The following is a 55021-nucleotide window of genomic DNA, read 5'->3' as shown; positions in this document are numbered from 1 at the left end:
TCGGACGCCGGCATCTATGTCGGTCAGTCGAAGAACATCGTCGTCAAGAACTCGCTGGCCGAGTTCAATGTCGCCGGCATCGAGATCGAGAATTCGATGAACGCCGACGTCCACGACAATGTCACCACCCGCAACACCGGCGCGATCCTGGTGTTCGACCTGCCAAACCTGCCGCAGATGGGCGGTCATTCGACGCGCATCTTCCGCAACAAGGTGGTGGCCAACGACACGCCCAATTTCGCGCCGAAGGGCAACATCGTCGCCTCGGTGCCGATGGGCACCGGCGTGATGGTGATGGCCAACCGCAACGTCCATGTCTTCGACAATGAATTCGACGGCAACGCGACGGCGCACGTGATGGTCATCGCTTATTCGCAGGAGATCAAGGACAAGACCTACAATCCGCTGCCGCGCGAGGTGTTCATCGGCGCCAACCAGTTCGGCAAGGGCGGCTGGGACCCCGGCTTCCCCGGCGGCAAGCAGCTCGCCGCCGCCGCGGGCGGCGCGCTGCCGCCGGTGGTGTGGGACGGCGCCGAAGGCTGGACGATCGACGGCCAGGCGAAGGGCGAGAAGGTCAGGCTGGCGTTTGCCGGCGGCAAGGTGATGAGCTTCGGCATGCCGACCGCGCCGGGCGACCCGTCCAAGGCCAAGCCGGCGGTGATCGACGTGCCGACCACGGCGGCCAGCCCGATCGTGGCGGTGACCTTGCCGGCGGATCAGCCGGGGGTGAAGTAAGCTATTCTGTCATCCCCGCGCAGGCGGGGACCCAGCCCAAGGCAAATTGCGCCAGCAACGCTGGCAAGTTTTTCGTGGTGGACTGGGTCCCCGCCTTCGCGGGGATGACAAAGAAAGTTGTATGTCGATCGTGAAGCGTCCGTTCCTCGCCCTCGCCAGCGTCACCCTCGTTGCCGCGCAGCCCGCGCCGGTGGCGGTCGATGCGCTGCTGGCGGCGGACCCGGCGCCGACGCTCGCCGCCTACCGGCTGTTCACCGACGCGAAGGCGACGCAGCCGAACGGGCGGGTCACGCCCTACACGCTCAATACCCCGCTGTTCTCCGACTATGCGCTGAAGCACCGCTACGTCTTCGTGCCGCCGGGCAAGACCATCGGCTACCGCGGCACCGGCGTGCTCGACTTCCCGGTCGGCACCACGCTGGTGAAGACCTTCGCCTACCCCGCCGACATGCGTGTGAAGGGCTCGCCCGAGCGCTTCCTCGAAACGCGGCTGCTGGTGCGGCAGGCGGCGCGGTGGGTGGCGTGGCCCTATGTGTGGAACGCCGACGGGACCGAGGCGGTGCTGAAGAAGGCCGGGACCAAGGTCGATGCCGCCTGGACGCATAGCGACGGCAGCCGGAAGCAGGTCCGCTGGAGCGTGCCCAACGTCAACCAGTGCAAGGGCTGCCATGCCTCGTCGGGCGAGATCATCCCGATCGGTCCCAAGGCGTGGAATCTCGGCGAGGCGCAACTGGCAAGCTGGACCCGCCTCGGCCTGATGGGAAAGGCAACCGCGGTGCCGAAGGTGCCCGCATGGGACGACGTGAAAGCCCCCGCCGCGATCCGCGCGCAGGCGTACATCGACGTGAACTGCGCCCATTGCCACAACGCCAAGGGGCCCGCGTCCAACTCCGGACTGTTTCTGGAATGGGACCAGCCCGACCGCGTCGCGCACGGCATCGGCAAGCGCCCGGTCGCCGCCGGCCGCGCCAGCGCCGACCTCGACTATGCCATCGCCCCCGGCCAGCCCGAGCGCTCGATCCTCGTCCACCGCATGGAATCGGAGGAGCCCGGTGTGATGATGCCCGAACTCGGGCGGACGCTCTCCCACGAAGAGGGGATTGCGCTGGTGAAACAATATGTCACCGGACTGAAGAACTGATCGCGCTATTCTGGCGTTCAACCCCTGACCCCCAGCATCCGGAGAGACAGATATGCGCCCCGTCCTGATCGGCCTTCTCGCGCTCGGCCTTGCCGCCCCCGCCATCGCGCAGGCGCCCAGTGTGCCGGGCTCGCGCACCGTCGCCGGCATCACCGGCGGCACCTACACGGCGGACGCGGGGCATACACTGGTGAAGTGGGAGGTCGATCACCTCGGCTTCTCGCCCTATTTCGGCATCTTCGGCGACGTGACCGGCACCTTGACGCTCGACCCGAAGAAGCTCGGCGACGCCAAGGTGTCGGTAAAGATCCCGGTGTCGAAGGTGACCACGGCCAGCGCCGGCCTGACCCAGCATCTGCTGAAGCCCGCCGCCCAGGGCGCCAAGGCCGACTTCTTCGGCGCCTCGCCCGCCGACGCGACCTTCGTCTCGACCAAGGTGACGCCGAAGGGGCAGGGCGCGACGATCGCTGGCAACCTGACGCTTAACGGCGTGACCAAGCCGGTGACGCTCAACGCCACCTTCTACGGCGCCGGCAAGGCCCCGCCGCAGATGGGCAACAAGGAAACGGTGGGCTTCCGCGCCAATGGCGTCATCAAGCGCAGCGAGTTCGGTATCGGCTTCGGCGTGCCGATGGTGTCCGACGAAGTGAAGCTCGAGATCGCCGCCGCGTTCGAAAAGTAGCGGGGTCGCATCGGCTGCGGCTAGAAGGCGGCGATGTTCAACGCCATCGCCTCCTTCCTCCGCGGCCAGTCGGGCGGCTTCACGCCCTATGAACAGGCCATCCTCGACGCCGTCGCGCAGGCGCTCGACGAACCCTTGCGCGCCAAGTTCGAGGCGCGGGTCGCGGCGATCACCGACGTGCGCCGCCGCGACAGCGGAAAGGCGATCGCCACCGAGCAGCGGGCGGGCGGCAAGCTGTTGTTTCCGGAGGAGACGCGGCTGACTGCCGCCGACGGCGACGTCATGCTGGCGCGGTTCAACGTCAACTCGCGCGCGACCTTGTCGTCACTGCAGGGGCAGGTGTGGCTGTTGCGCGGGAATCTGAGCAGTTTGACCTTCACCCAGCCGACGGAACATGCCGAGGTCGACGACATTCACCGCATCAGCGTGAAGATCGACGACGGCATCGCCGCTGAGGGCTAGGCGGGCTCCAGCATCACGCGGACGGCTTCGAGGCCGTCCTCGCTGGCAGTGGCGATATCAATGGGGCGGCCGCCGAGGCCGTCATGCGCTTCGTTGAGGAAGGCGAGCGCGGCGGCGGTGTCGCCGAGCGAAACGCTGGCATAGCGGACGGCGAGGCCGCGGCGGCGCACCTGCTCGCGGTCGAGCGGCTCGGCGCCGGCATAGCGCTTGGGCGCGCGTTGCATTTTCACAGGCTCTCCTCTCGGGTGGATTGCGCGGTCAGCACGAAGCTGCAGCGCCATGAGCGATAGCCGGCGCCGATGGTCGCCTCGCCGGTCGCCGCGTCGAACATCACGAAGGCGTCGGGGTGGCCGACATTGGCGGCGATCAGCGCGCCGGCCTTCTCGTAGGCGGCCTCGATATCCGGCGCGTCGAACTGGCTGTCGAAGCGCGCCTCGCTGCCATGCGGTTGATATGTCAGGCGATAGGCGATCAGCGGCCGCTTTTCGCGCGCCCGACTCGATTCAACGCTGAGCATGGAAGCCGCCTGTCGTTGCAGGCGGGGGCAGCGAGCCCTCAGTCACCGGCGCCTGGGTTCCCCTTGCCGATGATGCCTTTCATATCGGCCCTGGGGCCGCCGATTACAAGCGCGGCGCCCGACTTTCGGCGATCGTTGGCCGCGTATTTGAGACCCCCACGAAAGTCCCCCCGGAACTTTGCGATGGGGGCGGAACCGCTTGTCCCGACCCCCGCGATACAACCTGACCGGTGGCGCGAGCCGGCAACCGGCCGCCCGTTGCGTTAAGAGGGTTCGGATGAAAAATCATACCCACGGCAAGACCGTCTCGATCGGCTGGAACTGGGGTTCGCAAGCGCAGATCGCCTTCGATCCGATGCACGACAAGCTCGATTTCGGCTGGATGGGCGGCAGCAATTTCACTGTCGATGAAGAGGGCGGCCAGGTCGTCATCCGCATCAAGGGCAACAACCAGAGCTACACGCTGAGCGGTGTGCAGATGAGCGAACTGTCGCTCGACAACATCGTCGCGCGCGACAGTTCGGCGGTCGATCTGTGGGAGGTGAAGCTCATCGCGCCGCCGCCCCCGCCGCCGCCGCCTCCGCCGCCCCCTCCGCCGGAGGGCGATACGGTCACGATCGACTGGTCGTGGGGTCAGAACAAGATGGTCCACTTCGATGTCGAGACCGACAAGATCGACTTCGGCTGGTTCCAGCAAAGCCAGTTCACCATCGCCGAGATGGACCATGGCGTGGTGATCAGCATCCCGACCAACAACCAGAGCTACATGCTGCACGGCGTCACCATCGAGGCGCTCGATATTGACAATTTCCTGATCAAGGACGCGGGCACCCAGGACTTCATCGAGCGGCTGCTCGACGGCGACGTTCCGCCGCCGCCCCCTCCGCCCCCTCCGCCCCCTCCGCCGCCGCCACCCCCGCCGCCGGAGAATGTCTATCAGATCTTCCCGGCCGGCCCGGACATCACCGATTTCGACGTCACCACCGACTACCTCGATTTCGGCATCCATTCGGTGCACGCGTTCATCATCATCGACACGCCGCAGGGCGTCGGCTTCCGCGACCCGTGGAACAGCAACGTGCTGATTGTGCAGGGCGTGCGGCTGGCCGATCTGGACGTCGACAATTTCACGCCGATCGGCAACCAGCACCTCCGCGAGGACGTGTCGGGCGCGCTGGCGTGGGAGCGCGGCATCCATGAGGAGCCGAACACTGTCTATGCCCGCTCGCACGAAGTGGGGCAGGTCGACCGGATGGAGTTCGATCCGGAAACCGACAAGGTCGACTTCCGCTACTTCGCCACCCGCGAGCTGATCCGCATGTACGACAGCCCCGAAGGCGTGGTGATCACCAACGCCACCACCAACCAGCAGCTCATCCTGCTCGGCGTGGAAAAGGCGGAGCTGAGCGGCAGCCACTTCATCTTCCACGCCTCGCAGGTGCTGGAGGACCATCTCGACGGGCAGCTCGGCGTGACGTTCGTCTTTGCGAACATTCACGACCGCGACGACATCCCGACCGCGGGCAACTCCACCAACAACGTGCCCCACGAGCATCACGACCATGATGACGGCGACGGCGATGACGACGGGGGTCATGACGATCACGACGATGGCGACGACCATGATCATGGCGAGCACGGCCATGAGGATGTGCCCGACGACATGGCGTGCTGCTTCGAGGCCGACTGTGCCGATCATGACGAGATGCACGGCATGACCATGCCCGACGCGACGGTCATGGCCGAGGCGCCGATGATCTAGGCGTCGGACGCTGACCGAGCGTTCCGCCCTAGACCCTAGGGGCGGGGGGCAGGGCGGCGCGCCCAGCAACCCCAAATTGCGAGCGCCGCCCCGACGGGGCCCGGGCACGACCCTGCCCGGGTCCCGTTCGACCGAAAGGTCCGTAGCGGAAGGGAAAGTTCATCCGCGCCGCCTGGGGAGCGGCTAAAAAGCAGGCAGGAGTGGGGAGTGGCGATGCTTGATCTGAACCGGCTGACCGGCACGCACCGGCTGCAGCCCGACCGCAGTGCCGCGGCGCTGCTCGATGCGCTCGAAGATGTGCTGGCGGCGGACCCCGCGGTGTCGGGCACCTTCCGCGACGGCGACCGCATCGAATTCGCGATGGACCCGCGCCGCTGGGACCGCTTCTGGACGTTGATGGGCATTCGCCCGCGCGGCGGTCGCATCGCCGGCGGCGCCATCACCGCGTTCACCGACCAGCCGCGCGACCTCGCCGCCTATGAACTGAACCTCGACGCCGGGCGGCCGCTGATCATCGACTATGCCTGGGTGATGCTGGCCCTCGCGCTGGCCGCCACCGACATGCTGCGGCCGGCGTTCCCGGTGGTGCTCGCCGCGATGGCCGCGCTGCGCTTCCTGCTGAGGCAGGGGGAGACCGAGTGGATGCACGGGGTCATTCGGAAGGCGGCGGGTGAGGCCGCGCCGGCTACGATCCTGGCTACACCCGTCGTCCCGGCGAAAGCCGGGACCCAGCTTTCTTCTTCGTAAGAACGGCCACCCCGACCCGCTCAGCCTGAGCGCGGAGGGGGCGGTGGCAGCAACTGGACCCCGGCTTTCGCCGGGGTGACGGTTTGGGAGTGGGACTAACGCCCCGCCTTGAACCCGCCCTTGTGGCGCTGCATCGGCGGGCCGCCCGCGTTGGGGCCCCCGCTATTCGGCCCCCGCTTGCGGTTGTCGCGGGCTTCCTCGCGCGGGCTGCCCTGGATCGCCTCGATGCGCACGCCCTGCTCGCCGTCGCTCTCCGGGTCGGCGGTGCGGCGGACGGCGGCGACGAAGCGGCCGGCGACGGCGCGCGGAATCTCGAACACCGTCTCGTTCGCCGCGATGCGGATCGCGCCGATCTCCTGCCGGGTGATGTGGCCGCGGCGGCAGAGCAGGGGCAGCAGCCAGCGCGGGTCGGCGTTGTGGCGGCGGCCGATGTCCATGCGGAACCAGGCGGTATCGTCGAAGCCTTCGCGCGGCGTCCGCGTCCGGTCGGTGCCCGGCGCGTCGTCGAGCATCCCTTCCGCAACCGGCAACCGGGCGCGATGCACGCGCACCAGCGCCGCGGCGATCTCCTCGGGGGTGCGCTCGGCGAGCAGCAGCGCCGCCAGCTCGCGGTCCTGATCGTCGATCTCGGCGGGTTCGAGCAGCGCCTTCAGCAGCCGGTCATGGTCGGCCTTGGCGATATCCTCGGGCGTCGGCGGCTTGATCCACTGCGCCTGCACCTTCGCGTCGCGCAGCATACCCTCGACGCGCCGGCGGCGCGGGTAGGGGACGAGCAGCACGGCGGTGCCCTTCTTGCCGGCGCGACCGGTGCGGCCCGAGCGGTGCTGCAAGGTCTCGGCATCGCGCGGCAGCTCGACATGGATGACGAGCGTCAGGGTCGGCAGATCGATGCCGCGCGCCGCGACGTCGGTCGCCACGCAGACGCGGGCGCGCCGGTCACGCAGCGCCTGCAAGGCGTGGTTACGCTCCGACTGCGAATGCTCGCCCGACAGTGCCACCGCATCGAACCCGCGCTCGACGAGGCTGGCGTGGAGGCGCCGCACCGCGTCGCGGGTGGCGCAGAACAGGATGGCGGTTTCCGCCTCGTGCAGGCGGAGCAGGTTGACCACCGCATGCTCGATGTCGTGCGGCGCCAGCGTGACGGCCTGATAGGCGATGTCGCCATGGCCGCGCTCGGCGCTGACCGTCGAGATGCGCAACGCGTCGCGCTGATAGCGGCGGGCGAGCGCGACGATCGGCTTCGGCATCGTTGCCGAGAACAGGAGGGTGCGACGCTCCTGCGGGGTGGAGTCGAGGATTTCCTCGAGGTCCTCGCGGAAGCCCATGTCGAGCATCTCGTCGGCCTCGTCGAGCACCGCGACCTTCAGCGACGACAGCATTAGCGCCCCGCGCTCGAGGTGATCGCGCAGGCGGCCCGGCGTGCCGACGACGATATGCGTGCCCTCGCCGAGCGCGCGCCGTTCCCGCGAGGCATCCATGCCGCCGACGCAGGTGGCGATGCGCGCGCCGGCCTTGGCGTAGAGCCACTGCAGCTCGCGGCTGACCTGCAGCGCCAGTTCGCGCGTCGGCGCGATGATCAGCGCCAGCGGCGCGCCGGGACGGGGCAGGCGCCCCTCGTTGTCGGCCTCGAAAAGCTGCGGCGCCATGGCGAGCCCGAAGGCCACCGTCTTGCCGGAACCGGTCTGCGCGGAGACGACGAGATCGCGGCCTTCGGCCTCGGTTTCGAGCACCGCGGCCTGCACGGGCGTCAGTTCGGTATAGCCGCGCGCGGCCACCGCCTCGCCGAGGACGGTCGGAAGTTCGTTGATTTGCATCTGCGCCACTTAGGCCTGCGCGGCGAGAGTGCAAGGATTGTTTGGTCGGCGGCGGGGCGGCGCCTCAGCCGGAAGGGGTCGCCGGCAGCGCGAAATGACGATCCAGCGCGGCCGCACCGACGGGGGTGACGGCCACCGCCCGGCCGCTGTTGGCGCGCCGCACCCAGCCCTTCTGCTCGAACGCGCGGTAGAGCAGCCGGCCGACGGTGCCGCCGATGTGCGGCCGGCGCTCGCTCCAGTCGAGGCAGGGGCGGCAGAAGGCCCCGCGCGACGGTGAGGCGCTGTCCATCTCGACGCCGAGCGTGGTCAGCAGCTCGACGCCTGCGGGCGTGAGCGCCCCGCCGTCCTGCGCGAAGTCGAGCTGCCCGCGCGCGCTCATCGCATCGGCGATGCCGACGGCCACCTCCCCGGCCAGATGATCGTAGCAAAGACGGGCGCGCCGCATCGCCCGATCGCGCGGGCCGGTATCGACCGGCCGGGCGCCGGCGCGCACCCCCGCCAGCTCACCGGATAGCGCCATCATCTGCTCCAAGGTCGCGGCGACGGCCGGGCTCGCCAGCCGATAGTAGCGATGACGGCCCTGCGACGTGAGCGCCAGCAGCCCGGCGTCGAGCAGATGCCCGAGGTGGCCGCTGGCGGTCGGCGCGTTCACGCCGGCGGCGCCCGCCAGCTCGCCGGCGGTGAGCGCGCGGCCGTCCATCAGCGTCACCAGCATTACCGTGCGCGCGGGCTCGCCGATCAGCGCGGCAATGCTGGCAAGCGAGGCGATGTTCGTCATGAACCCTCCCATCGGCGACACGCGAGCCTAGCGGAAGCGACGCCGGAATGCTTCGGCGACGGCCGAAGCATCGTCGCGGCATCGGCGGCTATGCCGGCCGCCTCGACAACCGGAAGGCCTCGCCATGATTGCCTGCTTCATCCGCTACGATCTCGATCCCTGCAAGACCGAGGCGTTCGACCACTATGCCCGGAACTGGGGGCAGGCGATCCCGCGCTGCGGCGCCGACCTGATCGGCTATTTCGCGCCGCACGAAGGATCGGCGACCACCGCGTATGGCGTCTACATGATCGAAAGCCTCGCCGCCTATGAACAGTATCGCGCCCGGCTGCGCGACGATCCGCTCGGCGGCGAGAATTTTGCCTTCGCCCGTCGCGAGCAGTTCATCCGCCGCGAAGACCGCCTGTTCCTGCGCCTCGCCTCGGCGCCGCATGCGCCGCAGGTGCAGTCATGATCCTGGTGCTGTTCGAATCCTGGCCTGCCGACGGCCAGATGCCCCGCTATCTCGACCTCGCTGCCGCGCTGCGCCCGATCCTGGAAGGCGTCGACGGCTTCTTGTCGATGGAGCGCTACGAGAGCCTGACCGAGCCCGGCAAGCTGTTGTCGCTGTCCTGCTGGCGCGACGAGGCGGCGGTCGCTGCCTGGCGTGCGCTGCCGGTGCATCGTCAGGCACAGGCCGAGGGACGCTGTTCGGTGTTCAGCGACTATCGCCTGCGCATCGCCGAGGTGGTGCGCGCCTATGGCCGCGACGACCGCGAGCAGGCGCCGGCGGACAGCCGCGCCACGCACGAGGCTGTCAGCCGCGCGTCTGCCCCATCACCGGGCAGCCGTTGAAGGCGGCGCGAAAAGCCGCCGACATCGGATAGGCGGAGCGACGTGCCCGGTTGACGACGCCGAGCGGCTGGTGCGCGGCAAGGCCCTGCCACGGGCTGAAGCCCATGCCGTCATCGACGCGGCGCGCCATTTCCGCCGAGCGGCCGGGCTGCGGCGGCACCACGACGCGGCCGATCGCGCGGAACGGGCTCTGCGCCTGGTCCCACTCGACCGAGGCGTCCTCGACCGGCATTTTGTCGAGGTCGGTACAGAGCTGCACGCGCAGCTCCCATTCGCCGCCCTTCGCCGCGATCACCGCGTCGATCTCCTCGCGCAATGCGTCGGGCCGGTCGCCGATGTCGATCTTCTTGTCGTGCAGGTCGAGCAGCTGCGGCGACACCGGCGCCAGCGACAGCTTGGCGATATAGTCGCCGTAGCGATAGGCGGTCTGCGTGAAGAAGCTGTCGCCCAAGGGGTGCGTCGCCGGTTGCCCGCCGAGCGCCTTCAGGGTGGCGCTCTCCAGCCCGACCGCCTCCAGCACCGTCTCCGCGCCGCGGAACATCGCCGAGATCAGCTTCTTCGATCGTTCCATCCGGTCGGTCGTCTTGGCGAGCAGCTTGAGACTGGCGAGGAAGGGCTTGGTGTCCTTCGCGTTGAACGCCGGGCCGTTGACCATGATGAAATCCTGCGCCGGCAGGCCTTCGGCGCTCGGCAGCATCTCGCCGTCGACCTCGAAGATGCGCAGCGCCACGCCGCGCGGCACGGTGATATCGTCGGGCAATATGTCGCCGGGGTTGGTCGACAGCCGCATGATCACCGGGTGCGCCCCCGGCCGCGCAGCGATGCCTTGCGCCAGTTCGCGCGGCAGGTGGTCCGCGAGGGTCAACACACCTTCGAAGATGCCGTGGCTCTTGGCGTGCACGCTGCGCACGGCGTGGCCGTAATCCCTGGCGGTGGTCTCGAGGATTTCGCGCAGTGCGGCGTTGATGCCGGCGCTGATCTCCGCCTCGTCTTCCGCGGGCGTCTCGACGGCGGGCGAATAGCGAACGGGTGTGGGCATCGGTGCGCTCCTTGCGGGGTGGGCAAGGAACCGCTGCGCCGATGGCATGTTCCGCCGCGTCGCTGCGCCTGACGGTTAAGGCAGGGCGAGGCTCGCCAGTTCGCGCGCGGAAATGCCGTAGGTGTCGCAGAGATGGTCGCGGAGGCGCTTCTTCGCCCTCGCCATCTCGGCATAGGCAGCATCCTCGGCCGGCTCGGCGTCGAGGTTGATCTCGAGGTGGTTGGGCACCAGCGCTTCCCAGGTGACGCGATGCACCGCAGCGGCATCGCGCACCGCCTGCACCAGCGTGCGGGCCTCTTTCATCGTCGGGTCAACCATAAGCGCAGAACGCGGCGATTGCCGGATCGGGCGCAGGATTTGCGACGGATCGTGGCATACGGGAGCGGCGTCGCCGCCGCCCCCGTACCGCCGATCAGCGCCCGCCGAAGCGCAAGGTCGCGCTCAGACCGTAGAAGCGCGGCTCCCCGGCGATGAAGGTCGGCATGCCGAGGCCGTCGCCGGTGTTGCCGGCGTCCTTGATGTAGTTGGTGTCGAAGAGGTTATCGACGAACGCCTCGACCCGCCACATGCCGCCTTCGGGCTCATAGCCGAGGCGCGCGTTGACGAGGCCGAAGCCCTTCTGCCGCTCGTCCTGCACATTGTCGGCGACCAGCGCGGCGGGCGGCTGCTGCAGGTCCGGACGGTCGTTGTCGTCGTCGAAGAACACTTCGGACTGGTGCGTCCAGGTCGGGCGGAAGCTCACTTCGCCCGCCCCCACCGGCACCCGGAAATCGACGCCGAACGACAGGCTGTGGTCGGGCGACAGGCGGAAGCGGTTGCCGTTGCGCGCGCCGGTTTTGAAGCGGCTGTGGTTGTAGGCGTAGGTCGCGAACAGGTCGACATTCTCGCCCGCCGCCCAGCGCGCCTGACCCTCGAAGCCGTAAGCTTCGGCTTCGCCGGCGTTGGTGGTGACGAAGATCACGCCCTGCTGCTCGGTCGTCTGGAAATTGTCGTACTGGTAGAAGAACAGCGCGCCGTCGAGGAACAGCGTGCGGTCAGCGAGCGCCGCCTTGGCGCCGACCTCGAAGCTGTCGACCGTCTCGGCATCGAGCGTCGAGAAGCGGGCCGCGCCGAACGGGGCGGACGGCGCCGAGGCGGTCAGCACTTCCGGCCGGCGGCCGCGCGCATAGGTGGCATAGAGGCTGGCGTCGTCATTCACCTCGTAGCGGCCGGTCAGGCGCCAGGTGAAGCCGCTGTCCTTGTGCTCGTCGCTGACGACGGTGCCGTTGCCGATCGTCGGCTGCGCGGCGAGGCCGAACAGCGGCACCGGATAGGCGGCCGAGGTCGGGATGTTCGCCGCGCCCGGGGCGGCGAGCGCGGTGAGCAGCGCGGTGCGCGTCGCCGCCGGCTGCCCGAGCGCGCCGATGAAGCCGCCGAGGATCGAGCGGCTGGCGACCGACGAGGCGATCGACGAGCGCTTGTCGTCATGGCTGTAGCGAAGCCCTGCGCCGATCTCGAACTGGTCGGACACGCGCACCGTCACATCGCCGAACAGGTCGAACGCCTTGGTGCGGCTGAAATTGGTGGTGCTCTCCAGATGCGCTGGCTTCAGGTTCGCGGCGATCGCCTGCGCCAGCGGCGCGGCCAGCGCGACGCCGCTCGCAGCGGCCACGCCCTGCAGCATAGCGCCGGTGAAGGCGGTGCTGTTGAACGCGGCGGCGGGCGCCGGGTCGGTCGCCGGGCGGCCGGGGATCGGGCCGTTGAGCAGGCCGGTGAGGCGGCTGAGCAGCACGCGTTCGTCGAACTGCGCCGGGGTGCGCTGCGACCCGTCCTCATGGAAATAGCTGGCGCCGACGAACCAGGTCACCGCGCCGCCGTCGTCGAACTGCAGGCGGAATTCCTGGCTGGTCTGCTCGCCGCGCGCGTCCTCGGCGGCGGTGAGCGCCGGCAGCGAGATGCCGTCGGCGTCGAACACCTCCAGCGAGTCGAACTCGCGATAGGCGCTGATCGAGGCGAGGGTGAAAGCGTCGCCCAACTTCAGGTCGACGAGGCCGGTGACGCCCCAGACGTCGCGGTCGAGACCCAGCGCCTTGCCGCCCTCGAAGCCGGCGCCCGGCGCCAGCGCCGCACCCTGCCACGGGTCGCGGCCGCCGAGCACGGTGCCGGTGGCCGGATCGGTCGGGCTGAAGCTGCGCGACTTGAACGAGGTGCCCGACGGCTCGTCATGCTGGTAGTTGGCGATGACGTCGACGGTCAGCATCTCGGTCGGCGCGGCGTGGAAGGACGCGCGCACCGCCTGCGTGTCGGTCGAGTTGAAATCCTCGCCGCCGAGCAGGTTCTCGACATAGCCGTCGCGCTGCTTCACGCGGCCGGCGATGCGGAAGGCGGCGGTGTCGGACAGCGGCGCGTTCGCCATGCCCTCCAGCATCCACGCGCCCTGATTGCCGAACGACGATCGGATCTGCCCTTCCGCCACGCGCGGATCGGCCTTGTTCTGGATCAGGTTCACCGCCCCGATCAGCGCGCCGCGGCCATAGAGCGTCGACTGCGGGCCCTTCGCCACCTCGACCCGCTCGAGGTCGAACAGTTCGACATAGGAGCCGCGCGACTTGGAAATCGAGACGCCGTCCTGGAAGACCGACACGCGCGGCTCGTTATAGGCGGTGCCGGAATCGGAGGTGATGCCGCGCATCACGAAGCCGGGGTTGTTGGGCGACTGGTTCTGCACCTCGAAGCCGGGGACGAACGCCGACAGCTCGTCGAATTCCTGCACGCCGAGGCTGTCGAGGAACTCGCCCGAATAGGCGGTCAGCGCGATCGGCACATCGATCGGGTTCTGCGCGCGCAGCTGCGCGGTGACGACGATTTCGTCGGCGGCGACCTCGGCGTCGGCGGTGGTAACGGGGGCTTCCTGCGCGGCGGCGGGCAGGGCGGCGACCAGCGCGATCAGGCTGACGGCGGCGCGCGACGGACGAAACGACTTCATGTGAAAACCCCCGCGGGATGGATAGTGCGAGCCGGGGGATTAGGCGGTGGTCGTGACGGGGGTGTGACGGCCTAGGTTGTCACTAATTTGGCTTAACACCATCATCAGCGTCGATAGCAAAGCGGCGGCAAGCTTCGATCATAAGTCGCACTTCAGCGCTTGCTGTAGGGCAATCGGCAAGCAGCTTGGTCACGTCGTTTGCGCACAGATGCATGCGACCACTGGCTAGCGCGAGCAGGAACTCATAGGCGGCCTCGCCACGATCCTTATCAGACGCCTCGACGATCCGCCGAACGATGCGCTGCATCTCGCGACTAGCAGCAGGGTCGGCGGCGTAGTTGAGTTCGCATGGGCGGGCAGCGCGCAGAAGGCTCGCTTGAATTACGCCATCATTGAAGCGGCCGAAGTTACCAGGCGCAAGCAAAGTCTGCTGAAACCAATTATCTCGCAGCGCCGCGCGCACTCCTGGCTTTTCAGCGCTCGCGCGAAGGAATTGTAATACGGAGGCGATCGTGAAGAAGACGTCTGCCTGCGAGGATTTGTCGGCGAGCCCATCCGGCCAAAACACGAACCCTTGTTGAAGTTTCAAAGGGTGTGCTGCGCGGCTTGCCACGAACAGATCATCAATCAACGGGGCGGCAGCTGAACCAAGCCGCTCGATTCGTCCCATTACGATCGGTCGCAACTCCTCGGGTATAAGGCTATCAAAGGCGGGATCGGACAGTAGGCGGCGTTCGGCTTCCCATGCGTGGTCCTCTGTTGAGGAGGGCAAGACAAGTTGCTCAACCGCGTAAAATTCGTGAGGGATTGGCGCATCAACCTGCGCTAGCGTTCGCGATAGTGCGTTACGGCGGTCTTCGCCGGTCGACTTCGATAGACCTACAAGATAGATGAGCGGAGCCTTCGGAACGATGTTGCGCAGGTCGCGGCTAACATCTTGTAGGCTCCGACCGCTTTCCACGACGGCAGCGACGATCATGAGAGGTGTCGAGGTCCCGTGCGGCAATTGATCTAGCTCATTATATGCAATGACCTTTGGTGCGCCCCCTGGAACTGCCGCGACTTTATCCGCGAGTGGCCGTGAGCGGTCGTCCAAATAGATGACGAAACTTAGTTGTGCCGGTGTTATCCGGCTTAACACATAAGCTAACCGAGACCCGAATTGCTTGGCGCCGAGGAGAGCTATCGGGTCAATGTAGAACTGCCTTGGCTGTATGCCCTGAGGCGTCCCGAGGCCTACAGAAAAGATATGCTCGCCAGCGAGCCTTCCCATTAGCTCCGTCAAATCGGGCTGCTTATAAGATTTCTGAATAAGAAGCGGTTCTGGTCGCGGCCCTGGGATGTCGAACTGGTCGCCTAGCAATGGCAAGGCTGCCGAGCCAGCGCGGCACATGCGACAGTCGCCCTCACGCTCGCCACTGGGTTCATGCTGGTAGCCCTGAGGGTTGGCTCTGCTGTCTTTGCTTAGGTCGCACACGATCCTTAAGGCTCCCGGTGCGCCTAGGAACAGCAGGTAGACAACCCGATCTTTGTCGAAGCCGAAAGCATCAATAAATCGACGAGCCATGCCCCCGCTTGATGAGGCCGAAATCAAGACAATCGCCTCGGGGCCAATGCTAAATTGGTAACTTTCTAAACCTCGGTACGATCCGAAATTATCTGCCAGCAAAGGTTGGCGATCGGGCGCCAGCGAAGCACGCTGTTCGTTAATCGCAGCAACCACAGCGTAGAGGGAGGGAGTATCAATGTATGCCACCCGGACCTCTGCCGGTATAAAAGGAAGGGTGCAGAAGGCGAGGAATGCAATCTCAGTCCCCCTCACCAAGATATTTGAAAGCCGAATGAAACGTTCGGTGTGCCTTTTTGATGGATTCTCGAAATGATAGCTCGGTGTAGATTCAACAAAGCCGCCGTGCTTGCGAAATATTGCTGTTAGCAGTGGGCGCTTGACGTCCTCAAGCCGCAGCGCTGAAGGATCGCCTTCGGCTAGCACGCGAATGCGATTTGTCTCTGCACCATCAGCGTCGTATCCAATAAGTGTAATGACGCATCTGCCGCAGAAGCGGCCTTCAATGGTTTGAAGAGTGGGAGATGTAGCGAAGGCCTTTTTTGTTTCCTCGAATACGGCTTGACGAACAAGCACAATTAGATCGTCGGGGACGAGGCGTGAATCGACTTCCTCTTCGATGAGGGCGGCAAGGCCTTGTTCGTCGAGTTCTTGCGTTGCCAAGAAAGCGAACAGCACATCATGTCGCCTAGATGCTTCTTCCACATCTAGTCGCTGAGCGAACCAGCGGTTCATTCTACTGGATCCAGCGGTAGAATGATGGTCAGAAGAGAGCCGGTGACAGGCGGCGCAGCTTGATACCCCGCCGGTACCCATGACTCAAAGGCGGGAGATACTTCGTTGCCGCCGGTTGATAGATCTGCGTGAAGTGACAATCGCCCAGTGCGTAGGCGTAGGAAGCCTCGATGACGACGTAAAAGCCGAATGACTAGGGGCAAGCCCTCGCCGAACCCCGCGCGACGTTTGGAGGTGCGACCTCTTAAGAAACAGTCGCTAACAATGGCGCGCTCCTCCTCGATACTTAGCTCGCTAATCGGTTTTCCCGAAGCAGCTTGGGCAAAACCTGGGCCAGAGTCGAAGATGGAGAGTTCGATGAACTGAAGCCATCGCGAGTTCCCATCAGGACGCATCCGTTCGCAATAGCGCTGTAGAGGCTCATAGCCTTCGGTAATTTGCGGTAGAAATTCGGCGCGAGGCTCGTAGCGCCTCGCGTGGATGCCACGTACCGATCGAGTGAGAACATTGCCTGCTAAGTCACGCCGAGCGTGATCCGCCGTGTTGCGGAAAGTCTCGAAGAGGATGCCGCCTAACGCCTCCGTGAGATCGCTCGGAAGATCGCGCAGCCGCGCGGCGGGCACAATTGCCTGGAGCACTATACGCGTTACCGCCATAAATTCGTGGCGGTCGCGCGGCTGCAGTGCTCCCGGCCTATAGAGAAGGAACGGCGCGCCTCGATTAAGGTGATCAAAGCACAGCAGGTCGAAATCGGGTCCACGCATGGCATTTCGTGGGCGGACGCCTTGCAAAACCTCAAGCCTTTGTAGCGCTGCCGACCTTAGAGACGGCATGAGATCGGTTTTCGTCTTGTTGTCGTAAGCGGCGCTAGAGATGAGAACTGCAATGATTCCATGCAAATATGATACAAATTCTTCTACTTGCTGAGGCTTTCCGGCAGTGAGGTAAGTGCGCAGAGTAGGTAAATTCTGCTGTTGCGCCCAGCTAATGAGCAACTGGACCGCTGCCGCGCCACCGCCTGCTGCGGCGTGGGCGATATCCTTCGGAATCTGCAGAGAGAAATTGGGAGGCTGGTTAGCAAGGTCGCGCAGTTGCGCCTCAACGGCAGCAATTGTAGTGCGACTTACTAGCTTCACGCAGCATCTCCCTGAATAGCGCCGCAATGCTGCGGCCCGAGCCCAACATCACAGGAGCACGCTACGACGGCATTCCATACGAGCTTGTAATAGAACCTTCCAGATGCCGCTCGCTGGGTTCTGGCGGCTACCGTGTGCGGCACAACATGATAGGTCACTTGGTCGCCGCTTTGGTGGGGACGATTGAAACGCACGGTTGACGAAAGCCGAACTGCTCGGACAGTCTAAAACTTGCCATGCGCCACCTCCTCCTCACCGCCCTCGCCCTAACCGCGCTCTCCACCACCTCCACCCACGCCCAGGACGTAAACCCCCACATCAACTACGCCGGCGAGGGCGGCGCACGGGTCACCACCGGCGGTATCGATTTCTGGCAGGGTGGGGAGCCGCCGCGGAAGTATCGGGTGTTGGGGACGATCGTCGATCGGCGCGGAGCCGGGCGGTTCGCGGGGACGGCGATCGGCAGCAAGGGGGTGGCGAAGCAGGTTCGGGCACTCGGCGGCGATGCCGTGCTGGTGGTGAGCCAGTTGCCCGCCGGCGACGAGATCGCGACGACGATGACGGTGGTGAAATACGTCAACTAGGGGCGGCGCTCGCGCCTGACGGCTCTCGGCGCCGGCCGCCCGCGCAACGCCCGCTGCTTGCCCTTTGCGAAGATACGCATCCTTAGCCCGCCGGTAACCTTGGCGCGTAGGCTTTCGTTATCGCCTCGCCGCTAATCTCCGGCGCACCGGTTGCGGTGTGGAGGGGTGTATGCGGACGGTTGATGTGGCGATGCTGGCGGCGGCGTGCGGGTTGTTGCCGGGCTGTGCGACGGTGGTGCGGGGCACCCATCAGGACGTGTCGATCGTCTCCGAGCCGCCGGCGGCGCTCGCGAAGCTGTCGAACGGGATGAGCTGCACCACGCCGTGCAAGCTCGAGCTTCACCGGAAGAAGAGCGTGGACGTCACGATCAGCAAGCCGGGCTATCATCCGGCCGAGGCGGAGATCGTCAGCAAGGTGCGCGGCAGCGACTATGTGCTCGGCATCGGCGGCAATTTCCTGATCGGTGGGCTGGTCGGCGCGGTGGTCGACGGGGCGAACGGCGCCAGCCGGTCGCTGGAACCGAGCCCGCTGCACGTCGAGTTGCGCCGCTGGGGCGAGCCGGCGCCGCAAGCGACCGGCGCAGCGAAGAAGGCTACGCCCGCGCGGCAGATCGTGGCGTCGGCGACGGTGGCCGGCGCCGCCCCCGCCGCCGCGCCCGCCCCCGCCGTCGGCACGCCGCCTTGCGAGGGGATGCCGGGCGTTCCCGCCGGCCTTTCCTCCTATGCGATCGACAATGGCCGCGGCGGCTTCATGTTCATCTGCGACGACCCGAGCACGCGCCCGGCGTCGCGCCGCCGATAGACCGGTGCCGCGGCCTTAAAGCCCCATCAGCGCCAGAACCTCGCGCCGGCTCTTCTCGTCCTCGCGGAACACGCCCATCATCCGGCTGGTGGTCATCGTCACGCCGGGCGTGTTGACGCCGCGGGCGCTCATGCAGGCGTGGCTCGCCTCGATCACCACCGCGACGCCGACCGGGTGAAGTTGCGTCCAGATGCAGTCGGCGACTTCCGCGGTCAGCCGTTCCTGCACCTGCAGGCGGCGGGCGTAGCCGTGGAGGACGCGGGCCAGCTTCGAGATGCCGACCACGCGATCCTTGGGCAGATAGGCGATGTGCGCCTTGCCGATGATCGGCGCCATGTGATGCTCGCAGTGCGACTGGAAGGGGATGTCGCGCAGCAGCACGATCTCGTCATAGCCGCCGACCTCTTCAAAGGTGCGCGACAGGTGGACGCCGGGATCCTCCTGATAGCCCTTGTAATATTCGAGGAAGGCGCGGGCGACGCGGCCCGGCGTGTCGAGCAGGCCTTCGCGGTCGGGGTCGTCGCCGGCCCAGCGGATCAGCTCCTTTACCGCATCAATCACCGGCGGCGGCACGTTAGCGTCGCGGTTCTGCGCCTCGACGAGGTCGCCGCATTCGTGGTCGTGCCCGGGAGCGCTGTGATCGTGGCCGGCCATCGTCTTCCTTCCCCAGTCCTGTCCGGGCACGCCTATTCGGGCGCCGCCCAATGCTTGGCGGATTCGAGCTCCGCATAGCGTGGTTTCATCGTCCGCGACCAGTCCGCGTCGATGCGGGCCAGCGCCTGATCCAACTCCGCAACGTCCAGTCCGGCTCCCTTCGCCAGCCGCAAGGTGCCGCGCACCTGCGTCAGCGTGTGGAGGCTGGCGCCGTCGAAGCGGTCGGTCGGTCCCGCCGCGATCGGCAGCGCCTTCGTCCATGCCGCCCAGCCTTTCGGGTCGGTGAAGGGCGGGGTGCCGACCGGTGCGACGGGCAGGCTCGATCCCCGCAAATCCTCCGACCGGTCGATGCCGCGCGCGCCGCCGATGTACAGTACCCGTATGGTGAGGTGCCGCGCCGCGGTGGCGAACCAGCGGCGCACGCGGGCGTCGCCGGCGCGGCTCCACAGGTAGAGCGGTTCCTTGCCGTACTGCGGCAGCATGAAGGCGGAGCTGCCGCGCAAGCTGAGTTCGCCGCCGCCGTCGGCGCGTTTCCAGCGCCCGGGGTAGGGGTTGGACAGCGGCAGGCCGGCGAGGTTGCGCACCCAGGCGTCGGACGGCCCGGCAGCGGCGGTCGCCATCGGCCGGTACCAGCGGGTGTCGAGGTCGGCGATCAAATCCTCGGCCATCTTCGCGGTGCGCGCCGGCCGCCAGATCACGCTGCCCTTCGCCGAGGCGGTGCGGGTGGAGACATCGCGCGCCTTCCACGCCGCGGAGAGCATATTGTAGGCGCCGCGCTCCTGCTCGTCGAAGGCGTGGTAGCGCGTGTCGCCGCGCTTGCGGCGGTACTCGTACCAGCTCGCCAGCGCGTAAGCGGCCTGCCGCTGCACGACGAGGCCGGCGACAGGGTCCTCGGTGGCGATCCAGTGGACGAAGCCGGTGTTTTCGAGGTGCGAGACATCGCGGCTCCAGCGCTCGGCGGGGATGACGCTGTCGACGTCGGGGCGCACCCGGCCCCCGGCGTTGGCGATCTCCCACGGCCGGTCGCCGGCTTGTGGGAACTGCGGGTCGACGCTGACATGGTTGGCGGCGCTCCACACCGCGCCCTGCGGCTGCGAAAGGCTGTACCAGCTATGCGCCGCGATCTGGTCCCACGTCCGCGCAATGTCCTCGTCGTGCAGCGCCGCATCGATCACCCGCGCGTCGACATCGTGGAGGAAGCCGCGCGACGACGGATATTCGCCGCCCTGTCCCGAGGTGACGCCGACGAAATTCCTGTTCGAGCTTTCGCCGCCGAGCGACGCGGGATCATAGGCGGCGAGGTCGCGCGGATCACGCATCAGCCCGGCGCGCGCCATCGGCTTGAACGACGCCTCGCGGCGATAGGCGGGAATACGCCCTTCCTTCACCGCGGCGCGCAGCCAGCCGGCGTTGGGCGTCACCGGCTCGCGGTTCTGCGCGATGCGGCAGGCGCCTTGCGCCACCTGAAGATTCCAGCGGTAGGTCTCGCCCTTGTGGCGAACGGTGGTGTCGACCGGCGTCAGGTCCAGCGCCGCGTCGTCGCCCGCCTCATGCGTGAAGGCGCGCTTGCAGACCATGACGCGCACGAACGCCGGCGCCTCGTCGAGCGTCCACAGATAGCGCGAGAGGTCGCCGTCGCGCCCGGCATCTAGCAGCCGCCAGTGACCGGAGCGGGTGACCAGCGTGTCGATGACCGGCGCACGGGCGCTGTCCGCGTCCATCGTCGCGGCGCTCGCCGGCGCACTGAACAGGAAAAACGCCGCCGCGAGTAACCGGCGGCCGCGCATCAGTCGAACAGGCTCGACACCGAGCTTTCGTCGGCGATGCGGCGGATCGCTTCGCCGAGCAACGGCGCGATGGTGAGGAAGCGCAGCTTCTTCGCGCCCTTGGCGGCTTCCGGCGCGATGATCGAATCGGTGACCACCAGCTCGGTCAGCGCCGAGCCTTCGACGCGGGCCACCGCGCCGCCCGACAGCACGCCGTGGCTGACATAGGCGACGACGCCGGTGGCGCCCGCCTGCATCAGCGCAGCGGCGGCATTGCACAGCGTGCCCGCCGAATCGACGATGTCGTCGTGGAGGACGCAGAAATGGCCCGCCACGTCGCCGATGATGTTCATCACCTCCGACTCGCCGGCGCGCTCGCGGCGCTTGTCGACGATGGCCAGCGGCACGTTGTTGAGGCGCTTCGACAGCGCGCGGGCGCGCACCACGCCGCCGACGTCGGGCGACACCACCATCAGATTCTCGAGCGGGAAGCGCGCCTGGATGTCGGCGGCCATCACCGGGGCGGCGTAGAGATTGTCGGTCGGGATGTCGAAGAAGCCCTGGATCTGCCCGGCGTGCAGGTCGACCGACAGCACGCGGTCGGCGCCCGCCGTGGTGATCAAATTGGCGACCAGCTTCGCCGAAATCGGCGTGCGCGGGCCGGGCTTCCGGTCCTGCCGGGCATAGCCGAAATAGGGAACGACCGCGGTGATCCGCTTCGCCGACGCGCGCTTCAGCGCGTCCATGCAGATCAGCAGCTCCATGAGGTTGTCGTTGGCGGGTCCCGAGGTCGACTGGATGACGAACACGTCCTCGCCGCGGACATTCTCGTGGATTTCGACGAAGATTTCCTCGTCCGCGAACCGGCGCACGGCGGCGTCGGTCAGCGGCATTTCGAGATAGGCGGCGATGTCGCGTGCCAGCGGCAAATTGCTGTTGCCTGCCATGATCTTCATCGCGCGCCGCTCTTTCGCTGGAAATGCCCGCCGCTCACTAGCGGCGGGTAGGGGGAGAGCGCAAGCGGCGTTGGGGCGCATTGTCACAATGGCTAAATCGTCATCCCCGCGAAGGCGGGGACCCAGCCCTTTGAAAAGCACTGCCCGCTACCGCGGGCGCCTTTTGCTTGTGGACTGGGTCCCCGCCTTCGCGGGGATGACGATGAGCGTTAGGTCAGCGCCGCCGCCGCGAAGCACACCGCGACGATCAGCGGAATGCCCAGCAGATCCAGCCAGAACCCCGTCTTGATGAAGTCCGCGACCTTCGGATAGCCCGTCGCCAGCGCCAGCGCGTTGGGCGCCGACCCCGCGGGCATCATGAACCCCCAGCTCGCCGCGCACGCCGCCGGGAAGGCGAGCAGCGCCGGGTCGATGCCGAGCACCAGCACGAGGCCGGCGATCACCGGCATGAAGCCGGTCGCGGTGGCGACGTTCGAGGCGAACTCGGTGACGATCACCACCAGGCCGGTCAGGATCAGCGCGATCGCCCACACCGGCAGCGAGCCGACGCCGCGCAACTGCTCGCCCATCCAGGTGGAAAGCCCGGTGCCGGTGATCGCCTCGGCCAGCGCGAGGCCGCCGCCGTACATCAGGATGACGCCCCACGGCGCGCGCACCGTGTCGCCCCAGTCGAGCAGCCGCCCGCCCTTGCCGTCGCTCACCATCAGCACCAACAGCCCGGCCGCCACCGCGATCATGCCGTCGTCGATGGGTGGAATACCGAAGGGTTCACGCAGGAAGGGGAAGGCGACCCAGCAGAAGACGGTGACGGCAAGGATCGGCAGCAACCGCAGCTCGCCGACGCCCCACGCCCCCGGCGCGCCGATCCCGGCCAGCACTTGCGCGCGGTCGAGCGGCGTCGTCGGCACGTTGAGCACCCGCGCGATGATGAACCACGCCAGCGGAATGGCGATCAGCACCAGCGGCGTGCCGAACGCGGCCCAGGTGACGAAGTCGATCTCGATGCCGCTGGTCTTCTCGATCAGCCCGGCAGCGATGGCATTGGTCGGCGACCCGACGATGGTGGCGAGCCCGCCGATCGACGCCGCATAGGCGACGCCCAGCACCAGCGCGGCGGTGAACGGCCGCTGCGCCCCTTGCGCCTCTTCCTCGGGCACAACCGCGCGGATCAGGGCAAGGGCGATCGGCAGCATGACGACGGCGGTCGCGGTGTTCGACACGAAGGCGCTGACCAGCGCTGTCGCGACCATATAGGCGAACAGCAGCGCGCGCGGCGAGGTGCCGCCGCGCTTGACGATGCCGAGCGCGATGCGCCGGTGCAGCCCGACCCTTTCGATCGACAGCGCGATCAGCGAGCCGCCGAGCACCAGGAAGATGACCGGCGAATAATAGTCCGACGCCACGTCCGCCGCCGACCCGGCGCCGAGCAGCGGGAACAGCAGGAAGGGTAAGAGCGCGGTGGCCGGCAGCGGCAGCGCCTCGGTCATCCACCAGGTGCCGACGAGCAGCGCCACGGCGGCGACCCGCCAGCCCTCGAGCGACAGGCCTTCGGGCGCGGGCAGCACCATCATCAGCGCGAACAGCGCCAGCCCCAGCCAGAATCCGATGCGCGGCGCCATATGTGCTGCCTCCCCGCGCCCAGACTAGCGGCGGGCCGGAGGGCGGGGAAGGGCGGCATTGGTCGACCGGCACCGCCGATCCGTCGTATGGCAGGATGACCGGCGCGGGCGGCGCATGCTGTGGCGGCGGGAAGGAGATTCGCATGGACTTTCATCTCTGGCTCGCCTTCGCCGCCGCCTGCCTCGTCATGGGGCTCATCCCCGGCCCCGGCGTTGCCAGCATCATCGGCTTCGCGTTCAGCTCGGGGCGGCGCGTGGCGCTGATCTCGGTGGCCGGGATGGCGGTGGGCAACCTCATCGCGATCAGCGTGTCGCTGGCTGGCGCCGGCGTCATCCTCGCCTCGTCGGTGATGGCGTTCGCGATTCTGAAGTGGACCGGCGCGGCCTATCTGATCGCCATCGGCCTCATCGCCATCGTGAAGAGCGGCGGCGCGGTCGACGAGGCGGCGCCGGGGAAAGCCATCGGCGCGCGGGCGGCGTTCATGACCAGCGTCATGGTCGGCACCTTCCATCCGAAGACCGTGCTGTTCTTCGTCGCCTTCGCCACCCAGTTCATCCGGCCGGACCAGCCCTATTTCGGTCAGGCGGTGATCCTTGCGCTCACCTGCACGGTGATCGTCGGCTGCACCGACACGCTCTACGCACTGACCGCGGCCCGAGCCTCGGGCCTGATCCGCGGGCCGCGCGTTCGCCGCTGGACGCAGCGGGCCGGCGGCGGGGTGCTGGTGGCGGCGGGCGTCGCCACCGCGGCAATGCGCCGCTGATCGATCGGGCCTTGACCCTGTAGCGGCTACAGGGTGCATCAGCCGCGGCGTCCCAATGTGATGCCGAGGAACTCGATGTTTCGCCGACGCCTGTTGCTTGCCGCCGCCCTGCTCTCTGCCCCGACCTACGCGCAGGAGACGCCCGAGGCGGAAGGCGAGGAAGAAGCCGAGGAGATCGTCGTTCAGGCGACGCGTTCCGGCCGGCGGGTGCACGACGAGCCGATCCGCGTCGAGGTGCTGAACCGCGAGGAGATCGAAGAGAAAATCCTCATGCGGCCCGGCAACATCGCGATGCTGCTGAGCGAGACCGGCGGGGTGCGATTGCAGACCACTTCGCCCGCGCTCGGCGCCGCCAACATCCGCGTGCTCGGCATGAAGGGGCGCTACACGCAGCTGCTCGCCGACGGGTTGCCGCTCTATGGTGGGCAGGCGTCGTCGCTGGGGCTGCTGCAGATCGCGCCGACCGATCTCGGCCAGGTCGAGGTCATCAAGGGTGCGGCGTCGGCGCTCTATGGCCCCTCGGCGCTCGGCGGCGTGGTCAACCTCGTCGCGCGGCGGCCGGGCGACGAACTGCAGGTCGAAACGCTCGCCAATCTGACGAGCCGTGGCGGGCAGGATTTGACGCTGTACAGCGCGACGCCGATCGGCGGTGGCTGGGGCGCGTCGGTGGTCGGCGGCTATCACCGGCAGGACCGCCAAGACCTCGACGACGACGGCTGGCTCGACATGGCGGGCTTCGAGCGCTGGACGGCGCGGCCGCGGCTGTTCTGGGAGGGCGACGACGGCGCGACCGCCTTCATCACCGTCGGCGCGATGACCGAGGAACGGGTCGGCGGCACCAAGGCCGGCCGCACCGTCCCCGACGGCCGCCCGTTCGTGCAGGCGCAGGACAGCGACCGCTTCGATGCCGGCCTCGTCGCCAGCTACCCGATCGGCGGCGCGACTCTGCACATCCGCGCGGCGGGCATGCTGCAGGATCATCGCCACCAGTTCGGCGACGTCGTCGAGAATGACGAGCACGACACCGCCTTCGCCGAAGCCTCGGTGTCGACCGGTGAAGAGGGAACCTCGCTGCTCGCCGGCTTCGCGGTGCAGACCGACGGCTACCGCTCGAAGGCGTTCCCGGCGTTCGACTATCGCTACACGGTCCCGGCGATCTTCGCGCAGGCGGAGCACGACCTGAGCGAGGTGGTGACGCTCGCCGGCAGCGCCCGGCTCGACGATCACAGCGAATATGGCACCAAGTTCAGCCCGCGCGTCTCGCTGCTCTACCGGCCCGAGCGCTGGACAGTGCGCGCCTCGGTGGGCAGCGGCTTCTATGCACCGACGCCCTTCGTCGAGGAGATCGAGGCGGCCGGCCTGTCGCGACTGGCACCGCTCGCCGGGCTGAAGGCGGAGACGGCGGAATCGGCGTCGATCGACGTCGGCTACCGCACCGGGCCGATCGAGGCGAACGTCACGCTGTTCGGATCGCACATGCATGACGCCGTGCGGCTCGAGGATGTCGGCCCCGCGCGCGTGCAGCTGGTGAACTTCGGCACCACCCGCACCTATGGCACCGAGCTGATGCTGCGCTACCGCTGGAACGGCTTCACCCTGACCGGCAGCTACGTTCACCTGCGCTCGACCGAGCCCGATGCGGCGGGCGGGCGGCGCACCGTGCCGCTGACCCCGCGCAACACGGCGGGCTTCGTCGCGATGTGGGAGGAGCATGGCAAGGGCCGTGTCGGCTTCGAGGCCTACTACACCGGCCGCCAGCAGCTCGATAACAACCCGTTCCGCACCGAGAGCAAACCCTATGTTGAAATGGGTCTGCTCGGCGAAATCGTGGTCGGCAACGTCCGGCTGTTCGTCAATGCCGAGAACATCTTGAACGTCCGCCAGACCAAATACGACCCGCTGATCCGCCCGGTGCGCGCCACCGACGGCAACTGGACGGTCGACGGCTGGGCGCCGGCGGAAGGTTTCACGGTAAACGGCGGACTGCGCTTCAGCTTCGGCGGACAGCACTAGGCGAGGGTTCGCGCGAGCGGCTAAAAAGGCGGCGATGACCTCGTCCCTCGACCGTCTCGCGCAGCGCCTCGCCCCCGGCCAGCAGCTTGGCTGGCACAGCCATGACGCGCCCTATGCGGCGATCGTGCTGTCGGGCGGCTATGCCGAGGCGGGGGATGGCGGGCGGCGCAAGGTCGAGGCGGGTCAGGTGGTGGTCCATTCGCCTTTCTCGGCGCACGGCGACCGGATCGGCGCGCGCGGCGCGGTGGTGGTCAACATCACGCTGCCCGTGGGCCTGTCGCTGCGGCTGGCGTCGGGCGTGGTCGACGATCCGGAAGAGGTAGTGCGCGCGGCAGCCGATGATCCGGCGGCACTCGCGGCGTTGGTGCGGGCCGAGACGGCCCCGCACGACGATGATCTTCCCGACCGGCTGGCGGCGGCACTGGGTGCATCACAGGAATTGGGGCTCGCCGATTGGGCAGCAATGCAAGGCGTCTCCGCCCGCTCGGTGACCCGCGCCTTCGCCGCCGCCTTCGGCATCGCCCCGGCGCATTATCGCTGGCGGGTGCGGGCGCGCGGGGCGTGGCGCGCCATCGTCACCGGCGACGAGCCGCTGGCGGGCATCGCGCACGACTGGGGCTTCGCCGACCAGCCGCATATGACCCGCGCGGTGCGCACCCTCACCGGTCAGTCGCCGATGACGTGGCGGCGTAGCCTGTCCGATTAGTTCAAGACGGCGCCGCCGGGCCTGGGCGAGAGGAGCGGCATGAACCGGACTTTCCTCCTCCTCGCCGCCGTGCTGCTCACCGCCGCGCCCGCCACTGCCGCCACCCTCGAGGACGCGCGCGCTGCCTACGGGCTGTTCGACGTCAACCGCGCCGAGACGCTGTACCGCGAGGTCGCCGCCGATCCCAAGGCTTCGGCGAAGGACCGCGCCGCCGCCAGCCGGGAACTGGCGCGTATCGCCTGGCTCGCCGATGCCGATGCGACCAAGGCCGCCGCCATTCTCGCCGCCAGCCTCCCCGGCGACCCCGATCCATGCCCGGCGGCGCAACTTCGCCTGCGCATCCTCAACGAACTGTCACCGACCGCGCCGCTCCCGGCGGATGCCGCCGCGCTCGCCGATAAATGCGTCGCCACCGATCCGGGCGTGGCGCTGGAAGGTGTGCGTCGGTTCCAGCTTTCGGCGATGCAGGCGCCCGACCGAGTGCGGGTGGCGAAGGACGGGCTGGCGAACCTCGCCGCGCTGCCCGAGGACGCGCGGCTGACGACGCAGGGCACCGCGCTGCAACTGGCGCTCGGCCTGCTAGCCGGCGATGCGAGCGCGGCGATTGCCGGTTGGCGCGACTGGTTCTGGTTGAAGGCCGGGGAGGGTGCGCCTTCCGCGATCGGGTTCGATCCCGCGAAGGTCACCGCCACTTTTACGCGCGGCCTCGCCGCTACCTCTGACCCGGTGGCGGCGTTCGACCTGGCCGACCTGCTGGTCCGCGCCGGCTTTTACCGCGACGCGCGCGGCTATGCGGAACGGCAGGGGCTGGCGAAAGTCGGTGGCCCGCGCTGGCAGCGTCTCGCCGTCTATTTCGACTTCCGCGACGCGATCGACCGCGAAATCCTCGCGCACGACCGCCTCTACGCCCGCAAGGGCGCGACCGAGGAGGAGGCCTACGAAAAGCGCCTGACCGCCATCGTCGAAGGGGCAGCCGCGAAGATCGACCCCAAGGGCAAGCCGATGGAGGTGCTCGGCGCGGCCTTCGGCCTGTTCGGAACCGAGCCGGGGCGCACCAACGGCGTCGCCGGCATCCACCTCGGCCATGTCATCGTCGACGAAAAGCAGCATACGGCGCAGGACGGGCGCGAGGGCGACATCCGCTTCATCCTGCTCGACAACATGGTCCACAACAGCTTCTCGGGCTGGCTGCAGGACGGCGGCGGCCAGCCGGGCGGCTGGGCGGTCGACGGCGCGACCATCGTGCAGGTCCGCCAGCCCTATCGCACCGGCATCGACACCTGGACGCGCGCCGTTGTCCCCGGCCCGGCGCGCGAAAAGCTGCTGGCGGAGATCGAGACGCAGCGCCCGACCGACCGCGTGATCGCGGTGGCGGCGGGGAAGGAGGCGGCGTTCCTCCCCGGCGTGCGCAACCGGCTGCGGCTCGCCGGATTGGACGGGCTGGCGGCGCAGGTGCGCGGACGGCTGAAGCCCGGCGAGGATTTCGCCGGTGCCTTCCGGGGCGCCTATTGGGACACGATGGTCGCCTACAGCATCACCGCGCACGAAGGGCGGCATGTCCTCGATCAAGCGAGCTACACCGGCGACTGCACGCTCGGGAACGCCGAGCTCGAATATCGCGCCAAGCTGTCCGAAATCCGCTTTGCCACCTCGCCGCGCCTCGCCTTCGCGTCGATCTTCAGCCCGCTACTCGGCGGCACCAGTGGCCACGGCATCGCCAATAAGCGGCTGATCGAGGAGATCGTCGCGTGGATGGCGGTGAACCGTGGCGCGGTGGCCGCCTATGATCCGGCGCAGACCGCGCTCGAACAGCTCGACCGGCTGACCGATGCGCAGCTGGTCGCGATCACCACCGCGCTCGATCGCGCGGCGATCACCGGGCCGCCGTGCCCGGCGCGCTAGGCGGCTTCGACGCGGTGTAGCTGCCGCCGACCGAATAGAGACCGTCGAAGCCGCCGCGCAGCTTCGGGTCGAGCGTGATGCCGCGCGGCACCACCGGTTCGCGCGGCGGCATGTCATAGGCCTTGCAGCCGCCGCTCGCGTCGCCGGTCGGGGAGGCGCAGCCCCAGAATTGCCCGCCCGGGCGCATGAAGCTCAGCGACACCGTCTCAGCCGCCGGCAACCGCCCCGCGGCGGCAAGGAACGGCGGCTTCGCCGAGGTGAATCCCTCCTTGTCGGCGTGGCCCGCGCCGGTCAGCGCGACGACGATGGCATCGGGCTGCTTCGCGCGTGCCGCCGACAGCGCCACCGCCATCGCCGCCTCGCGCTCGGGCGAGGTGCCCGTCGGCGTCGGCGCGGTATCGAAGGCGATGAGCTTTACGGTGCGCGCCTTGCCGAGCCGCCGCACGCTTTCCAGCATGTCGAGGATCGCGGCGGTGGTGCGGCCGCCCGGCTCGCGCCACGCGGGGGCGGCGAGGAGCGAGGAGCGGGCGGCCGTGCCGCCGTCCGACGCCATGAAGGCATCGAGGGCGGACTGGCTGTCGGGGGTGAACTCCACCCCGAAAATCACGGGACGGCCGGTGATGGCGGCGGCGCAGGCGACATCGGCCGCCACCGCCGGCATCTCGACGGTGCCGTGATATTCGCCGACCAGGACATAGTTGGTGGCGGGGGTCAGCACCGGCCCGATACCGGGCAGGGACGGGCAGGCCGCGGCAGCGGCGAGCAGGGCAAGCATCATGGTTTTTTTCCTCAGTCTTGCTGGCGAAGGGTGAGCGACAGGCGGACGCCGCGCCGGTTGACGCGGTCGAGAAGCTCGGAGCGGCTGGCCACCCACTGCTTGCTGTCGAAGATGTTGAGCACGCGCAGCCGCAGCGAGGCAGCGGCGTCGCCGATCCTGAAGGCGTAGAGCCCGCCGACATCGAGCACCGTCCACGGCGGCGTTTCGAGGTTACCGGTCGACCGCGCGCGGCGGGCGCCCCAGTGGACCATGTTGGCGTCGAGCGAAAGGCCGTCGAGCCCGGTCGTCCAGGTCGCGCCGACGGTGCCATGATAGCTCGACACGCCCGGCACCCGCTTCGAAATCAGCCCGAGGTCCACACGCTCGCCCGAGCGTTCGGCGTCGAGCACCGCGGCACCCGCGACGATGCGCAGCTCAGGCACCGGCCGCCCGGCGACTGACAGCTCGACGCCGCGGTGGCGCAGGTCGCCCGACAGGCCGTAGCGGCCCGCCGCGTCGAACACCGCCGCCGGTTTCTCGATCGAGAAGGCGGAGGTGATGACGGTGACCGCATCGGTCGGCCGCCAGCGCAGCCCCACCTCGCGCTGCTCGGCGACGATCGCCGGCAGCACCTCGTCGCGGTTGACGGCGTTGGCGGGTGCGACGCCGGTATCCTCCAGCCCGCGCGTGATCGAGGCAAAGCCGGTCCAGCGGTCGGCGAAGGCGGCGACGGCGGACAGGTCGTACAGCCACGGCTCCTCCTCGGTCGAGGTGGCTGCCGTGCCGGGCCGCTGGAAGTCGCGTTCGTAGAAGGCGCGCTGCACGCCACCCTTCAGGCGGAGGTCGCCGAAGTTCGCCTCATAGCCGACGCCGGCGGTGACCTGCTGCGCGGTGTCGCGGGTGCGCGGGCCGTCGGGCACCACGGGCTGAAGGGTGTCGGGGAGGCCGACATCCTGGTCGAACTCGGCGACGCGCACCGACACGCCCTGGCCGAAGCGGTTGCGGCTGGAGCGCAGGCGAACCTCGCCGAATATCCGGTGCCCCGGCGTATGCCGCCAGCTGGCGCCCGCCGACAGCGCGATGGCGTCGGCGTCGCGCGCCGGGTTGCTGGTGATCGTCGCGCTGCCGCGCCCGGTCGCGTCCATCGACAGCAAAGCGAAGTCCGCCTTGTCGAGATCGAGCCGCGAATAGACCGCCGATCCGCGCAACATCAGGTCGTCGCTCGCCTCATAGCTGCCGATCAGACCGGCGTTGAGGTCGGTGCCGTCATGGTCGCCCCATTTCGGCACATAGCGGTTGGGCTGCTTCTGCTTGCCCGGCAGCACGTCGCCGCTGACGCTGTTGCCGTAGGTGCCGTCGAGATCGAAGACGTTGAGCGCGCCGAACGCCAGCAGCCGCGCCCGCTCGCCGCGCCATTCGCCGACGGTGCCGAACCGATAGCTGTCGTTGGTGTTTCCCGCCGAGCTGTTGAAGAAGCTCGCCTGCGCGCCGACCAGCAGGCCCGCCTGTGCGCCAAGCTTGATCGAGGTCATGCCCTCGACGAACGGGCTGTTGTATTCGCGAAGTGCCAGTTCGGCCGACGATCCCTGCCAGTCGAGCGGCGAGCGCGGGCGATATTCGACGACGCCGGTCGGCGCCGGGAAGTCGAAGTCGAGCGCGTTGAAGCCGACGCGGATGGTCACGCCCGCCAGCACCGGGTCGACCAAATTGGCGGCGCGCACATAATAGGCGCCACCGAAGCGATAGTTGCCCGCGTCCTGCAGGCTCATGCCGCGCACCTGGCCTTCCGAATAGAGGCCGATCGTCTCGATGCCGACGCGCACGCCGAAGGCATCGTTTGCCTGTTCGACGGCGCGGGTGGTCTGCGCCGTCGCGGCGCTCCAGAAGGGCGCGATCAGCGCGAGGCTGGCGGTTGCCAGGCGAAAGGTGGAAAGGGGGCGTGCCAAGGCCGGGGTCCTGCTTGTTTTCGACGAACCCGGCTGAAGCGCAGATGGAGGGGGCTGGACATGGCGGCCGCCTGATGGATTCCTGATGATCGCATGAACGAGACGTTCGCCCCCTTCCGCCGCCGCATCGACCCCTCGGTCGAGCCGCCCTTCCGGCTGGGCGCGCTGCGCGTGTCGCCGGCGACCCTGGAGGTGGCATCGGACGCGGGCGTCGAGACGCTCGAGCCGCGTGTCATGCAGGTGCTGGTCGCGCTGTGGCGCAACCAGGGCGAGGCGGTGACGCGCGATGATCTCTCGCAGCTCTGCTGGGGCGGGCTGATCGTCGGCGACGATGCCTTGAACCGCGCGATCAGCCGGCTCAGGAAGGTGCTCGCTGCCGACCCGGCGGTCGAGGTCGATACGATTCCGAAGATCGGCTACCGGCTGCGCCTCGAGGGCGTGGCGCCAGCACCCGCACCGGTTGCGGCGCCGCGCCGCCGCTGGCCGCTGCTGTTGCTGGCGATCCCGGCGCTGCTCGCGCTCGCCTTCTGGCTGCGCCCGGCCGCCGATAGCTGGAGCGCCGCGTCGATGCGGCCGTTGACGCGCGAGGCGGGAACGGAGAGCTATCCGGCGCTGTCGCCCAACGGCGAATGGCTGGCCTATGCTGGCGGCGGGGGCTTCGGCCGCAACCGCGATATCCGCCTGCAGGGCCTGGGCGTCGGCGAAAGCGCGCCGATCAGCCTGACCGCGACTCCCGATGCCGACGAGCTTGCGCCCGCCTGGTCACCCGACGGTCGCCGCCTCGCCTTCGTGCGGCACATCGACGGGCAGCCGTGCAGCGTGGTGGTGATGAGCCCGCCGCGCGGGGCGGAGCGTGTCGTCGGCCGCTGCCGCACCGATGCCAGCGCGATGGTCGACTGGCTCGGCGACGATGCGCTGGTCATCTCCGACCGGGTGTCGGCGGACGCCCCGCGCCGGCTGTTCGCGCTCGACCTGACCGGCGGCGCGCTGACGCCGCTCACCGATCCGCCGGCGCGCGCCACCGGCGACGCGGGCGCCACAGTCTCGCCCGACGGCCGCCGCATCGCCTTCCGCCGTACCGCCGCCCTCGGCGCCGACGACGCCTATGTGCTCGACCGCGACAGCGGCGAGGTGCGCCCGCTGACCAATGACGGCTTCAAGGCGTCGGGGCTGACGTGGAGCGCCGATTCACGCACCCTGTTCATCTCGACCAACCGCGGCGGCGACTTCGGCCTGTGGGCGCTCGACACCATCGGTGGCCGGCCGCCGCAGCGGGTCAGCCTCGGGCTCACCGCGTTCAGCCAGATGTCCGCCGACCGCCACGGCCGGCTGGCGGTGCAGCTCTCCCGCGTCCGCGCCAACCTCGTCGCGGTCCCGGCGGGCGGCGGCGCGGCGGTGCCGATCACGCAGGGCACCGGCATCGACTGGGACCCGACCTACGCCGCCGACGGCAGTCTCGCCTTCGTCTCCGAACTGAGCGGCCCCGCCGAACTCTGGGTGCAGCGCCCCGGTGCGGCGCCGGCGCGCGTCACCAATCTGCGCGGCTCCTATCTCTACGCCCCGCGCTGGTCGCCCGACGGCCGGCGCCTCGCCTTCATCGCGGTGGCGCAGCAGAAGAGCGACATCTACACCGTCGACGCCGACGGCAGCCGCCTGCGCCGCGTCACCGAGGACGGCGTCGCCAAGGGCAGCGTCGCCTGGGGGGAGGACGACACGCTCTACTATACGACCCGCACCGATGCTGGCTGGCGCTTGATGCGGCAGGCGGGCAGCGCCGCCATCGTTGTGCCGGCCGCTGGCGACGCCGTGGTGCTGCGCCGCGGCCCCGACGGCACGCTCTACGTTCGCCGTACCAGCGATGCCCGCCTGTCGGCGCTCGGCCGCGACGGCCGTGTCCGCCCGCTGGCGATCACCGCCCCCGATCGCGAGGCGTGGGAGGTCACCTCGGCCGGCATCTACGCCGCCGACGGCACCAACATCCGCCTGACGCCCTGGTCAGGGCCGGCGCGCACCGTCACCGCCGCCGGCACCGCCTCCCGCCCCAATTTCGCGCTCCGCCCCGATGGGGCCGTGGTGCAGCCGCGGCTGACGCTGGACGAGGCGGACCTGATGCTGATCGAGCTCAAGCAGGACTGAAGTTGCGTCGGGCCGGTCGGGTCGCGTATGACCCGCGCCATTCCGACAACGCCTAGTTGAAAGGCCCGCGCGGCGATGGCCGGTCATTCCAAGTTCAAGAACATCATGCACCGCAAGGGTGCGCAGGACAAAAAGCGTTCGGCGCTGTTCTCCAAGCTCAGCCGCGAGGTGACCGTCGCGGCGAAGATGGGCCTGCCCGATCCCAACGCGAATGCGCGTCTCCGCGCCGCGGTGCTGGCCGCCCGCGCCGGCGGCATGCCGAAGGAAAATATCGAGCGCGCCATCAACAAGGCCGGCGGCAACGACAGCGAGAATTACGAGGAAGTGCGCTACGAGGGCTTCGGCCCCGGCGGCGTCAGCCTGATCATCGAGACGCTGACCGATAACCGCAACCGCACGGCCACCAACGTTCGCACCGCCGTCTCGAAGAACGGCGGCAACCTCGGCGCCGGCGGCTCGGTGAGCCACGGCTTCGAGCGCAAGGGCCTGATCAGCTATCCGGCGAAAGCGGGCGACGCCGACAAGGTGTTCGAGGCGGCGCTGGAAGCCGGCGCCGACGACGTCGAATCGAGTGAGGAGGGCCACGAAATCTGGACCTCGGTCGAGAGCCTGCACGAAGTGGCTAAGGCGCTCGAGGCGACGCTCGGCGAAGCGGAAGGCACCAAGCTGGCGTGGAAGCCGGGCCTGATGGTCACCGTGGGGGAAGCCGATGCCGCCACCCTGCTGAAGCTCATCGACACGCTCGAGGAAGACGACGACGTGCAGACCGTCTGGGGCAATTACGACGTGCCCGAGGACGTGCTGGCGAAGCTGGGCTGACGCCGGCCCAGTCCCTCTCCCGCTTGCGGGAGAGTTTAGGTGAGGGTGTGCGAGCGTCAGCGAGCCCCCACCGGCAGAACACCCTCACCCTCCCACCGCTACGCGGCGGGCTCCTCCCTCTCCCGCAAGCGGGCGAGGGGAAATCGCCGTTGGGAATTTAGCGTGATCCGCTAAGGTGCCGTCCATGATCTTCCTCGGCCTCGATCCGGGCCTGCAGAGCACCGGCTGGGGCGTCATCGAGGCGCAGGGCAATCGCTTGCGCCATGTCGCCAATGGACAGGTGAAGAGCGGCGCCGACGAGGCGCTCGGCCAGCGGCTGACGCAGCTGTTCGAGGCGCTGGAGGCGGTGATCGCCGAACACCGCCCCGAAGCCGCCGCCGTCGAGGAAACCTTCGTCAACGTGAACCCGCGCTCGACCCTGAAGCTCGGGCAGGCGCGCGGCGTCGCGATGCTGGCGGCGGCCCGATCGGGGATCGTCGTCGGCGAATATGCGCCGACCGTCATAAAGAAGGCGGTGGTCGGCACGGGCCAAGCGGACAAGGGCCAGGTGCATGCGATGGTGAAGCGGCTGCTGCCGGGCACCGTCATCGCCGGCCCGGACGCCGCCGACGCGCTGGCGGTCGCCATCGCGCACGCGCATATCCTAAACACGGCAAAAGCATATGAGAGGGTCCACCGTTGATCGCACGGCTGAGCGGGGTGCTGGTGTCGGCGGGGGCCGATGCCGCGGTGATCGACGTCAACGGCGTCGGCTATCTGATCTCCGCCTCGGCGCGGACGCTATCGGCGCTCGGCCCGATGGGGTCGCCGGTGGTGGCGCATGTCGAGACGCAGGTGCGCGAGGACGCGATCCAGCTGTTCGGTTTCGCCAGCGAGGATGAGCGCGACTGGTTCCGCCTGCTGACCACCGTGCAGGGCGTCGGCGGCCGGGTGGCGCTCGCCATCCTCTCCGTGCTGCCGCCCGCCGACATCCAGGCGGCGATCGCGATGCGCGACACGGCGAGCGTGGCACGGGCGAACGGCGTCGGGCCGAAGCTCGCGGCGCGTATCGTCAACGAGCTGAAGGACAAGGCCGGCACGCTTGGCGTCGGCGCCGGGCCTTCGGTGTCGGTGCAGGCGGTGGCTGCCTCGCCCGCCGACAGCGCGGTGCGCGATGCGCTTTCGGCCCTCGCCAACCTTGGTTTTCGCCCGGCCGAAGCGGGCCGCGCCGTCGCCGAGGCACAGGCCGAGCTGGGGCCGGAAGCCGGCTTCGGCGATCTCGTGCGCGTCGCGCTCAAGAAGAGCGCGCGTTGAACCTCCTTCCCGTCATCCCCGCGAAGGCGGGGACCCAGCCCGACAAAGACGGCGCCAGCGGAGTTGGCAGGTTTTTTATGGGTGGACTGGGTCCCCGCCTTCGCGGGGATGACGAAAGAGGGTAGGGCGGGTCGGCATGGCGAACGACGACGACCGCATGATCACCGGCAACCGGCGTCCCGAGGACGTCGATGCGGCGCTGCGGCCGAAGGCGCTCGACGAGTTCGTCGGGCAGAAGGCGGCACGCGAGAACCTTCGCGTGTTTATCGCGGCGGCGCGCAACCGCGGCGATGCGCTCGACCATGTGCTGTTTCACGGGCCGCCCGGCCTCGGCAAGACGACGCTCGCGCAGATTCTCGCCCGAGAACTCGGCGTCGGTTTCCGCGCCACCTCGGGGCCGGTGATCGCCAAGGCGGGCGACCTCGCGGCGCTGCTCACCAACCTCGAGCCGCGCGACGTGCTGTTCATCGACGAGATTCACCGCCTCAATCCGGCGGTCGAGGAAGTTCTCTATCCGGCGATGGAGGATCGCGCGCTCGACCTGATGATCGGCGAGGGGCCGTCGGCGCGATCGGTGCGTATCGACCTGCCGCCGTTCACCCTCGTCGGTGCCACCACCCGCGCCGGCCTCGTCACCACGCCGCTGCGCGACCGCTTCGGCATTCCGGTGCGCCTGCAATTCTATTCGGTCGACGAGCTGGAACAGGTGGTGCGTCGCGCCGCCGGCCTGCTCGACCTCGACCTCACCGACGATGGCGCGCGCGAGATCGCGGCGCGGTCGCGCGGCACGCCGCGCATCGCCGGGCGGCTGCTGCGCCGCGTCCGCGACTTCGCGCATGTCGCGGGCGACGGGCGGGTCGACGCGAAGATCGCCGACACCTCGCTCAACCGGCTGGAGGTCGACAAGCTCGGCCTCGACGCCATGGACCGGCGCTACCTCACCATGATCGCCGACATCTACAAGGGTGGGCCTGTGGGCGTCGAAACGCTGTCGGCGGGGCTTTCGGAGGCGCGCGACAGCCTCGAAGAGGTGGTCGAGCCGTTCCTGATCCAGGCCGGGCTCGTCGCGCGCACCGCACGCGGCCGCATGCTCAACCCCTTGGCGTGGAAGCATTTGGGGCTGACGCCGCCTGCCGGGGCGCCGCCCTCGGCGCTGCCGCTCCTCGACGAACTGTGAGCGGCGCGCGCTGGTATAAAAAAGCCATATCTTCCGTAATCTCGGTTAACCTTCTATCTAGCGGCGCGATGACCGTGACCGCCCCGTCCCAGGAGCAGCCTTCGGAGCAGCCTTACGCCGGTACCTTCGTCGGCACCGAGCACCGCTTCGCGCTGCGCGTCTACTTCGAGGACACCGACCTTTCCGGCATCGTCTATCACGCCAATTACCTCCGCTTCATGGAGCGCGCGCGGTCGGACATGCTGCGCGCTGCCGGCATCGACCAGCGCGCGACGATGGACGCGGGCGAAGGCTATTACGCGGTCCACGATCTCAACATCGTCTACCGCCGCCCGGCGAAGCTCGAAGACGCGCTGCTCGTGCGCAGCCGGGTGATCGGCGTTCGCGCCGCCGCCTGCGAGATCGCGCAGGATATCTGGCGCGGCGACATACTGCTCACCGAAGGCCGCGTTACCGCTGCCTTCCTCGGAACGGACGGGCGGCCGAAGCGTCAGCCCCGGGAATGGCGTGAGACGTTCGAGCGTCTCACCACAGGACAGGAAGCCAAATGAACCAAGCAAGCGTAAGCGTCGCCGGCGCCGCCGACCTGTCGCCCTGGGCGCTGTTCCTGCAGTCGGACATCATCGTCAAAGGCGTGATGGTCGGCCTGCTGCTCGCCAGCATCTGGTCGTGGGCGATCATCATCGACCGCGCGCGGCGGCTGAAGCAGATCAACAAGGAAGCGGCGAAGTTCGAGGATCATTTCTGGGCCTCGGATTCGATCGACAACCTCTACGACAAGTCGCAGAAGTCGAAGCACCCCTCGGCGCAGGTGTTCAACGCCGGCATGAACGAGTGGCGCCGTTCGCTCGGCAAGGGCCGCTTCGACCGGGAGGGCGTGCGCGCCCGCCTCACCAGCATCATGTCGGTGGCGATCGGCCGCGAGATCGACGAGCTGTCCGATCGGCTGAACATCCTCGCCACCGTCGGCTCGGTCGCGCCGTTCGTCGGGCTGTTCGGCACCGTCTGGGGCATCATGCGCGCCTTCACCTCGATCGCCGCGACGCAGAATACGACGCTCGCTGTCGTCGCGCCGGGCATCGCCGAGGCGCTGTTTGCGACTGCGATCGGCCTGTTTGCGGCCATCCCGGCGGTCATCGGCTACAACCGGCTGCTGCACGGCATCGGCCGGCTGGAAGCGCGCCTCCAGCATTTCGCCGAGGAATTCCACGGGCTGCTGTCGCGGCAGCTCGACCAGATGGAAGAGAAGTGATGCTCGCGCGCGCTCATCCTCCCCGGAACGGGGAGGGGGACCCTGCGCAGCAGGGTGGAGGGGCCGCGGCGCTTCCACCCCACCACCGCCTTCGGCGGTCCCCCTCCCCTTCCAGGAGAGGAGAGGGTGAAGGAGGCATCTCATGTCGATGAACCTGGGCGGGGGCCGCGGCTCGCGCCGCGCGCCGATGGCCGAGATCAACGTGACGCCGCTCGTCGATGTCATGCTGGTGTTGTTGATCATCTTCATGATCACGGCACCGCTGCTGGTGTCGGGCGTGCCGGTCGATCTGCCCGACAGCCGCGCCGGCGCCCTGAAGCAGGACAATACCCCCGTGCAGCTCTCGCTCGACCGTGACGGAAAGCTGTTCATCGACGAGCAAGCTATCGCCCCCGATGATCTGGCGGCGAAGCTTACGGCGATCCGCGAAGCGCGGGCCGCCGACGAGCCGCGCGTGTATGTGCGTGCCGACAGCAGCCTCGACTACGGTCGGGTGATGCGCATCGTCGGAGAGGTCAACGCCGCCGGCTTCGGCAAGGTGGCGCTGGTAAGCGAAGGCACAGGCGAGCCCAGTTCCGGGCGGGAGCAGCCGAACGACGAATGACCGAAACGCGCGCCTTGATGCTCGCCGGCGCAGCGCATCTCGCGCTGCTCGCCGGCCTGTCGCTGACCTGGTCGATGCACCAGGCGGCGCTGCCAAGCTTCAGCGAGGCGGTGCCGGTCGAGATCGTCGAGATCAGCGACGTGCCGCGCATCACCGAGCCGCCCAAGCCGTCGATGGAGGCCGCGCCGCAGGAAACCATCGAGGCGTCGGCGCCCGAGATTTCGCCGGTCGAGGCCGCCGCGCCCGAACCCGAGCCGGCGCCGAAGCCCGAACTGCTGAGCCCGGTGCCGGCGCTCGATGCCAAGCCGAAGCCCGAGCCGAAGAAGGAAGCGGCGAAGCCCAAGGCCGAAGCCAAGCCCAAGGCGGTGAAGAAGGCCGACAAGGTCGCCGAGGCGCAGCAATTGTCCGACCTCATCAACAAGGCACTGCCCAAGGCGCAGCGCAAGCCCGTCGATACCTCGGCCACCGCGCAGTCGATCGAAAAGTCGCTGCCCAAGGGCGCGCGGCTCGATGCGCGCGCCACCGCGACATTAGAGCAGGCGATCCGCTCGCAGGTCGCGCCCTGCTGGAACCCGCCGCTCGGCGGCGAGGGCGTCGGCAACATGACCGTGGTGCTGCGCATTCAGCTCAGCCGACAGGGCGCCGTGACCGGCGTGCCGGAAGTTTTGGACCAAACCGGGGTGACCGGCGGAAACCAGGCCTATGCTCGTGCGTTCGCCGAGAGTGCCCGGCGAGCCGTCATCCGTTGTTCACCGCTTACGCTTCCGGCGGAGTATTTCGACGCCTGGAAGCTGTTCGAACTGAATTTCGATCCGTCGAAGATGAATTAAGGAGCCCGGATGCGCCTTTTACCCCTGATGTTCGCGATGCTGGCGGCGGTCGCCGCCGTTCCGGCCCATGCCGTGCTTCGCGTCGACATCAACAGCGGCATCCAGCAGCCGATGCCGATCGCCGTCCCGGCCTTCGCGACGCCGACCGTGGCGCCGACCGCGGCGGGCAGCACCGACGCGCTCGGCAAGCAGATGGCCGAGGTTATCGCCGCCGACCTCGAAAGTTCGGGCCTGTTCAAGCCGCTCAACCCGGCGGCTTACACCACGACGGTCAGTTTCCCGGACGTGTCGGCGCCGCAATTCCCGAGCTGGCGCACCGTCGCCGCGCAGGCGCTGGTGACGGGCTCGGTGCAGGCCAACGCCGACGGCACCATCACGCTCGGCTGCTACCTCTATGACGTGTTCTCGGAGGAACGGCTCGACGCGCAGAATTTCACCGCCACGGTTTCGACCTGGCGGCGCCTCGCGCACCGCTGCGCCGACATGGTCTATTCGCGGCTGACCGGCGAGACGGGCTATTTCGACAGCCGCATCGTCTACGTCTCGGAGACCGGGCCGAAGATCAAGCGCATCAAGCGGCTGGCGATCATGGACCAGGACGGCGCCAACCACCGCTTCCTGACCAACGGGCAGAGTCTCGTGCTGACGCCGCGCTTCGCGCCGAACCAGCAGACGATCGCCTATATGAGCTTCGCGCAGAACCGGCCGCGCGTGTACGTCTACAACATCGGTTCGGGCTCGCAGCAGCTGGTCGGCGATTTCCCCAACATGACCTTCGCGCCGCGCTTCGCACCCGACGGCAACAGCCTCGTCATCTCGATGGCGGTCGGCGGCAACACCGATATCTATCGCCTCGACATCGGCTCGCGCCGGCTGACGCGGCTGACCACCTCGCCGGGCATCGATACCGCGGCGAGCTTCTCGCCCGACGGGTCGAAGATCGTCTTCGAATCGGATCGTGGCGGCGGCCAGCAAATCTATGTGATGAACGCCGATGGGTCGGGCCAGCAGCGCATCAGCTTCGGCGACAGCCGCTATGCGACGCCAGTGTGGAGCCCGCGCGGCGACCTGATCGCCTTCACCAAGATGGGCAGTGGCCAGTTCAAGATCGGCGTGATGCGCCCCGACGGCGGCGGCGAGCGCCTGCTCACCAACGCCTGGCAGGACGAGGGGCCGACCTGGTCGCCCAACGGCCGCGTCATCATGTTCTTCCGCACCGGCCAGTCGTCGCGGGCCCGCGGCGGCAGCGCCGATCTCTGGTCGGTGGATCTCACCGGCCTCAACGAGCGTCGCATCAAAACGCCGCTCGATGGATCGGACCCGGCATGGTCGCCGTTGTTGCGATAAGAGACATTCATTCTGAATTCGAAACGAAAACGTTGAAGGAGAGGAAAATGCGCTCACTTCCCTTGCAGGTTCTGCTGATCACCGGGCTCGTCGCCACCGCGGCATGCTCGAAGAAGAAAGAAGACCTGCCCCCGCCGCCGCCGCCGGCCGCAACGACCACCCCGACCGCCCCGACCACCGGCGAGACGCCGGGCCCGGTGTCGTCGAGCGCGGTCCCCGGTTCGGCCGCCGACTTCCAGCAGCAGGCGGGCGACCGCGTCTATTTCGCCTATGACAGCTACGAGCTCGACGAGGCGTCGCGCGGCACGCTCAACAAGCAGGCCACCTGGCTGCAGCGCTACGGCCAGGTCCGCATCACCGTCGAAGGCCACGCCGACGAGCGCGGCACCCGCGAATACAACCTCGCGCTCGGCGACCGCCGCGCCAACGCGGTGAAGAACCACCTCGCCGCGCAGGGCGTCGGTGCCGCCCGCATCTCGACGATCTCCTACGGCAAGGAGCGCCCCGAGGTGCAGGGTTCGGACGAAGAGAGCTTCGCCCAGAACCGCCGGGGCGTGACCGTGATCTCGGGCGGCGCCGCCAGCTAACGGCGGTTTCGGTTGAGAACGAAGGGGCGTCCGGAAAACCGGGCGCCCTTTTCGTTTGTGGGGACGTCGCCATCGGCACACCCCCGGTCGTCATACCGGCGAAAGCCGGTATCCAGCCGGACGCTGGTCTGGATACCGGCTTTCGCCGGTATGACGGGGAGGGGAGGGCGGTGAGCCCCAGCTAAACCCACGTCCAGTCCATGTACCAATTATAGTCCCAGCTCTTCCCGCCATCGCTCGAGGTCGATTGGTGCCAACGGCACGACGTCGGCGTGACCCGGTCCCACACGCCGCGTGCGATCAGCTTGCCGCCGCCCTCGATCTCCTCCTCGGCGAGGAAGGTGCCGACGCCGCCCGCGAAGCTGCCCATCATCGGGTCGTTCACCACGCCGTTGCCGGCGCTCATCCAATGATCTGCCCACTTCCGCTCCTTCTGGTGGAAGCTGCGCACCTCCACGCCGAAGAAGTTGCGCGCCGGAATGCGCAGCTCCTCGATGCTGGCGAGGCCGCCGAGCAGCGAATGGACGGTGGCCTCGCCGGGGAATTCGTCCCACTTGCCGTCGGCAAGCCGCCGCTGCGCGATCTTCCATTCACCGGCGAGGAAGGCGAAATCGCCGCCGCCGGCCGGGGCGGTGCTCGGCGTGGCGACCGTCCGCGCACTGGCCAGGCTCGCTGCCACCATGCCCACCGCCACGCCCGTCGCTGCCTGCAGCAACCCGCACCGTTCCATTCCGTTCGCCATCCTGCCCTCCTGTTGAGTGAAGACATGATCCTGCGTGCGTCATCCTGACATGCGGCGTCAGCTATTCTGCGCTACAGCGAAGACATGCGCGCCAGCCGCCTTCTGTCGATCCTCATCCTGCTGCAGCTCCGCGGCCGGCTGACTGCCGACGCGCTCGCCGCCGAGTTCGAGGTGTCGGTGCGCACCATCTATCGCGACATCGACGCGCTGAGCGCCGCCGGCGTGCCGGTCTATGGCGACCGCGGCCCCGGCGGCGGGTTCGAGCTGCTCGACGGCTACCGCACCCGGCTGACCGGCCTGTCGGCGGCGGAGGCGGAGGCGCTGTTCATGATCGGCCTGCCGGGGCCGGCGGCGGCGCTCGGCATCGGCCCGGCGGCGAGTGTGGCGGGCAACAAGCTGCTCGCCGCGCTGCCGTCCGGGGCGGGCGATGCGGCGGGACGGATCGGCTCGCGCTTTCATCTCGACCCGGTCAACTGGTACCGCGCCGCCGACAGTGTGCCGCACCTGCCCGCGGTCGGCCGCGCCGTGCTCGACGAGGTGCGGGTGACGATGCGCTACGAGAGCTGGACAGGCGAGCGGGACTGGGAGGTCGAGCCGGTCGGCGTCGTGCTGAAGGCGGGCGCCTGGTACATGGTGGCGCGCGGCGCGGGGAAGCTGCGCATCTTCCGGGTCTCCAACCTCCGCGCCTTCGCCGCCACCGAGGAAAAGTTCGTGCGGCCCGCCGATTTCGACCTCGCCACCTTCTGGACCGAGGAGATGGCCCGCTTCGAAACCGAGCTGCGTCCCGGCATCGCGGTGGTCGACGCGACCGCCGAAGGCCTTATCCGCCTTGCCGGGCTTGGCGCCTTTGCCGAAGTGGCGGTGGCCGCCGCCGAGGGCAACCGCGTGCGCCTGCCCATCGAAACCATCGGCCAGGCGGCGCTGATGCTGCTCGGCGTCGGGCCGGAGATCGACGTCATCGATCCGCCCGAACTGCGCACTGCGCTGGCGGCACTGGCGGGGCAGGTCGTCGCGCGGCACGCCGCGGCCCTTCCTGAACTGTCACACGCCGCGTATATGGCGAGCGACGATCGTTTGGCGGAAAGCCCGGAACCTTCATGAGCCTGCGTCCCTGGCGGGATATCACCCGCCGCAAGTCCCGTCAGATCATGGTCGGCAAGGTGCCGGTGGGCGGCGACGCGCCGATCACCGTGCAGACGATGACCAACACGCTGACCTCCGACGCCAAGGCGACGATCGAGCAGATCCGCCGCTGCGAGGAGGCCGGCGCCGACATCATCCGCGTGTCCTGCCCCGATGTGGAATCGACCGCGGCGCTGAAGGAGATCGTTCGCGCGTCGCGCGTGCCGATCGTCGCGGACATCCATTTCCACTACAAGCGCGCGCTCGAAGCCGCCGACGCCGGCGCCGCCTGCCTGCGCATCAACCCCGGCAATATCGGCTCGGCCGACCGGGTGCGCGAGGTGGTCAATGCCGCCAAGGCCAACGGCTGCGCGATCCGCATCGGCGTCAACGCCGGCAGCCTTGAGAAGGACCTGCTCGAGAAATACGGCGAGCCGTGCCCCGAGGCGCTGGTCGAAAGCGCGCTCGACCATATCCGGCTGCTCGAGGACCATGATTTCCGCGAGTACAAGGTCGCGGTGAAGGCGAGCGACATATTCCTCGCCGTCGCCGCCTATCAGCAGCTCGCCGAAGCGGTCGATTGCCCGCTGCACCTCGGCATCACCGAGGCGGGCGGCTTTGTCGGCGGCACCGTCAAGTCGGCGATCGGCATCGGCTCGCTGCTCTGGTACGGCATCGGCGACACCTTGCGCGTGTCCCTGTCCGCCGAGCCCGAGGAAGAGGTTCGCGTCGGTTTCGAGATTCTCAAAGGCCTCGGCCTGCGCCATCGCGGCGTCCGCGTCGTGTCCTGCCCGTCCTGCGCGCGTCAGGGCTTCAACGTCATCAAGACCGTCGAGGCGCTGGAGCAGCGGTTGCAGCATATCCGCACGCCGCTGTCGCTGTCGGTGCTCGGCTGCGTCGTCAACGGCCCCGGCGAGGCGCGCGAGACCGATATCGGCATCACCGGCGGCGGTGCCGGCAAGCATATGGTCTATCTGTCGGGCGTCACCGACCACCACATCAACGACGAGAATATGGTCGACCACATCGTCAGCCTCGTCGAGAAGAAGGCGGCCGAGATCGAGGCCGCCGCCGAGGCCCAGGCGGTCGCTGCCGAGTGAGCGACGCGCTTGCCGCCGACCTGAAGGAGCAGCTCGCGCCGCTGGGCGAGGTGAGCGTCCGCAAGACTTTCGGCGAGCTGGCGGTCTATATCGACAAGTGCATGACCGGCCTGATCCTCGACGGCGAACTCTATCTGAAGACGGACGCCGCGACGGTCGGCGAATATGAGGGCCGCAAGGCGTTCACCTACGACATGGGCGGCAAAACGGTGGTGACGAGCTACCGCCAGGTGCCCGACGGCGCCTATGACGACGAGCAGGAGATGCTGCGCCTCGCCGTTGCTGCCTTCGCCATCGCCGGCCGGACGAAGAAAAAGAAGAAATGATCCGCGACGCCACGGCTGCCGACGTCCCGACCATCCTGCGCTTCGTGAAGGAACTCGCGATCTACGAGCGCGAGCCCGACGCAGTGAAGGCGACCGAGGCCGATCTTACCCGGGTGCTGTTCGGCGACCGTCCTTACGCCGAGGCAATCATCGCGGAGGAGGGCGCCACGCCGCTCGGCTTCGCACTGTTCTTCCACAATTTCTCGACGTGGACGGGGAAGCCCGGCATCTACCTCGAAGACCTGTATGTCACGCCCGACGCGCGCGGGGCTGGGGTCGGTAAGGCGCTGCTCGCGCGGCTGGCGGCGATCGGCGTCGAGCGCGACTGCGGGCGGCTCGAATGGTCGGTCCTCGACTGGAACGCGCCGGCCATCGCCTTCTACCGCTCGCTCGGCGCGGTCGCGATGGACGAGTGGACGGTCAACCGCGTGACAGGCGATGCGCTGAAGGCGCTGGCGAGGGGCTGAGGCCGCCCGACCATCCCAATATCGTCATCCCCGCGAAGGCGGGGATCCATACGCCGAGCCGCCTGAAGGTATGGATTCCCGCCTGCGCGGGAATGACGATGATTATGCGCTCTTACTTCGCCCGCGCCTCCGGCGGCTCACCGACGCCCGCCGCCTTGGCCCGCTCGATGCCCTCGAAGATCAGCCGCTCGGCGACCTCGGGGCCTTGCCAGCCGTGGACCTTCACCCACTTGCCGGGCTCCAGATCCTTATAATGCGCGAAGAAATGCTCGATCTGCTCGACGACGATCGACGGCAGCTCGGTGTAGGACTTCACGCCGGTGTAATAAGGGTGGAGGTCGTCGACCGGCACCATCAGCAGCTTCTCATCGCCGCCCTTCTGGTCTTCGGTGACCAGAACGCCCACCGCGCGGGCACGCACCACGCAGCCCGACACGAACGGCACGCCGGCCACGACCAGCGCGTCGAGCGGGTCGCCGTCGTCCGACAGCGTGTGCGGGATGAAGCCGTAGTTCGCCGGATAGCGCATCGCGGTGTGCATAATGCGGTCGACGAACAGCGCACCCGACGCCTTGTCGATCTCGTATTTCACCGGCTCGGAGCCGGCGGGAATCTCGATGATGACGTTGAGGTCGTGCGGCGGCTCGGCGCCGATGGAGATGCGGTCGATGTTCATGGCGGGCGCGTGTAGAAGCAGCCGCGAGGAAAGTCCAAGGCAAAGGATGCGACAAATGGCGTGGGCGTGGCTGGTGCTGAGCGGATTGTTCGAGGTCGGGTTCACCACCTGCCTGCGCTACGCCGACGGATTCAGGAACGTGCCGTGGACGATCGGCTTCCTGGTCAGCGTCACGCTTTCGATGGGATTGCTGGAGCTTGCGTCGCGCTCGATCCCGCTCGGCACGGCTTACGCGGTCTGGGCGGGCATCGGTGCGGTCGGCACCGTCATCGTCGGCATCGCCTTTTATCAGGAGCCGGCGAACGCGTTGCGCCTTGCGCTGATCGCAACGCTGATCGGCAGCATCGTCGGGCTGAAGCTCGTCACGGGCGGCGCTCACTAGCGCCGCAACGGCGCATCCGATAAAGCCGCGCGCATGGCGGACAAGGCTCAGCGCGTGCGCGGCACGCAGGACATCTTCGGCGAAGAAGCCGCGCGCTTCGAAAGCGTGGTGGCGGCGTTCGACCGCGTGCGGCGGCTCTACGGCTTCCGCACCGTCCATGTGCCGATGTTCGAATTCACCGAAATCTTCGCCCGCTCGATCGGCGAGACTACCGATGTCGTCTCGAAGGAAATGTATACCTTCGAGGACCGCGGCGGGGAGTCGATCACGCTCCGTCCCGAGTTCACCGCCGGCATTTCGCGCGCCTATCTGTCGAACGGCTGGCAGCAGCATGCGCCGCTGAAGCTCGCGGCGTGGGGCGCGGCGTTCCGCTATGAGCGGCCGCAAAAAGGGCGCTACCGCCAGTTCCACCAGCTCGACGCCGAGATCGTCGGCGCCGCCGAGCCGGCATCGGACGTCGAGATCATCGCCTTCGCGCACCAGTTGCTGAGCGAACTGGGCCTTGGCGACAAGGTGGTGCTGCAGCTCAACACCGTCGGCGACGCCGAGACGCGCACCGCCTGGCGCGAGGCGCTGATCACCTACTTCAGCAAGGTGAAGGGCGACCTGTCGGCGGAGAGCCAGGAGCGCCTGGAGAAGAACCCGCTGCGCATCCTCGATTCCAAGGACGAGCGCGACAAGGCGTTCGTCGCCGACGCGCCGAAGATCGACGCCTATCTGACCGCAGAGGCCGGCGGCTTCTTTGACAAGGTGCAGGCGGGCCTGACCGCGTCGGGTGTGCCGTTCGTGCGCACCGAAACGCTGGTGCGCGGGCTCGACTATTACCGCCACACCGCCTTCGAGTTCGTGACCACGTACCTCGGCGCGCAGGGCACCGTCCTCGGCGGCGGCCGCTATGACGGGTTGATCGAAGCGCTCGGCGGCGCCCCCACCCCGGCGGTCGGCTGGGCGGCGGGCATCGAGCGGCTGTCGATGCTGATCGAGGCGCCGGCGGCCGAAACCGTCAATGTCGCGGTGATCCCGATGGGCGAGGCGGCCGAGGCTGCCGCGATGAATGTGCTCGGCCAGCTTCGCGCGAGCGGCATCGCCGCCGAGCAGGCGTGGCGCGGCAATATGAAGAAGCGCATGGCCAAGGCCGACGCCGCCGGCGCGCGCTTCGCCGTCATCCTCGGTGATGACGAGCTGGCCGCCGGCGAGGCGACGGTGAAGGATTTGAAGAGCGGCGAGCAGAAACGCGTGGCGCTGTCAGATTTGACCAACGCCCTTAAATAGCATCGTCATCCCCGCGAAGGCGGGGATCCATTACCGCCGACGCTTCGGAGAATGGATCCCGGCCTTCGCCGGGATGACGATAAAAAGAAGAGAATTGGGTAAGAGCCGAGCATGAGCGTTCCCGCAAACCGCATCGCGCAGATCGAAGCACGCCACTCCGAGCTGTCGGCGGAGATGGCGCGGCCCGATCTGTCGGCCGAGCGCTTCGTGCAGCTGTCGAAGGAATATGCCGAGCTGACGCCGGTCGCCGAGAAGGCGCGCGAACTGCGCGGGTTGCGTGAAGAAGTCGCCGGCCTGCGCGCGATGATCGACGATCCGGCGGGCGATGCCGAGATGCGCGAGATGGCGGAGGCCGAGATCGGCGAGGTCGAGGGCAAGCTGCCCGACGCCGAACGCGCGCTGTCGGTGGCGCTTCTGCCGAAGGACGCCGCCGATGAGAAGTCGGCGATGCTCGAAATCCGCGCCGGTACCGGCGGCGACGAGGCGGCGCTGTTCGCGGGCGACCTGTTCCGCATGTACCAGCGCTATGCCGAGGAGCGCGGCTGGCGGGTGGAACTGATCTCGGCTTCGGCGGCCGATGTCGGCGGCTACAAGGAAGTCGTCGCCAGCGTTACCGGCCCCGGCGTGTTCGCTCGGCTGAAGTTCGAAAGCGGCGTCCACCGCGTGCAGCGCGTGCCCGCGACCGAGACGCAGGGGCGCATCCATACCTCGGCGGCGACGGTGGCGGTGCTGCCCGAGGCGGAAGAGGTCGACGTGAAGATCGACGAGAAGGATCTGCGCATCGACGTGTTCCGCTCGTCGGGGCCCGGCGGCCAGTCGGTCAACACCACCGACAGCGCGGTGCGCATCACCCATATCCCGAGCGGCCTCGTCGTCAGCCAGCAGGACGAGAAATCGCAGCACAAGAACAAGGCGAAGGCGATGAAGGTGCTGCGTTCGCGCCTCTATGATCTGGAGCGCGGCAAGCTCGATTCCGCGCGCGCCGCCGACCGCAAGTCGATGGTCGGTTCGGGTGACCGGTCGGAGCGCATCCGCACCTATAATTTCCCGCAAGGCCGCGTCACCGATCACCGCATCAACCTGACCTTGCACCGGCTGGAGGAAATCCTGCAGGGCTATGGGCTGGAAGAGCTGGTGCAGGCGCTGATCAACGAGGATCAGGCGTCGCGGCTCGCCAATCTCGATGCGGGCGCGTGACGCCATCGCCGCGGCGGCTGCGAAGCTGCCCGGTGACTGCCCCCGGCTCGATGCGGAACTGCTCGCCGCGCATGTGCTCGGCGTCGATCGCAACGAGCTTCTGCTCCGCCATCTGCACGACGATCTGGATGAGGCGGCGTTCGGCGCGCTGGTCGAACGGCGGATGGGCGGGGAGCCGGTCGCCTACATCCTCGGTCACCGCGAATTCTGGTCGCTCGATTTCCGGGTGACCCCCGACACGCTGATCCCGCGCCCCGACAGCGAGACGATCGTCGAAGCCGCGCTCGCCGCCGCCGGCCCGGCGCCGCGCGTGCTGGATCTGGGGACGGGGAGCGGCTGCCTGCTGCTGTCGGTGTTGCACGAGCGCCCGGGCGCCTGGGGGCTCGGCGTCGATCGCTCGGAAGGCACGGCATCGGTGGCGGCGGACAATGCGCAGCGGCTAGGCCTCGCCGACCGCAGCGCCTTCATCGTCGGCGATTGGACGGCGGCGATCGGCGGGCGCTTCGACATCATCCTGTCGAACCCGCCCTATGTCGGCACCGAGGAGGTGCTGGCGCCGGAAGTCGCGGACTACGAGCCCGGTTCAGCGCTGTTCGCAGGGCAGGGCGGGCTCGACGATTATCGGAAGATCATTCCGGCACTGACCACCATTCTTTCCCCCGGCGGGTCGGCGCACCTTGAAATCGGCTATCTTCAGGCCGACTTGGTGAGCGAGATCGCCGTGGCGCATGGGTTGCTTCCCACGCTTCGGCGCGACCTCGCCGGCCGGCCCCGCTGCCTCTCGCTGCGCGCCGCTGACGCAGGGTAAGTTTTGGGCTTGGAAGAGCCAAACGTTCCGGCTAGACAAAGGACGAGCGGGGTGGAGCTTTCTCCCCTGCCAATGACTTCAACAACAGCAGACGGCCGATTGTTCGGTTCCGTGCTCGCGCGAAAGTCATGCGCTCAGCCCCGTTAATCCGGATGGATCAGGGACAAGTGATTTGATGAGAAACGGTCAGAATGGTCGCCGCCGTGGACGTGGCGGCCCCGGTGGTGGCGGTGGTCCGCAGCGTGCGCCGAGTGGCGGCCGCTCGCCCGATATGGGCAACCGCAACGAGGTCCGGGTTCGCGGCAACGCGCACCAGCTCCTCGAAAAATACAAGCAGCTGGCGCGCGACGCGAGCATGCAGGGCGACCGCGTCTCCGCCGAATATTATATGCAGTATGCGGATCATTATTACCGCGTGCTCAACGAATTCCGCGCCCGCCAGGAAGAGCAGCAGGCGCAGCGTCAGCAGTATCAGCAGCGCCGCGACGATCGCGACGGCGGCGACAATGGCGCCGATAACGGCAATGACAATGGCGACGACTATGGCGATGACGACGATGACGGCGTCATCGAGAACGCCGCGCCGATCCGCGTCAGCGAGATGACCCGCATGATCCCCGAGCCGCAGGCCGACGCGCCGGTGGCAAAGGGCGGCAACGACAGCGATGGTGACGGCGAGGGTGATGCCGAAGGCAACGCCGTCGAGGCCGGCGCCAATGGTGAGGAAGAAGCGCCGCGCCGCCGCAGCCGCAGCCGCGGCCGCCGCCCGCGCCGCGAAGGCGCCGAGGAAGGCGAACTGGCTCCGGCCGACTGATCCTTTCGGATTGCGAGAATGAGAGCGGCCTCGCCCTAGCGGCGGGGCCGTTTCTTTTTTACCCCTCGCCCGCTTGCGGGAGAGGGAGGGGCCCGCTGCGTAGCAGTGGGAGGGTGAGGGTGTACCGCCTCCTCAGTTCAGCAGCGCCGGCGATAAGCTCGCTGGCGCTCGCACACCCTCACCTAACCTCTCCCGCAGGCGGGAGAGGGACAGATCGCGGGTGTTCGACCATCACTGTCATCTAAGTGACATAAAAGCGTCATACCGCCGCAACCCATGAGACACCGGACGGTGATGACCCCGTCCGACAAGGCTTGGGGAGTATCGGTCGATGGCGAAGCGCTGGCAGTATCTGGCAGGGGCGGCCTTGGTTGCGATGGCATCGCCCGTGGTGGCGCAGGATGCCGCGACCACCGCGCGCATCGAGGCGATGCAGGCGCAGATCGATGCGCTGCAGAAGCAACTCGAGGAACTGAAGACGCTGACTGCCGCGCAGGCGAGCGCGAGCCCGGCGACGCCGCCGGTGGCGACCGCTGCAGCACCTCCCGCGCCAGCGCCCAAGCCCGCGACGCCGCCGGTGCAGGTCGCGTGGAAGGGCGCGCCGGAGTTCACCGCCGAGGGCGGCTGGCGCTTCAAGCCGCGCGGCCGCATGCAGTTCGACGCGGCGAGCGTCGGCAATCCCAACGGCAACATCCCGACCGCCAACCTCGGCTTCAACTCGCGCTCGCGCCGGATCCTGTTCGGCTTCGAGGGCGACGTGCCCGGCGGCATCAAGTGGCGCGCCGAGTTCGACTTCGCGCAAGGCGGGGTCGGCTATGAGGATGTGATGTTCCAGTACGCGCCGAAGGGCAGCCCGGTCAGCGCGCAATTCGGCTATTTCTATCCCTTCCAGGGGCTGGAGACGATGAGCAGTTCGGGCGCGACCACGTTTATTGAACGGGCGCAGATGACCGATGCCTTCGTGCACAGTCGCCGCATCGGCGCCGCGGTCGGCTATGTTCAGGGCGATCTGCGCTTCAACGCGGGCCTGTTCAACGACAGCATCAACGCCAATTTCGACAATGACGACTGGATGTTCGGCTCGCGGCTGGTCTGGTCGCCCGAGGCGCTCGGCGGGCGGATCCACCTCGGCGCCACCTACCAGCACCGCGAATTCCAGAGCAATGCGCTCAACTTCCAGTATCGCGCGCGGCCGTTCGTCCAGACCACCGACGTGCGCTTCACCGATACCGGCCTCGTCGCGGCGCGGGGCGACGACATCTATGGCATCGAGGCCGCCGGCATCTTCGGGCCGCTTCACGTCGCAAGCGAAGCGCAGTGGGTGAAAACCGACACCATTGCCAACCCGGCGACGCTGACCGGCATCGAATCGGTGGCGGGCGGCACCGCCTTTGCCGGCAACGCCGACTTCTTCTCCTGGTACGCCGAGGCCGGCTGGTGGCTGACCGGCGAGACGCGCGGCTATCGCGACGGGAGCTGGCAGCGGACCAGCGTCAAGAAGGGCTTCGACAAGGGCGGCTGGGGCGCGGTCGGCGTCAACCTGCGCTACGATTATCTCGACCTGCGCGACCGGGTCGCGACCGGCACCCCGGCGACAAGCTTCGCCGCGCCCAACTTCGTCAACGGCGGCACGCAGACGGGCTATCTCGCCAGCCTGATCTGGCAGCCGATCGATTATGTGCGCTTCATGGCGCAGTACACGCGCGCCGAGATCGAAGGCGGCCCGCGCGCCGCGGTGGTGGTGCCGGGCTCGACCGCGCCGATCCCCGACCGCGACTATGGCGTCGATATCTTCGCCGTCCGCGCGCAGTTCGAGTTTTGAAAACTCTCCTCCCCCGACGGGGAGGGGTTGGGGGTGGGCGCCGCGACGCGCCGAAGCCCTGAGGTTTAACCGCGCGCGGAGAGCCCACCCCTCGATCCCCTCCCCCTCGGGGAGGGGAGGTTCCAACGTTACCGCGCCCGAATAAACGCGCGGATGTCCGAGCTGAGCTTGGCGAGATCGGCGTCGCGCACGTACATCATGTGGCCGGCATCATAATATTTATAGGTGATGCGGTCGGTCGGGATGCCGGTGCGGGTCAGCGAATATTCGGCGCCGAAGAACGGCGTCGCCATGTCGTAATAGCCCTGGCCGACGAAGATCCGGAGCCCGCTGTTCTCGCGCAGCGCCTTGCCGAGATAGGGCGCGACGTTGCGATAATAGGTCAGGTCGCCGCCGCCGATGTTCCAGTCCCACGGGCTGCCGAGGCCGCCGATGGTGACATATTCGCGATCCATCTTCAGCCCGAGCGTCTCGCGCGCATAGGCGTTCATGCCCGCGGTGTAGGCGCCGTCGATGCCGTAGAAGCTCGGATCGTTGTCGGGCTCCTCGCCGGCGGCGTCATAGTCGCGGCCCGTGTAGCGGGTGTCGAGACGGCCCACCGTCAGCCCGCGGCTGCGCAGCAGCTCCTTGTAGAAGCGGCCCGGCACGACGCGCAGGTCGGCCTGTTCGAGATATTGCTCCGAAAGACCGGTAAAGCGGGACAGCTTGGCGCGCACCGCGGCGCGCTCGGCGGCGGGCAGGTTGCTGCCCTTCAGCAGCGCCGACGCATATTCGCCGATGGCAAAGGCGCGCGCCTCGACGAGAAAGGGCTCGAGCTGCGCCGGCCGCTCGGCGAGCGCATTGTGATACCAGGCGGTCGCCGCCATCGACGGCATGTTGACGACATAGGCCATCTCGTTGCCCGGCACTTCGGCCTGCGCGCCGAAGTCGAGGATGGTGGAGATCAGCAGCACGCCGTTCAGCGATACGTCGTTGAAGGTCGCCTCGAGCTCGTTGACCACAGCCGCCGAGCGGGTGGTGCCGTAGCTTTCGCCGCCGATGAACTTCGGCGCGTTCCAGCGGCCGTTCTCGCGCAGCCAGATGCGAATGAACTGCGCCACCGACTTGGCGTCGGCGGTGACGCCGTAGAAGCTCTTCGCCTCGGTCTTGCCGAGCGCCTTCGAGAAGCCGGTGCCGACCGGGTCGATGAACACCAGGTCGGTGACGTCGAGCAGGCTGTGCGCATTGTCGATGATGGGGAAGGGCGGAGCGCCGTCGTCACGCGCGTCCGACGGGACCACCACACGCTTCGGGCCGAAGGCGCCCATGTGCAGCCAGAGCGAGCCCGAGCCGGGGCCGCCGTTGAACAGGAAGGTGATCGGGCGATTCGGATCGCGCGGGCCCTCCTTCACATAGGTGGTGGAGAAGATCGCGGCGGTCGGCTCGCCGTCCTTGTCCTTCAGATAGGTCTCGCCGGTGGTGGCGCGGTAGCTGATTTTCTGGCCGCCGAAGGTGCCGCTGTGGCGGGTGACCGAGACGACCGGCGCCGGGATCGGCGCGGCGGCTTTCTTGTCATCGCCCTTCGGCGCGTCCTGTGCCATCGCCGGCATCGCCGTTGCGAGCGCCAGCAAGGCCAGCGCCGTCCCCCCCAATTTCATATCGCTCTCCCAGATGAGTCTTGGTCTGGCGGGGAGAGATACACGCGGCAGGCGATTCGCTAAGCCCGTAGAGTCGCCGGGGTTAACGCCCGTCGAGGTCGTCGATGTCGTCGATGTCGGACACCGTGGCGTCGTGGCCGGTGCGCGCGCTGAAGAACAGCAGCCCCATCAGCGCGCCGGCGAGCAGCAGGGTGGCGACGATTCCCGCCGTCATCGCGATGACGAAGTGCAGGTGAAGCACCGTGCCGGTGCGCTGCATATAAGTGAGCGCGGCGGCGGCCGAGATCAGCGCCACCAGCAGCATCACCGCCATGAGCTGCCAGAATCGTGCGACGGGCGAGGGGCCGGGCGAATCGTTCATGGCTTCCCTTTGGGCGCTCGATGGGTGAGCATCAACTCGCCGAGTCGAGAAAGGGACAAGCGATGACCATCGCATCAATCCTGAGGACGAAGGGCGGGGAAGTCGTGACCGTACCGGCGAGCATGCCGGTCCAGGGCGTGGTGGCGTTGCTTCATGAGCATCGCATCGGCGCCGTGCTGGTGGTCGAGGGCGACGATCCGGTGGGAATCGTCTCCGAACGCGATGTCGTGAAATGTCTGCATGAAAAGGGCGTCGCGATTCTCGACGCCGCCGTTCACGCGATCATGACCTCGCCGATCGTCACCGCGAGCGGAGTCGAATCGATCGCCGAGGCCATGGAGATCATGACCGCCCGCCGAATCCGCCATCTGCCGGTAGTCGAACGCGGGCGGCTGGTCGGAATCGTGTCGATCGGCGACCTCGTGAAACGCCGGATCGAGGACGCCGAGCATGAGGCCGGGCTCCTCAAGGAGTATATCAGCGCCTCCTAGATACGCGCGCGCGAGTCTTCTTTAGGGAGGCGCCGCAGCCCCGGCGCGCCAGCTAACAATGTTACGCATTTGCGCAAAAAAGTTGCGCGGCAGGGGTTGCGCGACTCTCGGCCTTCGACCATATGGCCCCTCGCCGACGCGCTGCACGGCTCCCGCGGACACCGCCCTCTCCGATAATTTATCGAGAGGGTGCCACGAGGACCGGACGGCGAAGAGGCGGGTTCAAAAAAGCGAAACAAAGGGTCTTGCCAAAGACGCCGCGGTTCGCCAGATGAGCCACCCCGACGGGGCGGTCACTTCCGGAAGCTTTCTGGTCACGCCGCCCTCCAGACATCCACGGTCGATCAGACCTCGAAAGAGGAACGGTCAACTTCGT

At 68.1% G+C, this 55021-nt stretch carries 55 protein-coding genes (1 of these 55 cut by a window edge); 36 read left to right on the top strand and 19 right to left on the bottom strand.

Annotation, left to right across the window (positions count from 1 at the left end; translation table 11 throughout):
* The 4 genes from ACFOMD_RS00535 to ACFOMD_RS00520 form a co-directional block, all read left to right on the top strand.
* A protein-coding gene (locus tag ACFOMD_RS00535; RefSeq protein WP_380855173.1) for a parallel beta-helix domain-containing protein crosses the window boundary here: on the top strand, positions 1-735 show its 3' portion. Its footprint begins 486 nt before the window's first position; 735 of the gene's 1221 nt are visible here — the last part of the coding sequence; its start codon lies beyond the left edge, outside the window; it ends in the stop codon at positions 733-735.
* Between the two features lie 121 nt (positions 736-856).
* A complete protein-coding gene (locus ACFOMD_RS00530; RefSeq protein WP_380855170.1) occupies positions 857-1876 on the top strand; it encodes an SO2930 family diheme c-type cytochrome in 1020 nt (339 codons plus the stop codon).
* Between the two features lie 52 nt (positions 1877-1928).
* The gene (locus ACFOMD_RS00525) at positions 1929-2558 is read left to right on the top strand and encodes a YceI family protein (RefSeq protein WP_380855167.1); all 630 of its coding nucleotides are present in this window, start codon (positions 1929-1931) and stop codon (positions 2556-2558) included.
* A gap of 33 nt (positions 2559-2591) precedes the next feature.
* Positions 2592-3020, top strand: coding sequence for a hypothetical protein (locus ACFOMD_RS00520; protein WP_380855164.1), 429 nt, complete (start codon positions 2592-2594; stop codon positions 3018-3020).
* On the opposite strand, the gene ACFOMD_RS00515 is transcribed toward ACFOMD_RS00520, so the two are convergent.
* Together ACFOMD_RS00515 and ACFOMD_RS00510 are read right to left on the bottom strand one after the other, a co-directional pair.
* On the bottom strand, positions 3017-3244 hold the full coding sequence (locus ACFOMD_RS00515) for an antitoxin Xre/MbcA/ParS toxin-binding domain-containing protein (protein ID WP_380855161.1): 228 nt from the start codon (positions 3242-3244) through the stop codon (positions 3017-3019). The genes ACFOMD_RS00520 and ACFOMD_RS00515 overlap by 4 nt on opposite strands.
* Positions 3245-3246: 2 nt before the next feature.
* Complete coding sequence (locus tag ACFOMD_RS00510; protein ID WP_380855158.1) at positions 3247-3537, bottom strand: hypothetical protein; 291 nt, start codon at positions 3535-3537, stop codon at positions 3247-3249.
* Positions 3538-3814: 277 nt separating this feature from the next.
* Here ACFOMD_RS00510 and ACFOMD_RS00505 point away from each other — a divergent pair, with 277 nt between their 5' ends.
* Positions 3815-5299 carry a hypothetical protein gene (locus tag ACFOMD_RS00505; RefSeq protein ID WP_380855155.1) on the top strand — a complete coding sequence of 495 codons (1485 nt, stop codon included), beginning with the start codon at positions 3815-3817 and terminating at the stop codon, positions 5297-5299.
* Positions 5300-5512: 213 nt separating this feature from the next.
* The gene (locus tag ACFOMD_RS00500; protein ID WP_380855152.1) at positions 5513-6046 is read left to right on the top strand and encodes a hypothetical protein; all 534 of its coding nucleotides are present in this window, start codon (positions 5513-5515) and stop codon (positions 6044-6046) included.
* A gap of 95 nt (positions 6047-6141) precedes the next feature.
* Here ACFOMD_RS00500 and ACFOMD_RS00495 read toward each other — a convergent pair whose 3' ends face one another.
* On the bottom strand, positions 6142-7860 hold the full coding sequence (locus ACFOMD_RS00495; RefSeq protein WP_380855149.1) for a DEAD/DEAH box helicase: 1719 nt from the start codon (positions 7858-7860) through the stop codon (positions 6142-6144).
* A gap of 64 nt (positions 7861-7924) precedes the next feature.
* The gene (locus ACFOMD_RS00490; RefSeq protein WP_380855146.1) at positions 7925-8638 is read right to left on the bottom strand and encodes an ArsR/SmtB family transcription factor; all 714 of its coding nucleotides are present in this window, start codon (positions 8636-8638) and stop codon (positions 7925-7927) included.
* A gap of 124 nt (positions 8639-8762) precedes the next feature.
* On the opposite strand from ACFOMD_RS00490, the gene ACFOMD_RS00485 reads away from it, so the two are divergent.
* Together ACFOMD_RS00485 and ACFOMD_RS00480 are read left to right on the top strand one after the other, a co-directional pair.
* Complete coding sequence (locus ACFOMD_RS00485) at positions 8763-9092, top strand: NIPSNAP family protein (RefSeq protein WP_380855143.1); 330 nt, start codon at positions 8763-8765, stop codon at positions 9090-9092.
* A complete protein-coding gene (locus ACFOMD_RS00480) occupies positions 9089-9472 on the top strand; it encodes an antibiotic biosynthesis monooxygenase family protein (RefSeq protein WP_380855140.1) in 384 nt (127 codons plus the stop codon). The genes ACFOMD_RS00485 and ACFOMD_RS00480 overlap by 4 nt, the downstream gene beginning before the upstream one ends.
* Here ACFOMD_RS00480 and ACFOMD_RS00475 read toward each other — a convergent pair.
* From ACFOMD_RS00475 to ACFOMD_RS00455, 5 genes are all read right to left on the bottom strand, one after another.
* On the bottom strand, positions 9435-10511 hold the full coding sequence (locus ACFOMD_RS00475; protein ID WP_380855137.1) for a catalase family protein: 1077 nt from the start codon (positions 10509-10511) through the stop codon (positions 9435-9437). The two genes, ACFOMD_RS00480 and ACFOMD_RS00475, sit on opposite strands and share 38 nt — an antisense overlap.
* Positions 10512-10586: 75 nt before the next feature.
* Positions 10587-10814: a hypothetical protein gene (locus ACFOMD_RS00470; protein WP_380855134.1), complete on the bottom strand. Its 228-nt coding sequence runs from the start codon at positions 10812-10814 to the stop codon at positions 10587-10589.
* A gap of 109 nt (positions 10815-10923) precedes the next feature.
* Complete coding sequence (locus tag ACFOMD_RS00465) at positions 10924-13476, bottom strand: TonB-dependent receptor (RefSeq protein WP_380855131.1); 2553 nt, start codon at positions 13474-13476, stop codon at positions 10924-10926.
* Positions 13477-13558: 82 nt separating this feature from the next.
* A complete protein-coding gene (locus tag ACFOMD_RS00460) occupies positions 13559-15778 on the bottom strand; it encodes a hypothetical protein (RefSeq protein ID WP_380855128.1) in 2220 nt (739 codons plus the stop codon).
* Positions 15775-16914 (bottom strand): hypothetical protein, encoded by a 1140-nt coding sequence (locus ACFOMD_RS00455; RefSeq protein ID WP_380855125.1) that lies wholly within the window; start codon positions 16912-16914, stop codon positions 15775-15777. Before ACFOMD_RS00455 ends, ACFOMD_RS00460 begins: the two co-directional genes overlap by 4 nt.
* A 236-nt stretch (positions 16915-17150) precedes the next feature.
* Between ACFOMD_RS00455 and ACFOMD_RS00450 the strand changes: the two genes are divergently transcribed.
* Together ACFOMD_RS00450 and ACFOMD_RS00445 are read left to right on the top strand one after the other, a co-directional pair.
* A complete protein-coding gene (locus ACFOMD_RS00450) occupies positions 17151-17498 on the top strand; it encodes a hypothetical protein (protein WP_380855122.1) in 348 nt (115 codons plus the stop codon).
* A 169-nt stretch (positions 17499-17667) separates the two neighbouring features.
* Complete coding sequence (locus ACFOMD_RS00445; protein WP_380855119.1) at positions 17668-18300, top strand: hypothetical protein; 633 nt, start codon at positions 17668-17670, stop codon at positions 18298-18300.
* A gap of 15 nt (positions 18301-18315) precedes the next feature.
* Here the strand turns inward: ACFOMD_RS00445 and folE are convergent, their stop codons facing one another.
* The 4 genes from folE to ACFOMD_RS00425 form a co-directional block, all read right to left on the bottom strand.
* Positions 18316-18954, bottom strand: coding sequence for a GTP cyclohydrolase I FolE (folE, locus tag ACFOMD_RS00440; protein ID WP_380855116.1), 639 nt, complete (start codon positions 18952-18954; stop codon positions 18316-18318).
* Between the two features lie 32 nt (positions 18955-18986).
* Entirely contained in the window at positions 18987-20675 is a 1689-nt protein-coding gene (locus ACFOMD_RS00435) for a hypothetical protein (protein ID WP_380855113.1), read from the bottom strand.
* Between the two features lie 65 nt (positions 20676-20740).
* Positions 20741-21676 carry a ribose-phosphate pyrophosphokinase gene (locus ACFOMD_RS00430; RefSeq protein ID WP_380855110.1) on the bottom strand — a complete coding sequence of 312 codons (936 nt, stop codon included), beginning with the start codon at positions 21674-21676 and terminating at the stop codon, positions 20741-20743.
* A 209-nt stretch (positions 21677-21885) separates the two neighbouring features.
* Positions 21886-23295: an SLC13 family permease gene (locus tag ACFOMD_RS00425; protein ID WP_380855107.1), complete on the bottom strand. Its 1410-nt coding sequence runs from the start codon at positions 23293-23295 to the stop codon at positions 21886-21888.
* A gap of 143 nt (positions 23296-23438) precedes the next feature.
* Here ACFOMD_RS00425 and ACFOMD_RS00420 point away from each other — a divergent pair, with 143 nt between their 5' ends.
* The 4 genes from ACFOMD_RS00420 (at position 23439) to ACFOMD_RS00405 (ending at position 28680) form a co-directional block, all read left to right on the top strand.
* Positions 23439-24059 carry a LysE family translocator gene (locus ACFOMD_RS00420; protein WP_380855104.1) on the top strand — a complete coding sequence of 207 codons (621 nt, stop codon included), beginning with the start codon at positions 23439-23441 and terminating at the stop codon, positions 24057-24059.
* 75 nt (positions 24060-24134) lie between these two features.
* Entirely contained in the window at positions 24135-26072 is a 1938-nt protein-coding gene (locus tag ACFOMD_RS00415) for a TonB-dependent receptor plug domain-containing protein (RefSeq protein ID WP_380855101.1), read from the top strand.
* Positions 26073-26106: 34 nt separating this feature from the next.
* Positions 26107-26778, top strand: coding sequence for a helix-turn-helix domain-containing protein (locus ACFOMD_RS00410; RefSeq protein WP_380855098.1), 672 nt, complete (start codon positions 26107-26109; stop codon positions 26776-26778).
* A 39-nt stretch (positions 26779-26817) separates the two neighbouring features.
* Complete coding sequence (locus tag ACFOMD_RS00405) at positions 26818-28680, top strand: hypothetical protein (protein WP_380855095.1); 1863 nt, start codon at positions 26818-26820, stop codon at positions 28678-28680.
* Here the strand turns inward: ACFOMD_RS00405 and ACFOMD_RS00400 are convergent.
* Positions 28652-29458 carry a hypothetical protein gene (locus ACFOMD_RS00400; protein WP_380855092.1) on the bottom strand — a complete coding sequence of 269 codons (807 nt, stop codon included), beginning with the start codon at positions 29456-29458 and terminating at the stop codon, positions 28652-28654. The two genes, ACFOMD_RS00405 and ACFOMD_RS00400, sit on opposite strands and share 29 nt — an antisense overlap.
* Before the next feature lie 11 nt (positions 29459-29469).
* Positions 29470-31383, bottom strand: coding sequence for a hypothetical protein (locus ACFOMD_RS00395; protein ID WP_380855089.1), 1914 nt, complete (start codon positions 31381-31383; stop codon positions 29470-29472).
* A 93-nt stretch (positions 31384-31476) separates the two neighbouring features.
* Here ACFOMD_RS00395 and ACFOMD_RS00390 point away from each other — a divergent pair, with 93 nt between their 5' ends.
* From ACFOMD_RS00390 to pal, 11 genes are all read left to right on the top strand, one after another.
* Positions 31477-33519 carry a winged helix-turn-helix domain-containing protein gene (locus ACFOMD_RS00390; RefSeq protein WP_380855086.1) on the top strand — a complete coding sequence of 681 codons (2043 nt, stop codon included), beginning with the start codon at positions 31477-31479 and terminating at the stop codon, positions 33517-33519.
* A 75-nt stretch (positions 33520-33594) separates the two neighbouring features.
* Positions 33595-34338 carry a YebC/PmpR family DNA-binding transcriptional regulator gene (locus ACFOMD_RS00385; RefSeq protein ID WP_380855083.1) on the top strand — a complete coding sequence of 248 codons (744 nt, stop codon included), beginning with the start codon at positions 33595-33597 and terminating at the stop codon, positions 34336-34338.
* A gap of 184 nt (positions 34339-34522) precedes the next feature.
* Positions 34523-35020, top strand: coding sequence for a crossover junction endodeoxyribonuclease RuvC (gene ruvC / locus ACFOMD_RS00380; protein WP_380855080.1), 498 nt, complete (start codon positions 34523-34525; stop codon positions 35018-35020).
* Positions 35017-35631: a Holliday junction branch migration protein RuvA gene (gene ruvA, locus ACFOMD_RS00375; protein WP_380855077.1), complete on the top strand. Its 615-nt coding sequence runs from the start codon at positions 35017-35019 to the stop codon at positions 35629-35631. Before ruvC ends, ruvA begins: the two co-directional genes overlap by 4 nt.
* A 136-nt stretch (positions 35632-35767) precedes the next feature.
* The gene (gene ruvB, locus ACFOMD_RS00370; RefSeq protein WP_380855074.1) at positions 35768-36808 is read left to right on the top strand and encodes a Holliday junction branch migration DNA helicase RuvB; all 1041 of its coding nucleotides are present in this window, start codon (positions 35768-35770) and stop codon (positions 36806-36808) included.
* A 68-nt stretch (positions 36809-36876) separates the two neighbouring features.
* Positions 36877-37359 carry a YbgC/FadM family acyl-CoA thioesterase gene (locus ACFOMD_RS00365; protein WP_380855071.1) on the top strand — a complete coding sequence of 161 codons (483 nt, stop codon included), beginning with the start codon at positions 36877-36879 and terminating at the stop codon, positions 37357-37359.
* The gene (gene tolQ / locus ACFOMD_RS00360) at positions 37356-38060 is read left to right on the top strand and encodes a protein TolQ (RefSeq protein WP_380855068.1); all 705 of its coding nucleotides are present in this window, start codon (positions 37356-37358) and stop codon (positions 38058-38060) included. The genes ACFOMD_RS00365 and tolQ overlap by 4 nt, the downstream gene beginning before the upstream one ends.
* A gap of 142 nt (positions 38061-38202) precedes the next feature.
* Complete coding sequence (locus tag ACFOMD_RS00355; RefSeq protein ID WP_380855065.1) at positions 38203-38664, top strand: ExbD/TolR family protein; 462 nt, start codon at positions 38203-38205, stop codon at positions 38662-38664.
* The gene (locus ACFOMD_RS00350) at positions 38661-39494 is read left to right on the top strand and encodes a cell envelope integrity protein TolA (protein ID WP_380855062.1); all 834 of its coding nucleotides are present in this window, start codon (positions 38661-38663) and stop codon (positions 39492-39494) included. The genes ACFOMD_RS00355 and ACFOMD_RS00350 overlap by 4 nt, the downstream gene beginning before the upstream one ends.
* A gap of 27 nt (positions 39495-39521) precedes the next feature.
* Complete coding sequence (gene tolB, locus ACFOMD_RS00345) at positions 39522-40841, top strand: Tol-Pal system beta propeller repeat protein TolB (RefSeq protein WP_380856681.1); 1320 nt, start codon at positions 39522-39524, stop codon at positions 40839-40841.
* A gap of 47 nt (positions 40842-40888) precedes the next feature.
* The gene (gene pal, locus ACFOMD_RS00340; RefSeq protein ID WP_380855059.1) at positions 40889-41428 is read left to right on the top strand and encodes a peptidoglycan-associated lipoprotein Pal; all 540 of its coding nucleotides are present in this window, start codon (positions 40889-40891) and stop codon (positions 41426-41428) included.
* A gap of 181 nt (positions 41429-41609) precedes the next feature.
* Here pal and ACFOMD_RS00335 read toward each other — a convergent pair whose 3' ends face one another.
* The gene (locus ACFOMD_RS00335; protein ID WP_380855056.1) at positions 41610-42170 is read right to left on the bottom strand and encodes a hypothetical protein; all 561 of its coding nucleotides are present in this window, start codon (positions 42168-42170) and stop codon (positions 41610-41612) included.
* Between the two features lie 84 nt (positions 42171-42254).
* Between ACFOMD_RS00335 and ACFOMD_RS00330 the strand changes: the two genes are divergently transcribed.
* The 4 genes from ACFOMD_RS00330 to ACFOMD_RS00315 are packed head-to-tail and all read left to right on the top strand — an operon-like array spanning position 42255 to position 45185.
* Positions 42255-43271 (top strand): helix-turn-helix transcriptional regulator, encoded by a 1017-nt coding sequence (locus tag ACFOMD_RS00330; RefSeq protein ID WP_380855054.1) that lies wholly within the window; start codon positions 42255-42257, stop codon positions 43269-43271.
* Positions 43268-44392, top strand: a complete 1125-nt coding sequence (ispG, locus tag ACFOMD_RS00325; protein ID WP_380855051.1) for a flavodoxin-dependent (E)-4-hydroxy-3-methylbut-2-enyl-diphosphate synthase — start codon at positions 43268-43270, stop codon at positions 44390-44392. Before ACFOMD_RS00330 ends, ispG begins: the two co-directional genes overlap by 4 nt.
* Positions 44389-44718 (top strand): TfoX/Sxy family protein, encoded by a 330-nt coding sequence (locus ACFOMD_RS00320; protein WP_380855048.1) that lies wholly within the window; start codon positions 44389-44391, stop codon positions 44716-44718. The genes ispG and ACFOMD_RS00320 overlap by 4 nt, the downstream gene beginning before the upstream one ends.
* On the top strand, positions 44715-45185 hold the full coding sequence (locus ACFOMD_RS00315; RefSeq protein WP_380855045.1) for a GNAT family N-acetyltransferase: 471 nt from the start codon (positions 44715-44717) through the stop codon (positions 45183-45185). Before ACFOMD_RS00320 ends, ACFOMD_RS00315 begins: the two co-directional genes overlap by 4 nt.
* Positions 45186-45297: 112 nt before the next feature.
* Here the strand turns inward: ACFOMD_RS00315 and ppa are convergent, their stop codons facing one another.
* Positions 45298-45861, bottom strand: coding sequence for an inorganic diphosphatase (gene ppa, locus ACFOMD_RS00310; RefSeq protein WP_380855042.1), 564 nt, complete (start codon positions 45859-45861; stop codon positions 45298-45300).
* A gap of 55 nt (positions 45862-45916) precedes the next feature.
* Between ppa and ACFOMD_RS00305 the strand changes: the two genes are divergently transcribed.
* The 6 genes from ACFOMD_RS00305 to ACFOMD_RS00280 all read left to right on the top strand — a co-directional run bounded on the left by ACFOMD_RS00305 (position 45917) and on the right by ACFOMD_RS00280 (position 52156).
* Entirely contained in the window at positions 45917-46243 is a 327-nt protein-coding gene (locus ACFOMD_RS00305; RefSeq protein ID WP_380855039.1) for a DMT family transporter, read from the top strand.
* A gap of 33 nt (positions 46244-46276) precedes the next feature.
* Complete coding sequence (hisS, locus tag ACFOMD_RS00300) at positions 46277-47515, top strand: histidine--tRNA ligase (protein WP_380855036.1); 1239 nt, start codon at positions 46277-46279, stop codon at positions 47513-47515.
* Positions 47516-47626: 111 nt separating this feature from the next.
* Positions 47627-48712 (top strand): peptide chain release factor 1, encoded by a 1086-nt coding sequence (gene prfA, locus ACFOMD_RS00295; RefSeq protein ID WP_380855034.1) that lies wholly within the window; start codon positions 47627-47629, stop codon positions 48710-48712.
* Positions 48699-49520 (top strand): peptide chain release factor N(5)-glutamine methyltransferase, encoded by an 822-nt coding sequence (gene prmC, locus ACFOMD_RS00290; RefSeq protein ID WP_380855031.1) that lies wholly within the window; start codon positions 48699-48701, stop codon positions 49518-49520. The genes prfA and prmC overlap by 14 nt, the downstream gene beginning before the upstream one ends.
* Before the next feature lie 175 nt (positions 49521-49695).
* Positions 49696-50334 carry a DUF4167 domain-containing protein gene (locus ACFOMD_RS00285; RefSeq protein WP_380856678.1) on the top strand — a complete coding sequence of 213 codons (639 nt, stop codon included), beginning with the start codon at positions 49696-49698 and terminating at the stop codon, positions 50332-50334.
* Positions 50335-50665: 331 nt separating this feature from the next.
* Positions 50666-52156 (top strand): porin, encoded by a 1491-nt coding sequence (locus ACFOMD_RS00280; protein WP_380855028.1) that lies wholly within the window; start codon positions 50666-50668, stop codon positions 52154-52156.
* 128 nt (positions 52157-52284) lie between these two features.
* On the opposite strand, the gene ACFOMD_RS00275 is transcribed toward ACFOMD_RS00280, so the two are convergent.
* Together ACFOMD_RS00275 and ACFOMD_RS00270 are read right to left on the bottom strand one after the other, a co-directional pair.
* Entirely contained in the window at positions 52285-53793 is a 1509-nt protein-coding gene (locus ACFOMD_RS00275) for a S10 family peptidase (RefSeq protein ID WP_380855025.1), read from the bottom strand.
* 82 nt (positions 53794-53875) lie between these two features.
* Positions 53876-54154: a hypothetical protein gene (locus ACFOMD_RS00270; protein ID WP_380855022.1), complete on the bottom strand. Its 279-nt coding sequence runs from the start codon at positions 54152-54154 to the stop codon at positions 53876-53878.
* A gap of 20 nt (positions 54155-54174) precedes the next feature.
* Here ACFOMD_RS00270 and ACFOMD_RS00265 point away from each other — a divergent pair, with 20 nt between their 5' ends.
* Positions 54175-54645, top strand: coding sequence for a CBS domain-containing protein (locus ACFOMD_RS00265; protein WP_380855019.1), 471 nt, complete (start codon positions 54175-54177; stop codon positions 54643-54645).
* The last annotated feature ends 376 nt before the right edge of the window (positions 54646-55021 follow it).

The sequence above is a fragment of the Sphingoaurantiacus capsulatus genome, assembly GCF_042648405.1.
GTDB lineage: Bacteria > Pseudomonadota > Alphaproteobacteria > Sphingomonadales > Sphingomonadaceae > Sphingoaurantiacus > Sphingoaurantiacus capsulatus.
The sequence above is the reverse complement of the archived record's forward strand: the minus strand, read 5'-3'. Positions and strand labels throughout refer to the sequence as shown.

Excerpts from the sequence above, each read along its gene's own strand:
- ACFOMD_RS00480 (WP_380855140.1), top strand. The coding sequence starts at position 9,089 with ATGATCCTGGTGCTGTTCGAATCCTGGCCTGCCGACGGCCAGATGCCC.
- ACFOMD_RS00450 (WP_380855122.1), top strand. The coding sequence starts at position 17,151 with ATGCGCCACCTCCTCCTCACCGCCCTCGCCCTAACCGCGCTCTCCACC.
- ACFOMD_RS00365 (WP_380855071.1), top strand. The coding sequence starts at position 36,877 with ATGACCGTGACCGCCCCGTCCCAGGAGCAGCCTTCGGAGCAGCCTTAC.
- ACFOMD_RS00475 (WP_380855137.1), bottom strand. The coding sequence starts at position 10,511 with ATGCCCACACCCGTTCGCTATTCGCCCGCCGTCGAGACGCCCGCGGAA.
- prfA (WP_380855034.1), top strand. The coding sequence starts at position 47,627 with ATGAGCGTTCCCGCAAACCGCATCGCGCAGATCGAAGCACGCCACTCC.
- tolQ (WP_380855068.1), top strand. The coding sequence starts at position 37,356 with ATGAACCAAGCAAGCGTAAGCGTCGCCGGCGCCGCCGACCTGTCGCCC.
- ACFOMD_RS00330 (WP_380855054.1), top strand. The coding sequence starts at position 42,255 with ATGCGCGCCAGCCGCCTTCTGTCGATCCTCATCCTGCTGCAGCTCCGC.
- ppa (WP_380855042.1), bottom strand. The coding sequence starts at position 45,861 with ATGAACATCGACCGCATCTCCATCGGCGCCGAGCCGCCGCACGACCTC.
- ACFOMD_RS00270 (WP_380855022.1), bottom strand. The coding sequence starts at position 54,154 with ATGAACGATTCGCCCGGCCCCTCGCCCGTCGCACGATTCTGGCAGCTC.
- ruvB (WP_380855074.1), top strand. The coding sequence starts at position 35,768 with ATGGCGAACGACGACGACCGCATGATCACCGGCAACCGGCGTCCCGAG.
- ACFOMD_RS00515 (WP_380855161.1), bottom strand. The coding sequence starts at position 3,244 with ATGCAACGCGCGCCCAAGCGCTATGCCGGCGCCGAGCCGCTCGACCGC.
- ACFOMD_RS00265 (WP_380855019.1), top strand. The coding sequence starts at position 54,175 with ATGGGTGAGCATCAACTCGCCGAGTCGAGAAAGGGACAAGCGATGACC.
- ACFOMD_RS00410 (WP_380855098.1), top strand. The coding sequence starts at position 26,107 with ATGACCTCGTCCCTCGACCGTCTCGCGCAGCGCCTCGCCCCCGGCCAG.
- folE (WP_380855116.1), bottom strand. The coding sequence starts at position 18,954 with ATGGCCGGCCACGATCACAGCGCTCCCGGGCACGACCACGAATGCGGC.
- ACFOMD_RS00315 (WP_380855045.1), top strand. The coding sequence starts at position 44,715 with ATGATCCGCGACGCCACGGCTGCCGACGTCCCGACCATCCTGCGCTTC.
- ACFOMD_RS00505 (WP_380855155.1), top strand. The coding sequence starts at position 3,815 with ATGAAAAATCATACCCACGGCAAGACCGTCTCGATCGGCTGGAACTGG.
- ACFOMD_RS00415 (WP_380855101.1), top strand. The coding sequence starts at position 24,135 with ATGTTTCGCCGACGCCTGTTGCTTGCCGCCGCCCTGCTCTCTGCCCCG.
- ACFOMD_RS00425 (WP_380855107.1), bottom strand. The coding sequence starts at position 23,295 with ATGGCGCCGCGCATCGGATTCTGGCTGGGGCTGGCGCTGTTCGCGCTG.
- ACFOMD_RS00485 (WP_380855143.1), top strand. The coding sequence starts at position 8,763 with ATGATTGCCTGCTTCATCCGCTACGATCTCGATCCCTGCAAGACCGAG.
- ACFOMD_RS00420 (WP_380855104.1), top strand. The coding sequence starts at position 23,439 with ATGGACTTTCATCTCTGGCTCGCCTTCGCCGCCGCCTGCCTCGTCATG.
- ruvC (WP_380855080.1), top strand. The coding sequence starts at position 34,523 with ATGATCTTCCTCGGCCTCGATCCGGGCCTGCAGAGCACCGGCTGGGGC.
- ACFOMD_RS00430 (WP_380855110.1), bottom strand. The coding sequence starts at position 21,676 with ATGAAGATCATGGCAGGCAACAGCAATTTGCCGCTGGCACGCGACATC.
- ACFOMD_RS00285 (WP_380856678.1), top strand. The coding sequence starts at position 49,696 with ATGAGAAACGGTCAGAATGGTCGCCGCCGTGGACGTGGCGGCCCCGGT.
- ACFOMD_RS00275 (WP_380855025.1), bottom strand. The coding sequence starts at position 53,793 with ATGAAATTGGGGGGGACGGCGCTGGCCTTGCTGGCGCTCGCAACGGCG.
- ACFOMD_RS00510 (WP_380855158.1), bottom strand. The coding sequence starts at position 3,537 with ATGCTCAGCGTTGAATCGAGTCGGGCGCGCGAAAAGCGGCCGCTGATC.
- tolB (WP_380856681.1), top strand. The coding sequence starts at position 39,522 with ATGTTCGCGATGCTGGCGGCGGTCGCCGCCGTTCCGGCCCATGCCGTG.
- ACFOMD_RS00445 (WP_380855119.1), top strand. The coding sequence starts at position 17,668 with ATGCGGACGGTTGATGTGGCGATGCTGGCGGCGGCGTGCGGGTTGTTG.
- ACFOMD_RS00525 (WP_380855167.1), top strand. The coding sequence starts at position 1,929 with ATGCGCCCCGTCCTGATCGGCCTTCTCGCGCTCGGCCTTGCCGCCCCC.
- pal (WP_380855059.1), top strand. The coding sequence starts at position 40,889 with ATGCGCTCACTTCCCTTGCAGGTTCTGCTGATCACCGGGCTCGTCGCC.
- ACFOMD_RS00490 (WP_380855146.1), bottom strand. The coding sequence starts at position 8,638 with ATGACGAACATCGCCTCGCTTGCCAGCATTGCCGCGCTGATCGGCGAG.
- ispG (WP_380855051.1), top strand. The coding sequence starts at position 43,268 with ATGAGCCTGCGTCCCTGGCGGGATATCACCCGCCGCAAGTCCCGTCAG.
- ACFOMD_RS00355 (WP_380855065.1), top strand. The coding sequence starts at position 38,203 with ATGTCGATGAACCTGGGCGGGGGCCGCGGCTCGCGCCGCGCGCCGATG.
- ACFOMD_RS00305 (WP_380855039.1), top strand. The coding sequence starts at position 45,917 with ATGGCGTGGGCGTGGCTGGTGCTGAGCGGATTGTTCGAGGTCGGGTTC.
- ACFOMD_RS00495 (WP_380855149.1), bottom strand. The coding sequence starts at position 7,860 with ATGCAAATCAACGAACTTCCGACCGTCCTCGGCGAGGCGGTGGCCGCG.
- ACFOMD_RS00500 (WP_380855152.1), top strand. The coding sequence starts at position 5,513 with ATGCTTGATCTGAACCGGCTGACCGGCACGCACCGGCTGCAGCCCGAC.
- ACFOMD_RS00280 (WP_380855028.1), top strand. The coding sequence starts at position 50,666 with ATGGCGAAGCGCTGGCAGTATCTGGCAGGGGCGGCCTTGGTTGCGATG.
- ACFOMD_RS00460 (WP_380855128.1), bottom strand. The coding sequence starts at position 15,778 with ATGAACCGCTGGTTCGCTCAGCGACTAGATGTGGAAGAAGCATCTAGG.
- ACFOMD_RS00470 (WP_380855134.1), bottom strand. The coding sequence starts at position 10,814 with ATGAAAGAGGCCCGCACGCTGGTGCAGGCGGTGCGCGATGCCGCTGCG.
- ACFOMD_RS00335 (WP_380855056.1), bottom strand. The coding sequence starts at position 42,170 with ATGGCGAACGGAATGGAACGGTGCGGGTTGCTGCAGGCAGCGACGGGC.
- ACFOMD_RS00405 (WP_380855095.1), top strand. The coding sequence starts at position 26,818 with ATGAACCGGACTTTCCTCCTCCTCGCCGCCGTGCTGCTCACCGCCGCG.
- ACFOMD_RS00520 (WP_380855164.1), top strand. The coding sequence starts at position 2,592 with ATGTTCAACGCCATCGCCTCCTTCCTCCGCGGCCAGTCGGGCGGCTTC.
- ACFOMD_RS00350 (WP_380855062.1), top strand. The coding sequence starts at position 38,661 with ATGACCGAAACGCGCGCCTTGATGCTCGCCGGCGCAGCGCATCTCGCG.
- ACFOMD_RS00435 (WP_380855113.1), bottom strand. The coding sequence starts at position 20,675 with ATGGACGCGGACAGCGCCCGTGCGCCGGTCATCGACACGCTGGTCACC.
- ACFOMD_RS00390 (WP_380855086.1), top strand. The coding sequence starts at position 31,477 with ATGAACGAGACGTTCGCCCCCTTCCGCCGCCGCATCGACCCCTCGGTC.
- ACFOMD_RS00530 (WP_380855170.1), top strand. The coding sequence starts at position 857 with ATGTCGATCGTGAAGCGTCCGTTCCTCGCCCTCGCCAGCGTCACCCTC.
- ACFOMD_RS00385 (WP_380855083.1), top strand. The coding sequence starts at position 33,595 with ATGGCCGGTCATTCCAAGTTCAAGAACATCATGCACCGCAAGGGTGCG.
- ACFOMD_RS00400 (WP_380855092.1), bottom strand. The coding sequence starts at position 29,458 with ATGATGCTTGCCCTGCTCGCCGCTGCCGCGGCCTGCCCGTCCCTGCCC.
- ACFOMD_RS00465 (WP_380855131.1), bottom strand. The coding sequence starts at position 13,476 with ATGAAGTCGTTTCGTCCGTCGCGCGCCGCCGTCAGCCTGATCGCGCTG.
- hisS (WP_380855036.1), top strand. The coding sequence starts at position 46,277 with ATGGCGGACAAGGCTCAGCGCGTGCGCGGCACGCAGGACATCTTCGGC.
- prmC (WP_380855031.1), top strand. The coding sequence starts at position 48,699 with ATGCGGGCGCGTGACGCCATCGCCGCGGCGGCTGCGAAGCTGCCCGGT.